Origin of the sequence: Marinobacterium arenosum, assembly GCF_019795155.1 — a bacterium.
GTDB classification, from domain to species: domain Bacteria; phylum Pseudomonadota; class Gammaproteobacteria; order Pseudomonadales; family Balneatricaceae; genus Marinobacterium_C; species Marinobacterium_C arenosum.
In genome coordinates this window covers 1-46,005 of record NZ_JAILYN010000036.1, presented here as the reverse complement: position 1 = coordinate 46,005, position 46,005 = coordinate 1, and the positions used below count along the sequence as shown (strand labels likewise).

37 protein-coding genes and 6 tRNA genes are annotated in these 46,005 nt (G+C 60.8%); 11 read left to right on the top strand and 32 right to left on the bottom strand.

The genetic code is table 11. The features are described from left to right. Window positions 1-200 precede the first annotated feature (200 nt). A complete protein-coding gene (gene rlmKL / locus K6T12_RS15480; RefSeq protein WP_315853616.1) occupies window positions 201-2,351 on the bottom strand; it encodes a bifunctional 23S rRNA (guanine(2069)-N(7))-methyltransferase RlmK/23S rRNA (guanine(2445)-N(2))-methyltransferase RlmL in 2,151 nt (716 codons plus the stop codon). Between the two features lie 209 nt (window positions 2,352-2,560). On the opposite strand from rlmKL, the gene rmf reads away from it, so the two are divergent. Next, window positions 2,561-2,872, top strand: coding sequence for a ribosome modulation factor (gene rmf, locus K6T12_RS15475; RefSeq protein ID WP_315853615.1), 312 nt, complete (start codon window positions 2,561-2,563; stop codon window positions 2,870-2,872). An 89-nt stretch (window positions 2,873-2,961) separates the two neighbouring features. Here rmf and K6T12_RS15470 read toward each other — a convergent pair whose 3' ends face one another. From K6T12_RS15470 to K6T12_RS15460, 3 genes are all read right to left on the bottom strand, one after another. After that, the gene (locus tag K6T12_RS15470; protein WP_222223772.1) at window positions 2,962-3,987 is read right to left on the bottom strand and encodes a quinone-dependent dihydroorotate dehydrogenase; all 1,026 of its coding nucleotides are present in this window, start codon (window positions 3,985-3,987) and stop codon (window positions 2,962-2,964) included. A gap of 133 nt (window positions 3,988-4,120) precedes the next feature. Beyond that, window positions 4,121-4,339: a DUF2835 domain-containing protein gene (locus K6T12_RS15465; protein ID WP_222223771.1), complete on the bottom strand. Its 219-nt coding sequence runs from the start codon at window positions 4,337-4,339 to the stop codon at window positions 4,121-4,123. A gap of 15 nt (window positions 4,340-4,354) precedes the next feature. After that, window positions 4,355-9,214 carry an NAD-glutamate dehydrogenase gene (locus tag K6T12_RS15460; RefSeq protein WP_222223770.1) on the bottom strand — a complete coding sequence of 1,620 codons (4,860 nt, stop codon included), beginning with the start codon at window positions 9,212-9,214 and terminating at the stop codon, window positions 4,355-4,357. A gap of 176 nt (window positions 9,215-9,390) precedes the next feature. Between K6T12_RS15460 and K6T12_RS15455 the strand changes: the two genes are divergently transcribed. Continuing rightward, window positions 9,391-11,067 (top strand): BatD family protein, encoded by a 1,677-nt coding sequence (locus K6T12_RS15455; protein ID WP_222223769.1) that lies wholly within the window; start codon window positions 9,391-9,393, stop codon window positions 11,065-11,067. Between the two features lie 15 nt (window positions 11,068-11,082). Here the strand turns inward: K6T12_RS15455 and K6T12_RS15450 are convergent, their stop codons facing one another. After that, window positions 11,083-11,979 (bottom strand): TIGR01777 family oxidoreductase, encoded by an 897-nt coding sequence (locus K6T12_RS15450; protein ID WP_222223768.1) that lies wholly within the window; start codon window positions 11,977-11,979, stop codon window positions 11,083-11,085. Between the two features lie 78 nt (window positions 11,980-12,057). On the opposite strand from K6T12_RS15450, the gene K6T12_RS15445 reads away from it, so the two are divergent. Together K6T12_RS15445 and K6T12_RS15440 are read left to right on the top strand one after the other, a co-directional pair. Beyond that, on the top strand, window positions 12,058-12,666 hold the full coding sequence (locus K6T12_RS15445; RefSeq protein ID WP_222223767.1) for a riboflavin synthase subunit alpha: 609 nt from the start codon (window positions 12,058-12,060) through the stop codon (window positions 12,664-12,666). 249 nt (window positions 12,667-12,915) lie between these two features. Further along, entirely contained in the window at window positions 12,916-14,043 is a 1,128-nt protein-coding gene (locus tag K6T12_RS15440; RefSeq protein ID WP_222223766.1) for a GGDEF domain-containing protein, read from the top strand. 23 nt (window positions 14,044-14,066) lie between these two features. Here the strand turns inward: K6T12_RS15440 and K6T12_RS15435 are convergent, their stop codons facing one another. From K6T12_RS15435 to K6T12_RS15345, 19 genes are all read right to left on the bottom strand, one after another. Further along, window positions 14,067-14,618, bottom strand: a complete 552-nt coding sequence (locus K6T12_RS15435; protein ID WP_222223765.1) for a hemerythrin domain-containing protein — start codon at window positions 14,616-14,618, stop codon at window positions 14,067-14,069. A gap of 82 nt (window positions 14,619-14,700) precedes the next feature. Continuing rightward, window positions 14,701-15,297 carry an HAD family hydrolase gene (locus tag K6T12_RS15430; RefSeq protein ID WP_222223764.1) on the bottom strand — a complete coding sequence of 199 codons (597 nt, stop codon included), beginning with the start codon at window positions 15,295-15,297 and terminating at the stop codon, window positions 14,701-14,703. Beyond that, window positions 15,290-16,096, bottom strand: a complete 807-nt coding sequence (locus tag K6T12_RS15425) for an AlbA family DNA-binding domain-containing protein (protein WP_222223763.1) — start codon at window positions 16,094-16,096, stop codon at window positions 15,290-15,292. The genes K6T12_RS15430 and K6T12_RS15425 overlap by 8 nt, the downstream gene beginning before the upstream one ends. Before the next feature lie 33 nt (window positions 16,097-16,129). Then, on the bottom strand, window positions 16,130-16,516 hold the full coding sequence (locus K6T12_RS15420; protein WP_222223762.1) for a hypothetical protein: 387 nt from the start codon (window positions 16,514-16,516) through the stop codon (window positions 16,130-16,132). Between the two features lie 106 nt (window positions 16,517-16,622). After that, the gene (pepN, locus tag K6T12_RS15415) at window positions 16,623-19,247 is read right to left on the bottom strand and encodes an aminopeptidase N (protein ID WP_222223761.1); all 2,625 of its coding nucleotides are present in this window, start codon (window positions 19,245-19,247) and stop codon (window positions 16,623-16,625) included. A gap of 12 nt (window positions 19,248-19,259) precedes the next feature. Next, window positions 19,260-20,087: a DUF2797 domain-containing protein gene (locus tag K6T12_RS15410; RefSeq protein ID WP_222223760.1), complete on the bottom strand. Its 828-nt coding sequence runs from the start codon at window positions 20,085-20,087 to the stop codon at window positions 19,260-19,262. Window positions 20,088-20,118: 31 nt separating this feature from the next. Continuing rightward, window positions 20,119-20,385 (bottom strand): YeaC family protein, encoded by a 267-nt coding sequence (locus K6T12_RS15405; protein WP_222223759.1) that lies wholly within the window; start codon window positions 20,383-20,385, stop codon window positions 20,119-20,121. Between the two features lie 66 nt (window positions 20,386-20,451). Further along, the gene (locus K6T12_RS15400) at window positions 20,452-21,303 is read right to left on the bottom strand and encodes an alpha/beta fold hydrolase (RefSeq protein WP_222223758.1); all 852 of its coding nucleotides are present in this window, start codon (window positions 21,301-21,303) and stop codon (window positions 20,452-20,454) included. Between the two features lie 22 nt (window positions 21,304-21,325). After that, complete coding sequence (locus K6T12_RS15395; RefSeq protein WP_222223757.1) at window positions 21,326-22,174, bottom strand: rhomboid family intramembrane serine protease; 849 nt, start codon at window positions 22,172-22,174, stop codon at window positions 21,326-21,328. Between the two features lie 112 nt (window positions 22,175-22,286). Further along, complete coding sequence (locus tag K6T12_RS15390; protein ID WP_222223756.1) at window positions 22,287-23,282, bottom strand: metallophosphoesterase; 996 nt, start codon at window positions 23,280-23,282, stop codon at window positions 22,287-22,289. Beyond that, entirely contained in the window at window positions 23,258-24,139 is an 882-nt protein-coding gene (locus K6T12_RS15385; RefSeq protein ID WP_222223755.1) for an NAD(+) kinase, read from the bottom strand. The genes K6T12_RS15390 and K6T12_RS15385 overlap by 25 nt, the downstream gene beginning before the upstream one ends. 88 nt (window positions 24,140-24,227) lie before the next feature. Then, window positions 24,228-25,160, bottom strand: a complete 933-nt coding sequence (locus K6T12_RS15380; RefSeq protein ID WP_222223754.1) for a 1-aminocyclopropane-1-carboxylate deaminase/D-cysteine desulfhydrase — start codon at window positions 25,158-25,160, stop codon at window positions 24,228-24,230. A 323-nt stretch (window positions 25,161-25,483) separates the two neighbouring features. Further along, window positions 25,484-26,380 carry a GGDEF domain-containing protein gene (locus tag K6T12_RS15375; protein ID WP_222223753.1) on the bottom strand — a complete coding sequence of 299 codons (897 nt, stop codon included), beginning with the start codon at window positions 26,378-26,380 and terminating at the stop codon, window positions 25,484-25,486. Between the two features lie 335 nt (window positions 26,381-26,715). Then, window positions 26,716-26,791 (bottom strand) — tRNA-Val (locus K6T12_RS15370). Window positions 26,792-27,034: 243 nt separating this feature from the next. Further along, window positions 27,035-27,111 (bottom strand) — tRNA-Asp (locus K6T12_RS15365). 4 nt (window positions 27,112-27,115) lie between these two features. Continuing rightward, window positions 27,116-27,191, bottom strand: a tRNA-Val gene (locus K6T12_RS15360). 49 nt (window positions 27,192-27,240) lie between these two features. After that, a tRNA-Asp gene (locus K6T12_RS15355) sits at window positions 27,241-27,317 on the bottom strand. Between the two features lie 4 nt (window positions 27,318-27,321). Continuing rightward, a tRNA-Val gene (locus K6T12_RS15350) sits at window positions 27,322-27,397 on the bottom strand. A gap of 64 nt (window positions 27,398-27,461) precedes the next feature. Beyond that, window positions 27,462-27,538: transfer RNA gene (locus tag K6T12_RS15345), tRNA-Asp, on the bottom strand. Window positions 27,539-27,814: 276 nt separating this feature from the next. On the opposite strand from K6T12_RS15345, the gene syd reads away from it, so the two are divergent. Then, window positions 27,815-28,375, top strand: a complete 561-nt coding sequence (gene syd / locus K6T12_RS15340) for a SecY-interacting protein (RefSeq protein ID WP_222223752.1) — start codon at window positions 27,815-27,817, stop codon at window positions 28,373-28,375. Window positions 28,376-28,378: 3 nt separating this feature from the next. Beyond that, window positions 28,379-28,942, top strand: a complete 564-nt coding sequence (locus K6T12_RS15335; RefSeq protein ID WP_222223751.1) for a YajG family lipoprotein — start codon at window positions 28,379-28,381, stop codon at window positions 28,940-28,942. 340 nt (window positions 28,943-29,282) lie between these two features. On the opposite strand, the gene K6T12_RS15330 is transcribed toward K6T12_RS15335, so the two are convergent. Together K6T12_RS15330 and msrB are read right to left on the bottom strand one after the other, a co-directional pair. Continuing rightward, window positions 29,283-29,951, bottom strand: coding sequence for a DNA-3-methyladenine glycosylase I (locus tag K6T12_RS15330; protein ID WP_222223750.1), 669 nt, complete (start codon window positions 29,949-29,951; stop codon window positions 29,283-29,285). A 3-nt stretch (window positions 29,952-29,954) separates the two neighbouring features. Beyond that, window positions 29,955-30,392, bottom strand: a complete 438-nt coding sequence (gene msrB, locus K6T12_RS15325; RefSeq protein WP_222223749.1) for a peptide-methionine (R)-S-oxide reductase MsrB — start codon at window positions 30,390-30,392, stop codon at window positions 29,955-29,957. Between the two features lie 202 nt (window positions 30,393-30,594). Between msrB and K6T12_RS15320 the strand changes: the two genes are divergently transcribed. Together K6T12_RS15320 and K6T12_RS15315 are read left to right on the top strand one after the other, a co-directional pair. Continuing rightward, window positions 30,595-31,809: a pyridoxal phosphate-dependent aminotransferase gene (locus K6T12_RS15320; protein ID WP_222223748.1), complete on the top strand. Its 1,215-nt coding sequence runs from the start codon at window positions 30,595-30,597 to the stop codon at window positions 31,807-31,809. Between the two features lie 188 nt (window positions 31,810-31,997). Next, the gene (locus K6T12_RS15315; protein WP_222223747.1) at window positions 31,998-32,372 is read left to right on the top strand and encodes a hypothetical protein; all 375 of its coding nucleotides are present in this window, start codon (window positions 31,998-32,000) and stop codon (window positions 32,370-32,372) included. 695 nt (window positions 32,373-33,067) lie between these two features. On the opposite strand, the gene K6T12_RS15310 is transcribed toward K6T12_RS15315, so the two are convergent. The 4 genes from K6T12_RS15310 to K6T12_RS15295 are packed head-to-tail and all read right to left on the bottom strand — an operon-like array spanning window position 33,068 to window position 36,990. Then, on the bottom strand, window positions 33,068-33,973 hold the full coding sequence (locus K6T12_RS15310) for a Tim44 domain-containing protein (RefSeq protein ID WP_222223746.1): 906 nt from the start codon (window positions 33,971-33,973) through the stop codon (window positions 33,068-33,070). Beyond that, entirely contained in the window at window positions 33,973-34,878 is a 906-nt protein-coding gene (locus K6T12_RS15305) for a DMT family transporter (RefSeq protein WP_222223745.1), read from the bottom strand. Before K6T12_RS15305 ends, K6T12_RS15310 begins: the two co-directional genes overlap by 1 nt. Beyond that, a complete protein-coding gene (locus K6T12_RS15300) occupies window positions 34,878-36,581 on the bottom strand; it encodes a potassium channel family protein (RefSeq protein ID WP_222223744.1) in 1,704 nt (567 codons plus the stop codon). The genes K6T12_RS15305 and K6T12_RS15300 overlap by 1 nt, the downstream gene beginning before the upstream one ends. A gap of 25 nt (window positions 36,582-36,606) precedes the next feature. Beyond that, entirely contained in the window at window positions 36,607-36,990 is a 384-nt protein-coding gene (locus K6T12_RS15295; RefSeq protein WP_222223743.1) for a DUF6394 family protein, read from the bottom strand. A 320-nt stretch (window positions 36,991-37,310) separates the two neighbouring features. On the opposite strand from K6T12_RS15295, the gene K6T12_RS15290 reads away from it, so the two are divergent. Further along, window positions 37,311-40,163, top strand: a complete 2,853-nt coding sequence (locus K6T12_RS15290; protein ID WP_222223742.1) for an insulinase family protein — start codon at window positions 37,311-37,313, stop codon at window positions 40,161-40,163. 203 nt (window positions 40,164-40,366) lie between these two features. Here the strand turns inward: K6T12_RS15290 and K6T12_RS15285 are convergent, their stop codons facing one another. Continuing rightward, window positions 40,367-40,843, bottom strand: coding sequence for a hypothetical protein (locus K6T12_RS15285; RefSeq protein WP_222223741.1), 477 nt, complete (start codon window positions 40,841-40,843; stop codon window positions 40,367-40,369). Then, window positions 40,843-42,300 (bottom strand): exodeoxyribonuclease I, encoded by a 1,458-nt coding sequence (sbcB, locus tag K6T12_RS15280; protein WP_222223740.1) that lies wholly within the window; start codon window positions 42,298-42,300, stop codon window positions 40,843-40,845. The genes K6T12_RS15285 and sbcB overlap by 1 nt, the downstream gene beginning before the upstream one ends. A gap of 140 nt (window positions 42,301-42,440) precedes the next feature. Here sbcB and K6T12_RS15275 point away from each other — a divergent pair, with 140 nt between their 5' ends. Both K6T12_RS15275 and K6T12_RS15270 read left to right on the top strand, forming a co-directional pair. Further along, complete coding sequence (locus tag K6T12_RS15275; protein WP_222223739.1) at window positions 42,441-42,863, top strand: YchJ family protein; 423 nt, start codon at window positions 42,441-42,443, stop codon at window positions 42,861-42,863. A gap of 152 nt (window positions 42,864-43,015) precedes the next feature. Next, on the top strand, window positions 43,016-45,838 hold the full coding sequence (locus K6T12_RS15270; RefSeq protein ID WP_222223738.1) for a DUF349 domain-containing protein: 2,823 nt from the start codon (window positions 43,016-43,018) through the stop codon (window positions 45,836-45,838). Window positions 45,839-46,005: the final 167 nt, after the last annotated feature.

Here is a 46,005-nt window from a genome sequence, read left to right as displayed (position 1 = left end):
GCTGGGCGCCGCCATGCGCAAGCTGGTACACATCTGTTTCGGTGTGGTGAAAAACCAGCAAGAATTCCAACCACAACTGCCGTAAAAGGCCGTTGTGGCCGGAATCGAGAGATGGTATCTACGTCAGCGCCCTGCCGGCCTCCGGCCAGGATGCGCCTGCCACAACAGGGTGCGGCAGACTGCAGCCGGCTGAAGGCAGCTTACTGGCGGTGGCGGATCTCGAAACAGACGTGGATGCGGCTATTACGCTTGAAATCCGGGTCCAGCGTCTGGTCGGTGATATCCGCGATATCGAACTCCGCCAATGCGTCCCGGTCGATCTGGAAGCGACGGTAGTTGTTGGAGAAGATCAGTAGGCCGCCCGGGCGCAGCAATTTCATTGCCAGCCGGATCAGGCCGACGTGATCACGCTGCACATCGAGCACCCCGTCCATCCGCTTGGAGTTGGAGAAGGTCGGCGGATCCATGAAGATCAGGTCGTAACTCGCACCACGCTGCGCCTTGAGCCACTTGAAGCAGTCCGCCTGGATAAACCGGTGGGCCCCTTCGCCGAAGCCGTTCAGCGACATATTGCGTTGGCCCCACTGCAGGTAGGTGGCTGACATATCGACACTGGTGGTGCTGGCGGCGCCACCGACCGCGGCATGAACCGAGGCGGTCGCGGTATAGCAGAACAGGTTCAGCATATCCTTGCCGGCCGCCAGCTGCTGGATGCGGTGGCGCACCGGCCGGTGGTCCAGGAACAGGCCGGTATCCAGATAGTCGCGCAGGTTGACCCGCAGTTTGCAGCCATGCTCATGCACCGTCAGGAACTGCTGGCTGTCGCTCTGCTTCTCATACTGCTGGCTGCCCTTCTGCCGGCTGCGCTGCTTCAACACCACATGGTTGGCGGGAATCTCCAATACTTGGGGCACCACCTGCATCACCGCCTGCAGCCGCTCGAACGCCTTGACCGGATCGACCTTCTTCGGCGGCGCGTATTCCTGCACATGAACCCGGTCACCATAGACATCGACCGCCACGGCGAACTCGGGGATATCGGCATCGTATAGCCGGTAACACTCGATCTGCTCCCGCTTGAGCCACTTTTTCAACTGGCGCAGGTTTTTACGCAACCGGTTGGCGAACATCTCGCCCACTTCCGGCGGCACCTGGAATGCATCGGCCTGGGCGGCCGACACCGGTTCGGCATCCGGGTCGCGCTGATGGATGCTGTACAACATCAGCCGGCCTTCAAGCGCGCCGTTGTACATCTTGTACTGCTTGTCGGCACGCAAACCGACCACCTGGCAGAGGTCCGGGTTGCCGGAATAGAGGGCCACGCCCCAGCCGCCCAGTTCCTGCTTGAACAGGTTACCGAGCTGACGATAGAGGAACATCAGCTGGGCGTTGTCGCCCATCCGCTCGCCGTAGGGCGGGTTGGTCACCAGCAGGCCACTGCCCTGCGGCAGCGAATCCCGGCTCAGCAGGGTCGCATCACCCACTTCGAAACGGATGAAGTCGGCCACACCGGCCCGCTCGGCGTTCTGCCGGGCGATCTCCAGCACCCGCTCGTCGCGATCGCGGCCGATGAACTGCTTGTCCAGCTGCGCGCACCCTTCGCTGCGGCGCTCGCGCGCCTCGGCCAGCAAGCCATTCCAGATCTCCCGGCGATGCTGCAACCAGCCCTGGAAACCGTAGTAGCTGCGACTGAGTCCGGGCGCGATATCGGCACTCATCATGGCCGCCTCGATCACCAGGGTACCGGAGCCGCACATCGGGTCCAGCAACAACGGATCCTCACTGACCAGCCAGCCGGCCCGATACAGGATCGCCGCCGCCAGGTTCTCCTTCATCGGCGCTCCACCGGCCTGCAGGCGGTAGCTGCGCCGGTGCAGGCTGTCACCGGACAGGTCGATGCCGAGGGTCAGCTCGCCCTTGTGCAGGTAACAGTTGATGCGCAGGTCCGGCCGCTCGCGTTGTACCGACGGGCGCTGGCCGGTCAGTTTGCGGATCTGATCGACGATGGCATCCTTTACCTTCTGGGCACCGAACTGGGTGTTCTTGATCTGCTCCGAAGTACCGTTGAAATCGACCGCCAGGGTGGCCGTAGAGCGCATATGCTCCAGCCAGTTGACCGACTGCACCAGTGCGTAGAGGCTGTCCGCGTCACTGATCGGCTCGCGGCACAGCGGCAGCAGCACACGGTTGGCCAGTCGCGACCAGAGGCAGATCCGGTATGCGTCCTCCAGTTCTGCTTCCACATAGACGCCGGCGGCCGTCGGCTTGACCTCCTCCATGCCCAGCGCCTGCAGCTCTTCGGCCAGCAGAGGTTCTATACCTTTCGGACAGGTGACAAACAGCTTCATCATTCTCTTCTCGGTGCACCGACCCGGGCCGGCGGTAAGTTCAATCGTCAATCGCCAAACATGAAAATATTTCAGTTTAGTGAAGTCATCCGGATGGCGATCGTAAGCTCCTGAAAGCTAATCGTTTTTGCAACTGCGTGCAGCGTACTTTTATTACAGCCTAGTAACAGATAGTCATTTTAAATCGAAACAGCCGGCCAATTGAGTTAACAATGGAGGTCCGTGATAACCGTGACCAACGGACTGATCACACCCTTGCAACTTCATGGACAGGTTGCAAGCCAAGAAAAAACGACGCAATGCAAAGAGGCTCAACTATGAAAAGACAGAAGCGCGATCGTAGTTCAGTTCTGTTTAGCCGTGGTTTCCAGGCAGGACTTAGTGGAAAATCAAGAGATTCCTGCCCCGTTAGTTCGACAGATTTACGCAGCGTCTGGATGAATGGCTGGCGTGAAGGCCGAGAAGCGCACTGGAATGGCCAATCCGGTGTATCGGCGATTCAGGCCAACCCTGCATTTCACTAGTAGCGATTAGCCTTCTATTCTTCAACAGGCTCCCAGGCAGGGAGCCTTTTTATTGCCCATCTCTATTGCCCGCCCCCGGGGCTACACTGTCAGCCTTCCAACGCCTGGATCGCCCGCACCGAATCCTGAATCAGCTTCGGCCCCCGGTAGATGAAGCCGGTATAGATCTGCACCAGGCTGGCGCCCGCCTCGATCTTCTCAGCCGCATCAAACCCCTCGGTGATACCGCCGACACCGATAATCGGCAATGCGCCGTCCAGTGCTTCCGCCAGGGTGCGGATCGCCTGGGTGGAGCGGTTACGCACCGGCGCGCCGGACAGACCACCCGCTTCATCGGCAAAACGATGGTTTTCCACCCCTTCGCGCGACAGCGTGGTATTGGTGGCGATAACGCCGTCGATCTCATAGGCCTTCAAGGCATTGGCCACCGCGGTCAACTCGTCGGCCTCCATATCCGGCGCAATCTTCACCGCGATCGGCACGTAGCGGCCGTGCAACCGGGCCTGACGCGCCTGTTCGGTCTTCAGCGCATCGAGCAGGCCGTTCAGCGAATCACCATGCTGCAGGGTCCGCAGCCCCGGCGTGTTCGGCGAGGAGACATTGACGGTGATATAGGACGCCCTGCTGTAGACTTTACGCATGCAAAGCAGGTAGTCGTCGTTGGCCTTCTCATTCGGCGTCACCTTGTTCTTGCCGATATTGATCCCCAGCACACCCTGGTAGCGGCTGCGCTCGAGATTCTTCAGCAGCTGATCGACGCCCAGGTTGTTGAACCCCATGCGGTTGATGATCGCGGTATGCTCCGGCAACCGGAACAGCCTCGGGCGGTCGTTGCCCGGTTGAGCCTTCGGCGTGACCGTACCCACTTCGATGAAACCAAAGCCCATCGCAGCCAGGCCGTCCACCGCGATACCGTTCTTATCCAGCCCCGCCGCCAAACCGACCGGGTTGGGAAAACGCAGCCCCATCACCTCGACCGGGTGGCTGACCGTTTCCGCACCCAGAAGTTTCGGAATCCCCAGCGTCGCCGCCAGGTTCATACCGTGGAGGGCAAGGTCATGGGAGGTTTCCGGGTCCATGCGGAACATCAGCGATCGGGCCAGTGGATACAGCATCAGTCGTCTCTACCTGTTTGAATTTGCGCTGGATTATAGCTTGCCTTCGGGCGAAAAGCGGCCCATTTTAGCGAAATTCTGCCCGTTTCTGTAATTTTTCTAGGGGATATAACGTGGCCCGGGTTACGCGCCCTCAAAGCCGCCTGATCCCCTGGAACTTGCCGTTGCGATCAAATTCGATCTGGAAACGACCGCGAATGCCGTCATGCAACAGGAACGGCTGCAGCAGGTTGGAGGGGAAACGTACCCGGCGGCCATCCAGCGCCCGGGCGACAACATCGGTCACCCGGCCCTGGTAGTGAGCCAGGTATTGCTCGCTGCTGATATGGATATCGACAATCACCGTTTGCATAGAGTGGAACAAGCCTTATTTACCTTCGACCTCAACCATGCTGTCCAGATAACTGCCGGCATTGGCCAGATCGCACAACTCACGAATCGCGACAGTATACATCGCATATTCCGGCCGTTCGGCATTTTGCAGCTCTGACAGAACCACTTGCCAACGCTCCATCAACTCCTTGTTTGCCGCCATCCAGCCGTCCACATCCGGTGGCCGGGTATGACCCGCCTGCTCACCGAGTTGCAGCAGATGGCGGGTCAGCGCCTGGTGTTGTGTATCCAGCTCATCACGGAACGTCTCCCGCGCCAGGGCCTGCCAGTGATTGACCACCTCCAGCTCATTGAGCTGCTGGGCCAGCAGATAGAGCCCCAAGCGGTCTCCCAGTTCGAAATAGGTGGTCGCCACCAGATCCTCACTCTGGCGACTCTTGCGGGCAACTTCGATCATCCCCAGCAGGGTATACAGAATCGGGGCGCCGGCCACCAGTTCCGCCACCCGGTCCGGCACACCGGCCTCCAGATAGCGCTGGTAAGCCATCAGCCAGCGCTGTTTTGGCTTACCCTGCAGCAGCTCGCCCAACCGATGACAGACCTTTTCCAGCGACTCGCGAAAGCTGTGGACCTCCGCCGCCGTATCCAGACTGCCACGCCGGTTGCGTGCGAACCAGCGGGTCGCCCGTCGCATCAGATGCTGCAGATTTAGCATCATCTCAAGCTGCACAGCGGCATCGATCTGGTAATCCAGCGTTTCCAGCCGCCGCCACAGCGGCACAATGTCGAACACGTCACGAGCCAGGATATAGGCCCGGGCGATGATCGCCGGCGCCGCACCGCTGGAGGCGCGCAACCTGGACGGCGCATTGATCCCCATGAAGTTAACCAACTGGTTGGCAATCTGGTTGGCGATGATCTCCCGCTTCAAACGGTGGTTCTTAAGCTGATCAATAAAGCGTTCGCTGATCACCGCCGGAAATGCAACGGCCAGCTCCTTGGCCAGGTAGGGGTCGTCCATCAACGGCGCCTTGGCCAACATCGCCTTGAACTCGGACTTGCTGTAACAGATCAGCACCGCCAGCTCCGGTCGGCTGAGCCCCTGGCTCCGGCCATGACGCTCTATCAGCTGTTCGTCGTCCGGCAGCGACTCCAACGCCCGATCCAACCGGCCACTGGCCTCCAGGTTATTGATCAGCCTTCGATATTCCGGCATGTTGCTGAGCGAGCGCGCCTCATCCAAAGAGATCGCCTGGACCTGGCGATAGATATCCTGCAACACCAACCCGGCTACTTCGTCGGTCATATCGAGCAGCAGCTTGTTACGCTGTTTTTCAGTCATATCCCCGTCGCGGACCAGTTGGTTGAGCAGGATCTTGAGGTTGACCTCGCGGTCCGAGCAATCGACGCCGCCGGCGTTATCGATAAAGTCGGTATTGATCCGCCCGCCCCGGGCGGCAAACTCCATCCGCGCCCGCTGGGTCAGGCCGAGGTTACCGCCCTCGCCGATTACCCGCGCCCGCAACTGATCGGCATTGGCCCGCACGGCATCATTGGCCTTGTCGCCCACTTCGGCATGGCTCTCGTCGGACGCCTTGACATAGGTACCGATTCCACCGTTCCAGAGCAGGTCGACCTCCATCGTCAGCAGCGCGCTGACCAGCTCGGCCGGGGTGACCTGGCGGGCTTTCAAACCGGTCAGTTTTCTCGCCTGGGGGCTCAACGCAATCGACTTGGCACTGCGCTCGTACACCCCGCCGCCTTTTGAGATCAGCGTGCCGTCATAGTCGGCCCAGCTGGATCGGCGCAGCTTGAACAATCGCTGGCGCTCCTGCCAGCTGCGCTGCGGATCCGGCTCGGGGTCGATGAAGATGTGCTGATGATTGAACGCGGCCAGCAGCCGGATATGCTTTGACAGCAGCATGCCATTGCCGAACACATCACCGGACATATCGCCGATCCCCAGTACGGTGAAATCCTCGCTACCGGTATTGCGGCCCAACTCGCGGAAGTGGCGCTCTACCGAGACCCAGGCGCCGCGTGCGGTGATGCCCATTTTCTTGTGGTCGTAGCCGTGACTGCCGCCGGAGGCGAAGGCGTCACCCAGCCAGAAACCATGCTTACACGCCAATTCGTTGGCGATATCGGAAAAGCTGGCGGTGCCCTTGTCGGCCGCCACCACCAGATAGCTGTCATCCCGGTCGTAGCGGACCATGTCCGGCGGAGGCAAAACCTTTTGAGCCTTCAGGTTATCGGTGATATCGAGCAGGGTGTTGATGAAGACCCGGTAACAGGTTTCGCCTTCAGCCAGCCGCTGCTCACGGCTCATGCCATCATGCAACCGTTTGGCAATAAAGCCACCTTTGGCGCCGATAGGAACGATCAGGGCATTCTTGACCTGCTGAGCCTTGACCAACCCCAGTATTTCGGTGCGGAAATCCTCGTGGCGGTCCGACCAGCGCAATCCGCCGCGGGCTATCTTGCCGCTGCGCAGATGTACCCCCTCCATCCGCGGCGAGTGTACGAATATCTCGTAACGCGGCCGGGGCTTCGGCATCAGCGGAATGCGCTCCGGCGCCAGCTTGAAAGCGAAGCAGGATCTGGCCGGGCCCCGTCGGTGCTGGAAAAAATTACACCGCAAGGTCGCCTTGAACAACGCCAGGTACTGGCGGATCACCCGGTCCTCGGTCAGGCTGCGGACCTGCTCGAGCCCCTCCAGCAGCCGCTCTTCGAGCGCCCTCTGCTTCCTTTCACTGTGCTGCTGCGGATCGAACCGGGCATAGAACAGCTCCACCAGGCAGCGGCTCAGACCGGCATGGCGGTTGAGCGCTTCACTGATCGCCGAGCGGCTGATCGGAAACAGGGTCTGTTTCATATAGGCAGCATAAGCGCGTAGCATCGCCACATCGCGCCAGCCGCTGCGGGTGGACAGAACCAGACGGTTGAAGTGATCGCTATCGGCCTTGCCCTGCCAGACCGCCAGGAAGGCCTTTTCAAACACCGTCTGCAGCAGGTTGAAGCTGATCGACTCAGTGCCCCGGTAAGCCAGGTTGAAATCGTGGATCCAGAGCGTGGCACGCGCGTGCTGGACCGGATAGGTATATTCGTCGATCACCCGCAGGCCGAAATTTTCCAGCACCGGCAGCACATCGGACAGCGGTAGCGGGGTCGCCAGGTGGAACAACTTGAAACTGATCAGCTCGGTACTCTTTTCCAGCGCCCGGTAGAAACTCAGCTCGATCGGCCGCGCCTCTGACAGCTTCTCCATATGCTGGATATCGACCACCGCGCTGCTGGCATTGAAGGAGGCACGGTAGCTGGCGGAAAAGGCGCTGCCGTAGTTGTTGTACAGACGTATGCCACGTTCCTCGCCAGCCGACTCCACCAACGCATCGTACAGATCGTCGCTCCAGCCCCGGGCCGCCTGCCGAACCTGTTTCTCCAGCTGCTGGACATCGACCTGCTCGGCGACACTGCCGCTGCTGCTGCGCAGCAGGTACTGGGTACGCGCCAGGATCGACTCGGAAAAATAGGTATTGAAATCGACCTGATCGCAGGCCAGTTCGCGGCACAGGATATCCTGTACCCGGGTGCGGAACTCGGTGCTGTAGACCTCGCGAGGCGCATACACCAGACAGGAGAAGAAGCGACCATAGCGATCACGCCGCAGAAACAGGCGGATCTGACGCCGTTCGTGGATATGCAGAATCCCCATCGCGGTTTCATAGAGCGAATCCACATCGATCTGAAACAGGTCGTCACGTGGATAGATCTCCAGGATCTGCATCAGCTCCTTCCAGTCATGACCGAAGCGGAACAGACCGGAACGGTTCAGCACCTCATCAAGCTTGCGCCGCACCACCGGGATCCGGCGCGCACTCTGGTTGTAGACCGCCGAGGTATACAGCCCCAGGAAACGGCTTTCACCGACAACCCGTCCCCGGTCGTCGAAACGCTTGACGCTGATATAGTCGGGATAGGCCGGGCGATGCACCCGCGACTTATTGGGTGACTTGGAGAACGACAGAATTTCGGGAATCAGCTCGAATTCGCCGGCATCGCGAGGACTGCTGACCAGTTCGGAACGGCAGTGTTCGTCACAGAACTTCAACAGCCCCAACTGGCTGCCGAGCACCGGCATCAACATCGTCCCGTCGGCCTGCTGCTGTAGTTCGAACTCGTCATAGCCGAGAAAGGTGAAATGCTGTTTGAGCCAGCTGACGAAGTCCAGCGCTTCGGCAACATCCTGCTTGGCCAGAGACTCGGGCACCTTGTCGAACTCGGATACCAGCATGTCGCAGCGGGCCACCATCGGCTCGAAATCCTCCACCACCAGGCTAACGTCCTCCAGGATGGCATTGAGGGTCTGCTCCAGGTCGGTCAACTCGCTTGGGTCGGTGCGCCGGTCCACCTCGATCGCCACCAGCGACTCACGCACCGCCCCCTTGGCCCGGCTCTCCTTCGCCAGCAAGCCCTGGAAACAGTGCCGCTGATCCCGCTTCAGAGTCAACACCGCATTATGGATGGCATGGATGGTCAGGTTGCGACGATTCAACTCCATCCGCAGCGAATCGACGATAAACGGCATATAGGCGTGCAACACCTCGATCACGGTATGGGTCGACTGCCAGCCAAACTGTTCGTAATCGGGGTTGAACACCCTGACCTTGGCCTGATCCGGCTTACGCTTCTGCATAAACTGCCAGAACGCCAGCGTCGAGCCGTACAGGTCCTCCAGCCGCCACTCTTCCAGGTCCGCAGCCGACGCCGAGGCAAAGTATTTGCTGGCAAATTCTGTCAGTTCGGCACTGCGCTCGGCTGGCAGACGCTGGTTGATCAGCTCATACAGCGACTGTAACAGCGCATCCTTATGGTCGGACTGGTAAGACCGCATCGGCTGTTCCTCCTGATGGCCGGGTTAATTGCCGCCCTGCACTCGAGTATAGTCGCCAGCCGGCATCCGCCGGCCGACTAGCGGCGGCCGGGTTCATTGAACAAGCCACGGAGTTTCCTGATAATAGAGCCCAGCCACGGTCGAGGAACGGCCGTCCCGTTGAGTGACCGGACCCTATGCGAACGCTGCTGTTGACGATTCTGTTCTGCGCGCTGCCTGCTGAGGCAGCGGTGAATGCCTATCTGGACCGCTATACCGTGGCCGAGGGCAGCTCACTGCGACTGACGCTGGAATCCGACCAGCAGTTCGCACCGCAGCCCGACCTGTCGCCACTGCACGCCGATTTCCAGGTGCTCGGCACCAAGAAGATGACCATCTCCAGCCACAGCCGCGACGGCAAACAGGCCAGTACCCGCTGGCGGGTGCTGTTGCGGCCACGCCGCAGCGGCCCGTTGAGCATCCCGGCGCTGCTGATCGGCAACGAGCAGACCGCACCGCTGCAGCTGACCGTGGAAGGCGACCAGGCCGGCCCGGATACGCCGGTGGAGATTCCGGCAATCCTGGAAGCCCTGCCCGATACCAGCGAACTCTACGTCGACAGCCAGTTGCTGCTGACGTTGCGACTCTGGCACCGCAAACCGCTGCCTGATGACGCCACACTCAGCTCGCCGCAACTGCCGAACGCCACCGTCAAACCGTTCGGCAACCCGATCAAACGCCAGATGGTCAGACGCGGTCAGGCCTTCCATGTACTGGAAAAACGCTACCTGATCTTTCCGCATAAGGCGGGAGTGATGCAGATTCCGGCCCAGATCTACAGCGCCGGCAGTCCGACCGGGGTGCTGCAGGAGGTGAAGAGCGCGCCGCTGACCATCGACGTACTGCCGGCCGCGCTTCAGCAGCAGCGCGGATACTGGCTGCCCTCGTCGGAGGTGACCCTGGAGGACAGCCTGCAGCAGAACAGCCAGCTGCAGATGGGTGAAAGCCTGGAACGCAGTCTAACCATCCGGGCCCGCGGGGTGACCGCCAAGACCCTGCCGGCGCTGAGCCCGCTGACCAACGAACTGGCCCGTATCGAGCTGCTGCAGGTGGAACTGGATGAGGAGATGACCTCCAACGGCCTGATCAGCAGCCGGATCGAGCGGCTGCGCATCACCCCGACCGAACGCGGCGAGGTGACCCTGAAGCCGATCCGAATCCCCTGGTGGCACACCCGCTTGGACCGCAGCCGCCAGGTGGAGATCGGCCCCCGGCTGCTGAATGTGACCAGTGCCAGTACAGCGCCATCAGGCGACGGCGAAACCGCCGAGCCAATGGCGACAGTGACCGAAAAATCGCAACCGATGAGCACCGACGCAACGCCAGCTCCAGAGGATATAAAAAGCGACGAACCATCTGACAGCGGCAATCTGCTGGTCTGGCTGCTGACCGCGATCAGCATCATCAGCGCGCTGGGCTGGCTGTATACCTTTCACGCCTTGCGTACCTTGAAGCGGGCCGGTGGAGCCGAGCGACGGATGATGGCGGGCGACTATGACTCGGTACCGGTGGAGGGCGCCCTTGATCAGGATACCGCCTTCCAGGCACTGACCTTGGCCTGTCAGCAGGGCGATGCGCTGTTGGCACGGGAGGCGCTGCTGGCCTGGGCGCAACGGTTCTGGCCCGAGCTGCCGATCGAGAACTGTGCCGATATCAGTCAGCTGGCCGGCAGTGAAACGCTGAACCTGCTGATTCTCGACCTGGAACAGCATATCTATGACGATGGCGACGGCTATTGGCAGGGCGACCTGCTGTTGCAAGCGGTGGACACCCTGCGCAGCCTGAACCAAGCCGACAGCTATGCCCCGCTCTGAGGTTGCCGCCATAGGTCAGTGAAATACTTCCTGCAGCGCCGCATCCAGCTGTGGGTAGTGGAACTGAAAACCGGCATCCAGCAATCGCGCCGGATAGACCCGCTGGCCCTCCAGCAGCAGCTCGGCGCCCTCACCCAGCATCAGCTTGACCATCAGCGGCGGTACCGGCAGCCAGACCGGTCGCTTCAACACCCGCCCCAGCGCCTGGCTGAACTGCTCGTTACGAACCGCGTCAGGCGCGGTCAGGTTGAACGGCCCGGCCAGGGTCTCGTTGCGCAACAGGAACAGGATCGCCGCCACTTCGTCCTGCAGGTGTACCCATGAGAACCACTGCCGGCCATGGCCAACCCGGCCGCCCAGGCCAAACCGGAACGGCGGCAGCATCTTGCTCAGCGCTCCACCGCCCGGCCCCAGCACCACCCCGGTACGAATCAGGCAGACCCGCACACCGAGCGATTCGGCCCGTTGCGCAGCCGCCTCCCAATCGGCACAAAGCCGGTGGGTGAAGCCGTCGCAGTATTTGCCGTTTTCATCCAGCTGGGTGTCCCCCTGCTGGGCGCCGTAATAGCCGATCGCCGAGCCGCTGATCAGCACCGCCGGCCGCTGGCTGCGCTGCGCCAGCCAGTCGATCAACTGCCCGGTCAGCTGCAGCCGGCTGTCACGCAGCAGCTGTTTGCGGGCCGCGCTCCAACGGCGATCAGCAATCGGCGCACCGGCCAGATTGATCACCGCGTCCAGCGGCTCGTCGGCCAACTCCGCCAACGCGGCTACGCCGCGCACCCGATCAGCAAAACGCCGTGCAACCTTGGCACGCTCCCGACTCAGGCAGATCACCTCTTCGCCCTCGTCCAGCAGGCGATTGATCAGCGCCTGCCCTATAAACCCGGTTCCCCCGGTTACCAGTATCCGCATCGTTCGATTCCTTGACCAAACCCTTGGCAATGCTGTTCTAATACGCATTCAGAGTAGTTAAGCGAGTAAGAACTTCCCATGTTTACCGGCATTATTCAGGGCAAGGCCGAAGTGGTAGCCCTCGAGCAACTGAACGATTTCATGCGGCTGACCCTGCTGCTGCCCGAAGAACGAGCAGACAACTTGCAGCTGGGCGCATCGATCGCCGTCAACGGCACCTGCCTGACGGTTACCGCCTTCGACGGCAACCGGGTCAACTTCGACCTGATCATGGAGACCCTCAAGGTAACCAACCTGGCGGACCTGCAACTCGGCGGCCTGGTCAATTTCGAGCGGGCCGCGCGGATCGGCGACGAGATCGGCGGCCATCTGCTGTCCGGTCATGTTCATGACCAGGTGGAGATCGTGCAGATCGAACGACCTGAGAACAACTGCATCCTGTGGTTTGAAGTCGCTCCACAGTGGCTCAAATACATCCTGCCGAAGGGCTTCGTAGCCCTGAACGGCGCCAGCCTGACGATCGGTGAGGTGCGCGACAACCGTTTCAACGTCTACCTGATTCCGGAAACCCTGGCGCTGACTACCTTCGGCAGCGCAACCGTCGGTGAGCGGATCAACCTGGAGATCGATCCGCAGACCCAGGCTACCGTCGACACCGTCGAGCGCTACCTGGCCAGCCGCGGCTGACCAAACCCGGATAGACTGGCATTTCCCGCCGCAGCGGCACCGGCACGCTGCTGCCCGCCTGCGGCCGGTGCCAACCGCTGCCTGATCTCAGGCCCGCAAGGCGGGCCTAAGCGCCCGTTTTCAAACCGCTTTAGCCCCGTCACTGGAAATTACCCAGCGGCGATTTTTTTATACCTTTTGGCAATAGTTTTACTTTATATTTGTTCCGGTCCGCCGATAAAAATACTGACCGAAATGTTCGGAGGCCGGATGGGGCGATCGTCACTGGAGCAGGAAAACCTTGAGTTGAAGCGCACGCTTCGACTGATGGTCAGTAAAGCGGAGCGCAATGAAGCGACTCTGCAGAGCTTCTTTGCGCTCGAACTCAAGCTGCTCAACTGCAGTCGGCTGGCCGATCTGCTGCAACTGATCCTGGTCGAGTTCAAGACACACTTCCGGCTCAGTGCCATCCAGCTGGTGTTGTTCGACCCCGAGCATGCCGCCCGTCAGCTGCTCGATGAATCCCTACTGCAAAGCACCGCCAACCTCAGCTTCGTCGACAACCAGCGGTTGCTCAGGTCGCTCTACCCGCGTGGTCAATTGCAGGTCGGCCCGTTGTGCCAGGAGTTGCAACAACGCGCCTTTCCAGCCAGCAATGCCAAGCTGCTTTCCTGCGCCCTGCTGCCATTGACCCACGGCCAGTGCCTGATTGGCGGCCTGCACCTGGGCAGCAGCGATCCCGACCGCTACAGCGAGCAGTTCCGTTACGACTACGTCGCTCATCTGGCAGCGGTGATTTCGGTCTGTATCGAAAATTGCATCAGCCAGGAAAACCTGCGCCAGCTGAGCATGGTGGATATGCTGACCAAGGTGAAAAACCGGCGCAGTTTCGATCAGGAGTTGCTGCTTGAGCTGTCCCGCGCCAGTCGTGGCAACTACCCGCTCAGCTGCCTGTTCATCGATCTGGATCACTTCAAGAAGGTCAACGACACCTTCGGCCACCTCAGCGGCGACCAAGTGCTGCGTACCGTCGGCCAGCTGCTGAAAGGCTCACTGCGCAAGACTGACCTGGTGGCGCGCTACGGCGGCGAGGAGTTCGCCGTGCTGCTACCCAACTGCGATGCGGGGCGCGCCCGGCAGATCGCCGAACAGTTGCGGGTACGGGTACAGGAGCTGGTGTTCCGCTCGGAAAAAGGCCATCCGTTCCGGATGAGCACATCGATCGGCTTCTCCACCTGCGCACCGGCTGCATTGCTGGACTGGAGTTTGCCGGATATCGGCAATGAGCTGGTACACGCAGCCGATATGGCGGTGTACCAGTCGAAGCATCAGGGCCGCAACCGGGTCAGCGAGGTCGCTTTCCCGGATCAGCCGTTGTACGGCCAGAGCAGCGCCTGATACGTTGACAAGGGATCAACCCGCTAAGGGTTGACCATCTCCGCCAGCAACTCACGGTACAGCTCACTGTACTGAGCCGCCTGCTTCTCGCCAAACAGCGGATCTTCCGGCCGCGGCAGGTCTTTGGTCAGTTCTTGCCAATCCTCCTCGCTGGCCACCGCTTGCAATTTCGGGAACAGCTCCCCCTCTTCCAGGTTCAGGTGGTCGGTCTGCTGCGTGACAAACTGTTCCAACCGGTCGGTAAACTGATCCATCGGCATCACCGCATCGTGCAGAATGCAATCGACCGCCTCCGACAACTCCACCCCCAGGTGCTTCATCTCCCTATGTTCCGCTTCACAACGGTCGATCGCCTTATCCAGTTCCGCATCGCGGCCCCGGAAGTAGGCGTACATCTGGTCCTCGCGTGGATGATGATGAACATCGGCATAGTTGGTGATGTAGTCGATCACATCCGCCATCAGGCCGAAATTTGGATGTTCCCCCTCACGCAGCTTGGCCACCTTCTGCCGCAACATATCCAGAAGACGGGTCAGGTTAACGTGATCCTGATGCAGTTCGTCGAGCATCGTCATTGGCTCTCCCTCCAACACTTGAGCATTTGTTAACTATAGCCAAGCTGGATGACAACGGTCTGATCTGGATCAGTCGTCGGAGTTACTCCATAAGATCAAGCAGTTGCGTTAACGAGTCGACCCGCAGGTCGGTCAGCTCCGGCCAAAGGTCGGCCTCCTGCCTGGCGACATGGACGGTCGCCGTGCCGGCGGCACGGCCCACCTCCAGGTCGTAGCGAAAGTCGCCGACCATCACCGCCTGATGGGCCCGGCATTGCCAGCGGGCCAGCAAGTGCTCGATGCCGTGCGGATCCGGCTTGGGACGCACCTCATCGCGCCCCAACACCGCGTCGGGCTCAAAGAAATGTGCGGCACCGATCGCCTGCAGCGAGCTGAGCGCCACCGCACGGGTATTGCGGGTCAGGATGCCGAGCCGGGCACCACGGTTCTGCAGATGAACCAGCAGGTGGAGTACCCCCTGGGCCGGCTCGGCCAGCGCCGCATAGTGCCGTTCCAGTTGGTCCAACCGCTCGGCCAGTTGACTGCGCCGCGGCTCCGGGGTCGCCGCTATGGTGGCCAGAATATCCTGCGACGGGGCGATGCCCAGTTCGCTGCGAATGTGCTGAAAATCAAGCACCGGCCGGGTCAGGGTGCCATCCAGATCGAAGATCCAGCAATGGCGGTCATTAAGATCAGGCATCGATTTCCGGATTGATCTCGTTGATCAGCAGGTCGAGTTTCTGCTGGATGTCCAGCAGCAGGTCATGGTCGTCCGCCTGCTCCACTTCCACTTCGGGCCGCAGGTGGGACTCCAGCAGGGAAACCGTATCGCGGCTTTGTTCGAGAATCTGCAGCAGGTTACGCGAACGTTTCTTGTTGCTGTCGGTCAGCTGCCCGAGCCGGGCGGTGGTACGGCTCAACTGGGAATCCAGTTCACCGATATGTTCGCTGACATCGAGCATACCGCTGCTCAGCAGATGACGCAGGTTTACCAGTTGCCGTTCCAGCCGGGTCACCGCGTCATGGAAACGGGCCAGGAACAGCTCGCCTTCCCGCTCCATGAAGATCGCCAGCAGCTCATCCGGCAGCAATGCCCGATTGCGGCCATCACTACGAATGGCGTAGTCGCCACGCTGGGTACAGTAGGGTTTGTATTGGCCGGAGGGGATCTCCAGGCGCAGGATCGGCCGATCGGCCAGGTTCTCGACATAGAGCTCCAGATCGACGGTCGGGAAGCAGTCGGTAGCCTTGTTGACCAGTATCAGCCGTACGCTGTCGTCCACCCGGCAGCCAACCACCCGGCCGCGCTGCACACCGTCGTTGCTGGTGTACTCCTCGACCCCGATCAGGATGGTGCCGCCCAGCGGTGCGTTGGCAAAAGCCACCAGATCGCGACTCTTGACACCGCTGGCGTCACGCTTGAAATCGACGGTGCGCCCCTCCGCCATCTGCAGCAATTGCTGCGTACGGCGGCTTAGCCCCCGGTACTCGCGCTGCATCAATAACCTCCAGCAGCGATGGCTCTGTGCCCGTTAACGGTAGCAGCCGTCGTCGAACGGGTCGAGCGGATGCTCCAGCATCTGGTCATTGCGGGCGTACAGGATACGGCCTTCGAACCGCAGCCCCTTACGGTGGAACCAGCGGTCGAGCTGCTCGATCCCCTCCTTGGCTTCATTGCTGCGCATCCACTGACGGATCACGCCGTAGAAATAAACCCCGAACAGGCCGGCAGCGGTACCGAGGAAGAAATCGGACGCCAGCGCAAACAGCAACGTGACGATGCCGGCAATCCAGACCCGGCTGGCGCGGGCATCTTTGTACTGCTCCAGCGTCTGTTCCAGCCGTTCACGCAGCCGCACGTAGCGACGGTAATTCTGTTGAATATCGAACTTTTCAGCCAAGGAAAGATGCGGTTCCATGGTGCTTCCTTATTGATCTGATGAAACGTTTTGACCCATTAAAGCACTGCTTGGCGTCGTAGAACAGGGGTGGCGAACGCTTTCACGACCGCTGCCCCTGTTCAACTCAGGCCAAGCTCTTGCTGACTACCTCGTAGACGTCGCGCGACAGCTCTCCACTGTCCATCACCTGCTGCAGCGCCCCCTTCATCAGCGTCTGGCGCTGCGGGTCGAATTTGCGCCAGCGGGTCATCGGTGTCAACAGCCGCGAGGCGATCTGCGGGTTCAACTCGTTAAGCCGGATCACCTGCTCCGCCAGGAACCGGTAGCCACTGCCATCGCCCGCATGGAAGTTGACCGGATTCTGCGCACAGAAGACCGCCAGCAGTGCCCGCACCCGGTTCGGGTTGCGGATATCGAAAGCCGGGTGCTCCATCAATTGGCGAACCCGGCCCAGGGTGTCCGGCTGAGGATTGCTGGCCTGCACCGACAACCACTGGTTGACCACCAGCGTCTCTTTCTGCCAGCGCTGGTAAAAATCGCCCAGCAACTGCTCGCGCGCCTCGTCGAACCCGGAATGCACCACCTGTACCAGCGCCGACTGGGCGTCGCTCATGTTGTCAGCCTGGTGGTACTGATCCAGCGCCAGCTGCAGATAATTCTGCTGCTGCAACGTCATCAGGTAGGCCAGGCAGAGGTTTTTCAGGCTACGGCGAGCGATCGACTCGGCATCCGGACTGTACGGCGCATCACTGCAGTTGGCCCGGTAAACCCGCTCGAACCGCTCACGCAGCGCCTTGGCCAGCACCAGACGCAGGAATTCGCGCACCGCATGGATCGCTTCGACATCGGCCTGCTCGGCGCGTTCGGCCAGGTAGGCTTCGCTCGGCAGGCTGAGGGTTTTGGCGACCATCGCCGGGTCCAGACTGCTGTCGTCCAGTACCGCGGCAAAAGCGTCGACCAGACAGCTGTCGATCTGCAGCTCGCGACCGGCCTGATAATCCGCCACCAGCGCTTCCATCAGTTCGGTGGCCAGCGTCTGGGCCGCATCCCAGCGATTGAAGCCATCGCTGTCGTGCCGGATCAGGAACACCAGTTGCTCGCGGCTGTACGGATAACTCAGCTTGACCGGTGCCGAGAAGCCGCGCAGCAGCGACGGTACCGGTCGCACCGGGATGTCTTCGAAGGTGAAGGTCTGCTCGGCTTCGGTCAGGTCCAGCACCTGGCTGGTCTGGCCATCGGTCAGCGGCAGGTCGTTGCCCTCGCCATCCAGCAGGCCGATCGCCAGCGGGATATGGAACGGTAGTTTCCGCTCCGCTTCCGGGGTAGCCGGACAGCTCTGCTTGACGTGCAACTGATAGCGACCGCTGGCCTCATCGTAGCTGTCGCTGACCGCCAGCCGCGGGGTACCGGCCTGGCTGTACCAGCGACGGAACTGGCTCAGATCGCGGCCGGAGGCATCCTCCATCGCCTGGACGAAATCGTCGGTGGTCACCGCCTGACCGTCATGACGCTCGAAGTACAGATCCGAGCCCTTGCGGAACAGCTCCGGCCCCAGCAGGGTATGGATCATCCGCACCACCTCGGCACCCTTCTCGTAGACCGTCAGGGTGTAGAAGTTGGAGATCTCGATAAAAGACTCGGGCCGCACCGGGTGGGCCATCGGGCCGGCATCTTCGGCGAACTGGGCGGTACGCAACAGGGTTACGTCCTCTACCCGCTTGACGGTGCGCGAATTCATGTCGGCCGAGAACTCGGCGTCGCGGAATACCGTGAAGCCCTCTTTCAGGCTCAGCTGGAACCAGTCGCGACAGGTCACCCGGTTACCGGACCAGTTGTGGAAATACTCGTGCGCCACCACCCCTTCGACCCGCTGGAAGGCGGCATCGGTGGTGGTTTCCGGATTGGCCAGCACGCAGGAGGTGTTGAAGATGTTGAGTCCCTTGTTCTCCATCGCCCCCATGTTGAAGAAGTCGACCGCCACGATCATGTAGATATCCAGATCATACTCGCGACCGTAGACCTGCTCGTCCCAGCGCATCGCATTCTTCAGCGAGTCCATCGCATACTGCAGCTTGTTGAGGTCCTTGGCCTCAGCGAAGATCTGCAAGATCACCTCACGACCGGAGGCCGTGGTGTAGCGCTCCTCGATATGCTGCAGATCACCGGCCACCAGCGCGAACAGATACGCGGGCTTCTTGAACGGGTCGTCCCAGGTGACGAAGTGACGGCCGTCATCCAGCTCGCCACGCTCGACCGGGTTGCCGTTGGACAGCAGCACCGGATACTTCGCCTTGTCGGCGACAATGGTGGTGCGGAATACCGCCATCACGTCCGGCCGGTCCGGGTAGAAGGTAATCCGGCGGAAACCTTCCGCTTCGCACTGGGTGCAGAACATACCGTCGGACTTGTACAGCCCCTCCAGCGCAGTGTTGTTCTGCGGCTCGATCAGGGTAACGATCTGCAGACTAAACCGCTCCGGCACCTCGGCGATGGTCAGCAGCTCGTCGCTGTGCTGGTAGTTCATCAGCGGCTCGCCATCGAGCTGCAATGACTGCAGCACCATGCTGTCATGGCCGTGCAACTGCAACGCCGGCGCCTGTTGATTGCAGTCCGGGTTACGGATCATCTGCAGCGTGGCGATGACGGTGGTCTGCTCTTCGGCCAGCTCGAAACGCAGCTCGGTGCGCTCGACCAGGTAAGCTGGAACCTGGTAGTCCTTCAGATAGATTGCCTGCGGCTGTTCTGACATCGTGCTCTCCATTCAGGCGCTGAACGCCACCTGATAGGCGGTGAATTTACGAATGTTGATCACCCCGGTATCGAGGATCAGGTACTGCCCCTTGATGCCCTGCAAGACCCCTTCGACATGGCTGTTCTTGTCGAAGTTGAAGCTGGTCACCTTGCTGGGGTACTGCTCGACCGGGTAGTGAATGTCGATAGGCTCGGCCTCCGGCAGCCGCTGTACTGCCTGCAGGCCGTATTGCTGCTCCAACCCGGCCAGCTGGTCGGCGCAAAGATCGAACAGCGCATCGCGCTGGGCGCGCAGGTCCAGCTCGCTGACATCGCCCTTCAGCATAGCGCGCCAGTTGGTTTTATCCTTGACGTGCGCGCCGAAGATCCGCTCAATCAGCCCCGACTGCAGCCGGTTGGAAACCCTCAGGATCGGCAGCGCCTGCACCGCCCCCTGGTCGATCCAGCGGGTCGGGACCTGGGTACCGCGGGTAATACCGACCTTGACCCCGGAGGAGTTGGCCAGGTAGACGTAATGGTCCTGGAAACAGAACTGTTCGCCCCAGGCCGGGTCGCGGCAGGTGCCCTCGTGGTAATGGCACTTTTCCGGGCTGACGATGCATTGATCGCATTGCGGCAGCTTCTTGAAACAGGGGTAGCAATAGCCCTGGCTGAAGCTCTTGTTGGTCTTGCGGCCACAATGCAGGCAGTGGATAGCGCCCAGGTAGTCCAGCGCAATCGGCTTGCCGAGGTAGTCGTTCAACAGAATTTCGGAATCGCCGACCGGCAGTCGATAGACCACCGGGTCGGCCAGCTCGGTGCGCATCTTGGCGAGCGCACCACGGGCCAGTTCGTGCATAGAAAGGATTCGGCTCAGCAGTCAGTATGAATCAGGAATCGGTGAGAATCTTGATGGTATCCGGCGCCAGCGGATCTTTACCGTGCTGGCTGCCATCGGCCTTGGTGCGGTCGATAAAACCGGTGCGCTGCTGCTCCGGCAGGTTCTGGTGCTCATAGGCGATCACCGCGCGCAGACAGGTCTCGCGCTGCTCGCTGTCGAGGCGGCGACCGTCCGGCCATTTACCCAGCTCCACAGCCTGTTTCAGGGCCGCGTGCATATCCGGCGTCATCGCCGTAATCAGCTCTTCGTAGGTCATCTTCTATCCCTCTGTTAGCTGGCGGCCAGTGTACCACAAGTTGCCGGCGCGTCCTGTCAGGGGTGATCAGCCGGGCTCATCGTAGCGCTCCAGAAAGGCTTTGACCTGCTGCTGAATCAGCAGCCGGTGATAGAGCCCGGGAATATGGGTGTCGTCCAGTTCCACTACCTGCTGCAGGCCGGGTAGCAGCAAGCGGGCCTGCTGGCGCAGCCGTTGGGGTTCGAAATAGATATCCTGGGAGCAGATCACCAGCTGTACCGGCGCGCTCCAGTCGGCCAACTGGTCGGGGTTTAGCGGCCCCGGCGGCAGCAGCACCGGCGATTCGGCATGCAACAGCACCTGGCGATAGAACTGTTCCAGCGCCGGCCAGGGTTCGGCCATCAGTTCGGCCATCATCCGCCTGAAGCTGTTGTGGTTGTTCTGCACCCGGTGCCTGAGCCAGTTCAGCGCCACCGCCCTGAGCGGCCGCCAAAGCGAGATATCCAGCCCGGCCGGCACGATCAGCGCCGAGGCGGCGACCCGCTGCGGCGCCAGCGCGGCAGTATCGAGCAGTACCGCACCGCCGAACGAGATGCCGACCATCGGGCAGCGTTCGAGCGACAATCGATCCATCAATGCCAGCAACCAACCGCCGTAATCACCGGGCTGCGTCGTCGGTGCCGGCCCCTCACTGCCACCGGTCTGGCCGGGAAGATCCGGCGATATAAGCCGATAGCGCTCGACCAGCGGCCAGACCATCTCGAGATTGAACGGCGCCGGGGTATGCATGCCGTGAATGGCCAGCAGCGGTGGTGCTTGCGGATCGCCCGCTTCGACGACATGGGTGCGCCAGTCGCCAAACTTCAGGTCGTAACCGCGCACCGGCTGCGGCAGGCGCGCCATCTGGTTGTCGTAGAGGTGCTGTAGATCCGGGTGCATCAACGCCCTCTCCACTTCAAGGCTAAGGCTTCAGAATACGACCGACCAGCGGCACATAGGCCAGCCCAACCAGCAGCCCGGTCAGGTGGGCGGTATTGGCGATCGCCCCCATGCCCATCCCCTCCAGCACACCGGTAAAGCCCAGCACCAGCCAGCCCACCATCAGCGGCATCAATGCCGACGGCAGCTCGAACTGCTGGCGTGGATGACGCCGGTCCCACAGCCAACTGTAGCCCAGTAGCGCAAACACCACCCCAGACATGCCACCGAACAGCGGCCCGCTGGCGACATACTGGGCCAGGTTGGCAAGGATTCCGGACAGCAGCACCAACCCAAGCAGTACCCATGCCCCCTGACGCTGTTCGATCCGGCTGCCAACCACCCAGACCCAAAGCATGTTGAACAGCAGGTGCGGCGCGTTGAAATGGAGGAAGATCGGCGTGACCAGGCGCCACAGCTGGCCGCTTTCAAAGGTACCCGCCAGGCCGGTGGTATAGAGTTCATTGCGCTGTTGAATCAGCTCGGCGATGGTCAGCTGACGCAGCCATTCCATATTGTCACCGAAGCCGATCAGCAGCGTGGCGATACAACTGAACAGGATCAGCAGCAGGGTCAGCGGTTGCTGGCGCCAGAAGCCGATGGTCGAGGACGGCTGACGATGGCGGCTGCGCAGATCGAGACGGTCCAGGTCGACGCCCTGCTGCCAGAGTTCGAACAACCCGCGCACCCGGTCGGCGCTGATGTCGTGCGCCACCCAGAGCTCCTGCCGGTCCGGCTGCTCGACAATCCGGTGCGGAATCTGGTGGCGCCACAAGAAGGCGGCAAACTCCGCCAGGTCCATCTGCAGGGGTACTTCGAGTACCTTAACCATTATTTATCCCCAAGGGGCTCGTCGTTCATCGGGAATAACCAAACGCCTCTCCTCACGCCCTGTTCGGCAGCATTCAGGGACAACAGTGTCGCTCGAATAATCGAGGGCACCGCTAAGGTTCATGAATCTCCAGGCGGACATCCACCCAGACGAACTTGTCGGCGCTGACCTGTTGTTCACCATCGAACCGGTAAGCGACCAATTTGCCGTATTTCACGGCACTATAATCCAGACAGACTATGTTTTCGGTGATCGGTTCCGGGGTTCCCTCGCGCCAGTAATGACCGATGAACAGCGGCCGTTCCTGCGCCCCATAGTAGTAAAGGTCAGCCAGGTTCTGTTCACTCAGCCGCTGGCGGGCTATATGCTCAGGCAACGGATCGGGCTGGAAAGCCACGTCGATATAGTATTCCGGATGCTCCATCCAGAACTTGGTGCGAAAGAAATACCGCTTGAAGCCATCCCGGCTGATCATCACCTCATCGTTGGGCAATCGCAGATGGGTACCGCGCAGCAGGCGGTCCATCAGGGTCCATTCGAAGGAACCCTGCTCGGCCGAGCGGTGTAGCGCCTCGTCAGTGAGTCGGTTGCCGCCATAGGTTGCGCGGAAGCGCTCAATCAACGGCGCATACCAGCAAGCGTGCACCACCCGGAAATCGTCGAACTCGAGAAACAGCGGCATCTGCCGTATCCAGTCGAGAAACTCGCGTTGCTCCGCCGGATAATTGGCCAGCTGTTCCAAGGTCTCCTTCAGGATCCGCAGGTGGCGCGGGGTTCGCTCGCGCAGGTAATCACGGCCACTGCCCGGCTTGCCCGGCGTCAGATAGCAGAGCAGGTTATATTCGTGGTTGCCCATCACTATCTGGGCGCTGCCGGCCTCCACCATCGCATGGACGATATGCAACGCCTCGCGGATTCGCGGGCCGCGATCGACGATATCGCCCAGGAAGATCGCCTGCCGCCGGGGATGCCGAAAGACACCGTTCTGCAGCCGGTAGCCGAGCCGCTCCAGCAGCAGCTTCAGGCTGTCGCCACAACCGTGCACATCGCCGATCAGGTCATATCCCTGTGCTCCACTCACCCTCAGTCCCCCAGCTTGGCGCCCCATCCCAGCTTCTCACGGCAGGTCTGGTAGAAGTCGTAGTTGAGAGGATGCAGCAGCTTCAGCTTATGCGGCTTCTTGTGGATGGTGATGGTATCGCCCGGTGCGCAGGTGACACTGTTCTGACCATCGCAGGACACGGTCGGATAGGTTTCGTTGCGTTCGCTGATCACCAGCTTCAGCTCGCTGTTGCCATCCACTACGATCGGCCGGCTGGACAGGGTATGCGGGAACATCGGCACCAATACCAGTGCATCGAGCTTGGGGTGCATGATCGGCCCGCCGCCGGACAGCGCATAGGCGGTTGAGCCGGTCGGGGTCGATACGATCAGGCCGTCCGAACGCTGGGTATAGACGAACTGGCCCTCGATATAGAGCTCGAACTCGATCATCCGGGCGGCTTTACCGGGATGCAGCACACAGTCATTCAGTGCCGTGATCTCGCCGATCGGCTCGCCGTTACGCTTGACCAGCACGTCGATCAGGAAACGGCTCTCGACGGTATACTTGCCCTCCAACACCTCGGCGACCTTTTGTTCGATCTCGGCCGGGGCGATATCGGTCAGGAAGCCCAGATTGCCACGGTTGACCCCCAGTACCGGCACATGGCTCTGGGCCAAGGAACGGGCTGCGCCGAGCAGACTGCCATCGCCGCCTACCACGATCACCAGATCGCAAATCTCGCCCATCATCTTCTGCTTGCAGACCTGCTGGCCGTGGCCGGGCATCAGTTCGGCAATACGCTCGTCGAGAACCGCATGCAACCCCTGATCGTTCAGGAAGCGGATCAACTGCTTCAGGGTATCCACCACCCCCTTGCTGCCCAGACGCCCGATCAGGCCGATATTGCGAAAATAGTCCATCTGCTCTCCGTATTACCCTTGCCGACTGGTACAGGCCAAGCGGCGCATTATAGGAAAGGTTCCGTGCGGCGGATATACAACCATCAGGTCAACCCCGGCCAGCCAAGCCCACCACCCCGCGCCGGCCCTGCAGACCACCGGTATGCAGCGCCAGCAGCCGGCTGCCAGCGGGAAAACAGCCGCTTTCGATCAGCTGCTGCAGCCGCCAGAACATCTTGCCAGTGTACACCGGGTCCAGCGGCAGAGCATGCCGCTGCTCAAAATCAGCCATGAAATCAATTAATTGCGAAGGGACCTTACCATAGCCGCCGACATCGCCGGCCAGATCGATACACCAGCGCGCCCGGGCCGGCAGCTCGGCCTGGGCCAACAGAGCGTTGATATCGTCATACAGAAAGGCGGCCTTTTTCAGTACCGCGATACCCAGCAGTCGCCAACGGGGATCGGCCCCGGCCAGCAGACCGGCCAGGGTACCGCCGGTGCCGCAGGCGGTCACCAGCCAGTCGGGCTGTAGCGTCAGGGCGGCTATCTGCTGCGCCAAACGGGCACCGCCCCGTACGGCCAACGGGTTGCTACCGCCCTCGGGAATCAGAAAGGCATCCGGATACTCGGCCAGCAGGCTGCGCTGCCAGTCGGCGTCATGACGGCGCCGGTAACTGGCCCGATCGACAAACCGCAACCGCATCCCCCAGCGCCCTGCATCGCCAAGAGTCGGATTTTCGGCATACTCGGGTTCGCCACGAATCACCCCGACCGTTTCGATTGCCAGCTGTCGGCCGGCCCAGGCCAGTGCATGTATATGATTCGAGTAGGCACCACCGAAACTGACCAGACAGCGGGCACCCTGCGCCACCGCTTGCTGAAGGTTCGGCTGTAGCTTGTACCACTTGTTGCCGCTGATGCGGGGATGGCTGCGATCCAACCTCAGCACCCAAAGCTCGACCGCTCGGCGCCGGTGAAGCGGATGCTGTAGCAACTGCAGCTCGAGGGGTGGCTGATAGGTCAGCAGATCGACCGTCATGAAACCGAAAAACCTCTGTCACAAAACAACAATGATCGCACACTAGAGTGAGCCAACTTTTAAAAGCCGACGCAGTTGGCACAGCCATATTACCGTCTGCAGCGGGACTACCCACAGTTCCAGTTAACTATCTACGTGAGATCCAAACGATGGACGATTACCAGGAAGAACTGCTGTTGAGCACCCTAGACGAGGAATACGACGACGAGGTTGATGACTCGATCGAGATGTAACATTCGCGGCACGGGGGATTGGCAGATCCAGTGTGCGCGGCCCGACCTACGCGGCCCGACCTGCGCGGCCCGACCTACGCGGCCCGACCATCACTTGGCGACCGAGATCGCCCGGTCGCCACCAGCCTGCTTGGCAACGTACATCGCCTTGTCAGCCCGATTGATCAGGTCCTCTACGGTTTCATAACCGTCGGTATCGGTTACGCCAATACTCAGCGAAATCTCGAAGCGTTCGCTGGCATCCTTGCTGCCGCCGTACGGCGAGTACTCGTTGAAACGGTTGCGTAGCCGTTCCGCCAACCGTTGTGCCGCCGACAGATCGGTTTCCGGCAGCAGGATCATGAACTCATCGCCGCCATAACGAAACGCCTGGTCGGCGGTGCGCAGGTCACGCTTGACCACTTGGCCGATAAAGCGCAACACCCGGTCACCCTCAAGATGGCCCAGCCGGTCGTTGACCTGCTTGAAGTTGTCGAGGTCGATACAGATCAGTGCAAAGGCGCGCCGGTAACGGCGTGAACGTTCCAGCTCGGACTCCACCATCTCGTAGAAATGACGCTGATTGTGCAGACCGGTCAGGTCATCAGTGACCGACAGCTCTCTAAGGCGAGCTTCCAACTGCTTGCGAGCGGTCAGGTCGTGAAAAAAGCCGATGCTGCCGAGCACCCCGTCGCCCAGATCAACCAGGGCCGCCGACAGGCGGATCGGAATTGCCCGACCGTCCTTGCCGATCAACTCGGTTTCGTAGCCCTCCACGTGGCCCGGCCGGCCAAACTGCTCGCCATCCATCAGCTGGCGGATAGCTCGGGCGCGCTCAAAGCTGCCGTAGATATCGACAATGCTCATCCTGTCCACCACCTCGTCGCTGCGGTATTGCAGCAGCTGCTCGGCAGCCGGGTTAAAGATGGTAATTATCCCTCGACGATCCACTCCGATAACCGGGTCCGGACAGAGCTCGGTCAGTGTGGCGACATCAATGTCATTCATAGCGATCCGTTTTTGCAAAACTCAGCGACCAGTCCTGGGGATGAAAGAAGCTTAAAAAACGATCAGATAACCGAACGACTATATCGCCCCTTTCGATGAAGTGGAAGAGCACCAATGGCTAATCCCCCAATCCGGGGCACCTCGTCCTCAGCCGTTTCCGCAGCTTCCGCCGATCCCCCCAACACCCCATTACCCCCCAAGCGGCGGAGCATGGCCAGAAATTGCACGAAGAGTAATACGGCCAAATGATAGCAAGATGACAGATGAGTTGAGTTGAGTTGCCGGGCAGTCAACTAATTCTAAACGGAAATGGAGTATGAAAAATGAGAAAAGGTTGGTGGGCGTAGACAGGCTCGAACTGCCGACCCTCTGCTTGTAAGGCAGATGCTCTCCCAACTGAGCTATACGCCCAACACTGTATCACTCAGACTTTATAGCAATGAGTGACGGGGCGATCAATATCAGATCTGCTGTTATCAGGAAGTGACGGACGGAATGGAAGAATTGAATTTGTGAGCTGTTGCCAGTGATAGATGGCAGACAGGTATCTAATCCTACGGCTTTCAAAGAAGGGACGGTATGAAAGAAATGAATCTGTGGGCCGTGCCGGTGAAAGATGACAGGCAGGGATAACCCTTCACCTTTGACTGTAAGTGGCGGAACGGACGGGACTCGAACCCGCGACCCCCTGCGTGACAGGCAGGTATTCTAACCAACTGAACTACCGCTCCGCATTGGTGGGCGTAGACAGGCTCGAACTGCCGACATTCTGCTTGTAAGGCAGACGCTCTCCCAACTGAGCTATACGCCCAATGCGATGGCCTTTGTTACGACTCTATTCGGCACATTGAATAGAGAAGTGGCGGAATGGACGGGACTCGAACCCGCGACCCCCTGCGTGACAGGCAGGTATTCTAACCAACTGAACTACCACTCCGCATTGGTGGGCGTAGACAGGCTCGAACTGCCGACATTCTGCTTGTAAGGCAGACGCTCTCCCAACTGAGCTATACGCCCAATGCGATGGCCTTTGTTACGACTCTATTCGGCACCTTGAACAGAGAAGACTTACTGAAGTAAGTGGCGGAACGGACGGGACTCGAACCCGCGACCCCCTGCGTGACAGGCAGGTATTCTAACCAACTGAACTACCGCTCCACTGTGCTTCGTCACAAGGCACTGCCCTGTAACGAGGTGCGCATTTTACGGCTTTTGCTTTCCTTGTCAAACGGTTATCACATTTTTTTCAAAAAGATTTTGGCGCCGGGCAAACGGATATTTTTCGAACAGCCCGTTGCTTTCCGGTGCCAGTCCGGCCTGTTTCCGACACAGCCCCCACGTCACGCGTGGATTCCCTTGTGAATGGCTTTATCAACCGCCGGCTAACGGATAGAGTTAAGGCCTCACTATCGATTTCAATATGCCCTATCCCCCATGTCCGACACCTCGACCGTAACCGGCCAGCTCGACCGACTGATCGACCGCCTGGCAGAGCTGAATCCCGAACCGCCGCAGACAGCCTACGACAACGACTGGCCCTCTGCCTGCTACCTGCACCAAGCAGACGACGGGCAGCCCGTGCCCTGGCGGCCGGTGCGCCGCGATGACAGCGAGGATATGTTCGCGCGGCTGGCCGCGGCACTGGAACAACCGATTCACCCGGACCTGGTCGCCTATTACTGCCGCTACTGGTCCGATCCGCTGCCGGCCCAATGCCCGGACGGCGAACTAAGCCTGCTGCAAGTCTGGAACCCGGACGATATGGAGCGTCTGCGCGGCAACCTGATCGGCCACGCACTGGCCAAGCGGAAGCAACGCCAGCCACTGACCCTGTTCTTCGCCACCACCGAACCGGATGGCAACTACTTTCTCAGCATCGATAACCAGAGCGGCGAGGTCTGGCTGGAGCAACCGGGCAAGAAGCCGCTGCGCAAGCTGGCCGATTCCCTGGCCGACTTCCTGGCAACGGTGGAACCGATGGAATTCAAGGAGTAAACGATGCGTAAATCACTGTTGGCCGGCGCCACGCTGGCGCTGTTGTTAGCTGGTTGCAGCGGCCTGCCGTCGCAGAATCTGTCGCTGCACCCGGAGGTAGAGATCAAACAACCGCTGCCTGACAAGCAGGTCCAACTGGAGGTCCGCGATCTACGCGCCCACCGCACGGTCGGCGAACGGATCGACAAATTCAAGAATCGTGCGCCGATCACCCTGAGTGGTGCGGAAACCATGCTCGAACACGCCCTGGAGCACGCCCTGCAGAGTGCCGGCATCAGCAACTTTGGCCCCGGCGGCCCCCGACTGGTACTGCTACTGGACGAGCTTAGTTACGAAGCAACCCAGAAGGGCGTCAAGCAGACGGTGGCACTGGCGATCAAACTGCGTCTGAACGCAGGCCAGAGTGGCGAAGGCTACAGTGGCAGCTACGGTTCCAAGCTGAGCGAGGAGTTCCTGCGCACGCCGACCCCGGCGGATAACGAGGAGTTGATCAACAAGCTGCTGCAACAAACACTGACACGGGCATTGAACGATCCGCAGCTGGCCGAGTTCCTGCGCAGTCACTGATTTCAGTAACGAGGGTTACGGGGCGCCTGCGGAGCGGGCTGCGAATCAGGATATTTCCCTGTAGGCACCCTCTCTCGAGGCCGGCCACAACAGCCCTTTACAGCCTTTGTGGCTGGCGTTGCTGCTGGTTCTTCGATGCCAATGTAGGGCCGGACCCGGCCGGGCAGGCCTGGCCGGCCAAACGCCGACAGGCATTTTCAACCACCTGCGGCGATGGCGCCCCGGGTGGCGCCCTACAGGGCTTTGCCGCAGCAGCCCGCTCTGCGGGCGACCAGAGTTGACTCCCGAAGCGGCAAGACCTCAGGTGATCCAACGCTTGCCGCTTACGATCCCCCCCCATTTACCAACCGACGCTGTAGGAGAGCAGCCGGCTAATCTGGCACAGCGGCCGGCCCGATTCCTGCTGCCACTGGTTGAACACCTCCTGCACCCGCTGAAGGTCACGCTTGGCGGTCGGTTTCTTGTCGACGATCCCTTGCGCTTTCAGGGCCGCCACCACGTCGTCGGTCAGCAGGAAGGTGTCCTTGCCGACCATTCGCAGGAACGAAGGGCCGGAGTTGCCGCCGAGCTGGGCGCCATGCTTCTTCAGAAACGCCCACAGGTCGATGATCTCACTGGCAGGCCAATCGGCCAGAAAGCGGGCAAAACTGCCGTGCTTCGACGCCAGCTCAGTGACCATCAGCGCGTTGGCACGGGTCGCCTTGATCTTGCCGAAGTGGCGGATCAACTGGTCATTCTGCATCAGCTTTTCCAGCTGTTCGTCGCTCATCAGGCTTATTTTTTGCGGGTCGAAGCCAAAAAACTCCTGTTCAAACGCCGGCCACTTGCTATCCACCAGCGAGTGTTTCAGACCGGCCCGGAATACCCGCCGGGTCAGGTCCGACAACAACCGGTCATCAGGGGTGGCCGCCAGCTGCTGATCCGTTTTGGGCTGCGGCAGCAGCGCTTCGATATCCTCGCCGGCCTTGTGAGCGGCGACATGGTCGTATAACCATCCAAACGACTTCATCGATCAGTTTTCCTTATCGTCCTCGTTACCAGCCTGTTCGGCCGCTTCGAAATCCAGTGACGCGGAGTTGATGCAGTAGCGCAGCCCGGTCGGCTGCGGCCCATCCGGAAACAGGTGGCCGAGATGGGCATCGCAACGGGCGCAACGAATCTCGGTACGCACCATGCCGTGCGAGCGGTCCTGATGGCTGTCCAACGACCCGGCTGCCAGCGGCTGCCAGAAACTCGGCCAGCCACTGCCGGAGTCGTACTTGCTAGCGCCGTCGAACAACGGTTCGCCACAACAAACACAACAGTAGATGCCGTCGGCATGGTGCGCGTAATACTTGCCGCTGAAGGCACGCTCGGTGCCCTGCTCACGACAGATCCGATACTGTTCCGGGGTCAGTTGCTCACGCCACTGCTGTTCTGTTTTCACTACCTTATCGGGGCGGGTATTCATCGCTGACTCCTTGGCGGATTGAGTAAGACCTAAGGAACCTGTTCACAGGTTCCCTAAGCCTACGACAACTGCGCTGCGGGCAGTTCAATTGGGTTTCCAAACGGCGTATGATATTGCACCATTTTTATCGCGCTGAGACAGCTACAGAGAGCCTCTGAGGCCCTGCGGGGCCTGTCCGCAGCCGTACCCTAGGACGCAAAACATGCCAGTTATCCGCAAATCGAACAAGCTGATCAATGTCTGCTACGACATCCGCGGCCCGGTTCTTCAGGAAGCTAAGCGACTGGAGGAGGAGGGACACCGGATCGTCAAACTGAACATCGGCAACCCGGCTCCCTGGGGCCTGTTTGCGCCGGATGAGATCGTTCAGGACGTGATTCACAACCTGCCCTCCTCCCAGGGCTACTGCGACTCCAAGGGGCTGTTCTCGGCGCGCAAGGCGGTGATGCAGGAGTGTCAGCGCAAGCGGATCGCCAACGTCGGGATCGAGGATATCTATATCGGCAACGGCGTCTCCGAGCTGATCGTGATGGCGATGCAGGGGCTGCTGAACGACACCGACGAGATGCTGATCCCGGCGCCGGATTATCCGCTGTGGACCGCGGCGGTCAGCCTGTCCGGCGGCAACCCGATCCACTACCGCTGCGTGGAGGAGGAGAACTGGATTCCGGATCTCGACGATATCCGCAGCAAGATCACCGAGCGAACCCGCGGCATCGTGGTAATCAACCCGAACAACCCGACCGGCGCGGTCTATCCGCAGCATATTCTCGAGGGGCTGCTGGAGATCGCCCGCGAACACAAGCTGATCGTGTTCGCCGATGAGATCTACGACAAGATCCTGTACGACGGGGTGGAACACACCTCGCTGGCCTCGCTGGCGGACGACGTGCTCTGCGTCACCTTCAACGGTCTGTCCAAGACCTACCGGGTATGCGGCTTCCGGGCCGGCTGGATGATTCTGAGTGGCCCGAAACACAAGGCGCGCGACTATATCGAGGGGCTCGACATGCTGGCCAGCATGCGACTGTGCGCCAACGTACCGGTGCAGCATGCGATCCAGACCGCGCTGGGCGGCTACCAGAGCATCGAGGAACTGATCGTGCCGCAGGGCCGGCTGTACGAGCAGCGCGAACGCGCCTGGCAGATGTTGAACGAAATTCCAGGGGTCAGCTGTACCAAGCCGGACGGTGCGCTCTACCTGTTCCCGAAGCTGGACCCCGAGGTCTACCCGATCAAGAACGACGAGAAGATGGTGCTGGACCTGCTGCAGCAGCAGAAGGTGCTGGTGGTACAGGGTTCCGGCTTCAACCTGCCCGACACCCAGCACTTCCGCATCGTATTCCTGCCGCGCGAAGATGAACTGAGCGACGCGATCGAACGGATCGGCGCCTTCCTGAAGAACTACAGCCAGTAAGCGCCGGCGTGCAGGGCGGCGCGCCAAGCCGCCGCCCTCGCCCCCCTCTCCTGTCATAAAACGGTCATCCGACTGCCATAAAATCCGCCCGTTCAAATCACTCACGCCAGAGAACTTCGCAACAGGGTATTGGCGTCATTCGCGCCACGCCTTATGCTGAGTTTCTTTAACTGCATATGGACAGGGCAATGTTTATCAAGATCAGAAAGAACTGCGGCATCTACATGGAACACAACGGACTGGAAAAACGCCACCTGGTCCCGGTCACTTCCAATTTCCTGATCAACCTGAACCATGTCGCCGAGGTCTCCTTCTACACCATCAAGGAAACCAAGACCCGCTACGACCTGGAAAATCACGAGTTCAACGTGCCGCCCTACACCCGGGTAATCCATCTGCAGATGAGCTACCTGTACGGTTCCTACAAGGAGAGCATCCAGGGCAACAAGGGCCGGCTGGTCGAGCGCTGCTACTACAAGCTGTACTTTATGCCGGAAGAGATGGGCCAGTACGACGAACTGCGCGGCCAGATCGAAAAGCTGGTGCTGAACAGCGAAGAGTAAGTTCTGCAACCCTGTCCGGTCGCGATTACGCGGCCGGAACCACGCCTGCAAAACACCGGGCTCTCACAGCTGCAACGGTGGAAAATCATACAAAACAAAAAAGCGGCCAATGGCTAATGCCGATCAGTTAAGCCAACTGACTGGCATTTTTTTGTTTCTTCGCTGCTTGTTAGGAAATCTCTACGTTAGCCATAAGCTTGCCGCTGGCCCCCCTGTCTACGCCGACTCTGAGCGACCTGGCCGGCCGCTCCCTAGCTCGGTTCGATACAGCGGCGATCAGGCAAAAAGCTGTCTGAGCGAGGCACGAGCGAGTTCTTTTTGCCAGCCGATGAATCGTGCCGCGCGCAGGATCAGGCGCTCAGTGGAGGCAAGCGGGATTGTTAAGGGCGGTAGTCCCTGCGCGGGCCGCCTTAACGCGCCAGCAGGCAAGACCCCAACTTGGATAAAAACTGCAGGCTTAGAGATCGCCGGATTGCCGGACCACGCGGGGCGCGCCTCCCACCAACTTGCACGACAACCAGAGTTACCAGCCTATATGGTCCAGTTCGACTTTTCCCCTGAAATCTTCGAAAAGAAAAAATCCGGAATCCTGCCTAAGGATTCCGGATTTTCTTTCGCAGAATCAGCGGCTCAATGAGCTTAACTGATCGGCATTAGGCCAATGGCCGCTTTTTTATGGTTTATAGAGTAGCCGATCAGGGCTGTTCGATGCCGACGATAGTCCAGTCGGCATTCTGCACGCTCATATCGCGGGTCAGGTGCCAGATCTCGTTGAACTCGGTGGTCTGGTCACCATCTTCCTTCAACCAACCGTAGAAGTTGACGCTGACCACCACGTGGTCGCCGTTGTCGATAAAGTTGGCCAGCTCCGCCATCACCGACACCACTTCGGTGTGCTGCTCGGCATCCAGCTTGGCCCGCTCGCGCTGCAGCTCCGCCAGCAGTTCAGGGCTGGTGTAGCTGGCGATATCGTCCCAGTCCGCCCGATCCCAGGCGGCCTGCAGATGGCTGAAGTGCTCGCGGGCTCCGTCCAGGAACGCCTGCTGGTTGAACCAGGACGGCAGCTGGAAGGCTTGCGCGGCGAAACCACCGCTATTGCCAGCCAGCGGCTCGGCAGCTTGCTTGGCGACCGGTTGCGGTTGCGGTTGCGGCTGCAGCGGCTCCGGACGGATCGGTTGCGGCTGGCTATACCCACCCTGGCCACCGGCAGCATAGGCCGGCGGGGCCGATGCCGACTTGCGCATATTGAAGATCTTCCAGACCACGAAGATGATGCCGGCGATCAGCAGCAGGTCCATGAATTCGATCCCTTCGAACGCACCGCCGAACAGCAGCGCACCGAATAGGCCACCGGCCAGCAGGCCGGCCATCAGGCCACCGAAACCGCTACGTTTCTTGGTCACGGTCTGGGTTTTGCTGGCAGTCGTGGCGTCCTGTTGCTGCTTCTGCTGAGTGGTGCTGGAAGCAAAGCTTTTCTTGGGGGGCGAGTAGGACTTGCCGAGCGACGAGCCACCGCCGAAGCGCTTGCCGGCCTCCGCCTCGTCGACCGCGAGAGGAACCAGTATGAAAAGGGATAACAAGCAGATCAATAAAGTACGCATTAGGACTCCTGTTGCCGGGTCTTGAAACGGTTCAGCGTTTTCGCCACCACCGCAAGATAGATGCCGACGAATATTAAGGCTATGCCCGCGAGATGAAAAGCATACACCTGTTCATCCAGGAACAGCACCGACAGCAACATCCCGAACACCGGGATCAGATGGATAAACAGCCCGGCTCTGGGGGCTCCCAGTTCGGCCACCCCACGGTTCCAGAACAGATAAGAGAGGATCGACGGGCAGACCGCCATGTAGACCACCGCGCCAACCATCGACATATTCCATTGCAAGGCCTGGTGGCCACGCTGTTCCCACACCATGAACGGTGCCAGCACCAGCACCGCGACCAGAATGGTAAAGCCGAGAAAGGTAAAGCCATCCAGCTCCAACGGTTTCCAGCGCAATGTTATCGAGTAAAGCGCCCAGGCCAATACCGCAGCGAGTATCCACAGATCGCCGCTGCCGAAGCCCTGCTGAAACAGCTGGCCGAACTGGGCCCGACTGATGATCACCAGCACGCCGACCAGCGACAGCGCCACGCCGAACCACTGCCGGCCGCTGACCGGTTCGCCCAGCGCCAGCGCGCAGATCAGCAGGATGACCACCGGCGTGGCCGACTGCAGCAGGGCGCCGTTGGTGGCGGTAGTGCTCTGCAAGCCCAGATAGAGCAGCGTATTGAAGCAGGCCACGCCGAGAATCCCCAGCAACACCAGGATACCGAAGTGGCGCTTGAACAACGGCATCGCCCGGCGTGCCCGCGGCAGCCAGAACGGCAGCAGGATCAACAACGCCAGCAGCCAGCGACAGAACGCCAAGGTGATCGGCGGGAACTCCAAATGCAGGGAACGTGCGATCACCACGTTGCCGGCCCAAAACAGTACGGTCAGCGTCAGCAGCAGGTAAGCCATCAGGTCTCCTTGTTGGAACGGTTGAGCCAGCGCGCCAGCAGGTTGTTGCTGTTATCGTCACCGGTCAGCAGATAGGTCAGCACGTTGTAATTATTGACCGTCCAATCCATCTGGCGACTGGCCTCCTCAAGCCCGCAAAACAGAATTTCATCGCCCTCCTCCAGACGGTGCAGTTCGCCGGGCAGCACCTTCATCTCATCGCCACGGCGCAGCAACAACGGGAAGGCCCGCAGGTTGCGGGTGCGATCACGCGGATTCTTCAGCATCAACGCCAGCGTCACCTTACGCGCCTCCGCCAGCGCCTCGCACAGTGCCGGCGTTCCGTCATGCGACACCACGTAGGCCCAACTGGCCAGCTCCTGGTCACCGACCACGCTGCTCATCCGGTTCAGCAGGGTATGCGCCCAGACATCGTCGTAGCGATCGACCAACTGCTCGATAAAGGCCGGCAGCAGCGGCGTCTTGATCTGCGCCAGGATGCGGTTGGCAATAATCCGACCGGGCTCCATGATGAAATCGGCCCGCGAGTTGCGGAACACCAGGCCGTTGGCGCGGAGGTTCTGCCGCACCACCGTCAGCAGTTTCGGATTCAGCTCGCGAGCGGTCATGATGATCGACAGGTTGTCGGCATCGTTACCGGTACCGGCGACGATACCGACCGCCTGTTCCACCCCCGCCTCGCGCAGGGTGTGCGCCTCGGTGCCGATGCCATGTACCTGAGCGGACAAACCGTTCTGCGCCGGCGGATCGGGATCGACCACCACCAGCTCGACGTCGGCGCCGGCGAATTCACTGCACAAGGCCTTGCCGAACCGGCCGTAGCCGCAGATGATCCAACGCCCCCGGGTCCGCCGATACGCGCTGGACAGCGGTCGGTGGTAGGGGTTCAACAACCAGTCGTAGACCAGGTGCATATAGGGCGCATGGGCCGCCAGCGACAGGTACTCGGCATAGGCACAAAACGGATCGACCACCAGGTCGGTACCGAACGAATCCAGGTTGGCGGTGGTCACATCGGATTCGGTGCGGCTGATCACCATCCGCTGCGGCACCAACAGCTTGCTGGCGATGGCGATCGCCAGGTTGACGTTGTCGCGGTTGGTCAGCGCCAGCACCCCGATGCAGTGTTTGTGCTGCAGACCGGCATCGTCGAGCACATCCGGCAATGAAGCGTCGGCGGTCAACCCCGGTGGCGGCAGTGGCAGGTCGTCCATGCTCAGCGCTTCGATCCGTGACTCCTTGATATCGATCACCACCGACTGGATACCGAGCCCGGCCAACTTGCGCACCACCACGCTGCCGGTCACCCCGTAGCCGCAGATCAGGTAGAACGGCTGGTGCAGCTGACGCACCTGGGCGGCGAACCGACGCCGGCGCATCATCCGGCCAAACACCGGGTCCTGGAACAGCGCCAGGGTAGTACCAATGCCATACAGCCAGGAGATCACCGTGGCGTAGATGGTGAACATGGTCCACAAACGCTGGGCGTCGGTAAAGGCGTAGGGGATCTCGCCGAAACCGATGGTCGAGCCCATGAAGGAGACGAAATAGAACGCGTGGAAGAAATTCATCCGGTACGGCTGGCCCTGGTCGTCGACCCCCGGGATCAGTACGAACCCCAGCACCGACACCGAATAGACCACGATCAGGGTGATCAGCGGCTTGCGCAGCCGCCGCATCAGGATATAGAGCAGATTGTTCATGCCGGTGCTCCCGGGCCCGCCGCCGTCAGCGACGCACCAGAATGGTTTCCACCATCAGCAGGATTACCGAGATGACGTTGGCCAACAACGCGCCACCGGCCATCGAGATGATGCTGGCCATCATATGGGGGGTCATGCCGACGCTGCTGATCTGCTCGGCATAGCCCCACAGCAGCGCCACCACCACCAGCTGCAGGTCGGCAACCAGCGAGGTGGCCAGCATCAGCGCGCCCAGGTGGGTCCGGTCGCCGAGCTTCAGCACCGTGCAGATAATACTGACCACCAGTGCCGCAAAGAACTCGAACACGTTATGGTGCTCGGGATTTTCCAGTTCGCCAAGGAAGAAGCCGAAGTTAAGGGTCAGGGCGAGAACGATAAAAAACGCGAATATGACCTTTTCTTTATTCATGGCATCCTTCCTGGGCTATAGGTACTGATAGGGACACTCAGCCTGCAACATTTTTGTAACCTAAGACGATGGAGCGGCTTCAGCGGACGGCCTATTCTAGCCTACGGCCTGCGCCGGGCGCCACGAATGGAACCTTCTGCCAAGATCCACGGTCACAGTTTAGATACCCAAAGCATTTTTTTAGAATAAAAACGCAGTCTCTTAGAAAAACTAACAATTGACCAAAAAATAGACAGTTTTTGAGTATACATATAAGATCTAGTTCTTTCTCGACGCCCTGGCAAAACCAGAATAACAAGTACAACAACGAGGTCTGCACCATGCAACGCACCCGGCGCCCTTCACTCCTGCGCTACCTGGCCATCTCCCTGCTGCTGATCCTCAGTAAGCTGGCGCATGCGGGCATCCACAAGAGCCCCAATGACCATCGCAGCTACCTGGGCTTCACGTTGCCGAACCATATGAAGGTGCTGGTGATATCGGACCCCGACAGCCACAAGGCCGCCGCGTCGCTGGACGTGGACGTCGGCTCCAACGCCAACCCGCACGACCGACCGGGGCTGGCGCACTTCCTCGAGCATATGCTGTTCCTGGGCACCGAAAAGTTCCCCGAAGCCGGCGAGTACCAGTCCTTCATCAGCTCGCACGGCGGCAGTCATAACGCCTACACCGCTTATGGCAACACCAACTACTACTTCGATATCAACGCCGACGACCTGGACAAGGCGCTGGACCGCTTCTCGCAGTTCTTCATCTCGCCGCTGTTCGCCGCCGAGTACGTCGACCGCGAGCGCCACGCGGTGCACTCCGAGTTCCAGTCCAAGATGCGCGACGACGGCCGCCGACTGCATGAAGCCGCCAAGCAGGCGCTGAACCCGGCACACAGCTACTCCCGCTTTTCGGTCGGCAGCCTGCAGAGCCTGGCCGACCATGGCGACGATCGGGTACGCGACGACCTGATCAAGTTCTACGACCAGTACTACTCCGCCAACCTGATGACCCTGGTGGTGCAGGGCCGCCAGCCGGTGGAAGAACTGAAAGAGATGGTCGAAAAGCGTTTCAGCGCGGTGCCGAACAAGCAGGCGGAGCGTTACCAGGATGCATCGCCGCTGTTTACCGCCGACCAGTTGCCGGCGCAGCTCAACGTGCGCAGCATCAAGGAGCGGCGCACCCTGAGCCTGACCTTCCCGGTGGCGTCGATCCGCGATCACTGGCGTGAAAAACCGCTGCACTTCCTGGCCAGCCAGATCGGCTACGAAGGCAAGGGCAGCCTGCTGGCCGAACTCAAGGCCCGCGGCTGGGCCACCGGGCTGGCCGCCTATACCGGCACCGACCTGCCGGGCAATGCCACCTTCAAGGTCAAGATGGCGCTGACCCCGGAAGGGATGAAACATTACCAGCAGATTTCCGGGCTGTTCTTCGACTACCTGCAGCTGCTCGACCGCGAGGGGATCAACACCGCGCTGTACGACGAAGAGCGCCGCATGAACCAGATCCAGTTCCAGTTCAGCGAAAAGCAGGAAGCGATCGATTACGTCGGCCGACTGGCCACCCAGCTGCAGCGCTATCCGGCCGAGCAGGTCATTCAGGCGCCGTATCTGATGGAGAAATTCGATGCCAACCTGATCCGCGGCTACCTGCAGCAGATGCGGCCGGACAACATGCTGCTGACCCTGGTCTCCAACGACCAGGCGACCGATCGCCAGAGCCCCAACTTCAAGGCTCCGTTCAGCCTCAAGAAGCTGGACGATGCCGCGCTGGCGGCGCTGAAGAGCAGCCATCTGGAGCACCAGTTGGCGGTACGTTCGACCAACCCCTACCTGGCGGAAGACCTGGCACTGAAGCCGATCGAGGAAGCGACAGAGCAGCCGGAGGTGATCCTGCAACAGGTCGGTATGACCCTGTGGCACCAGCAGGACGCCGAGTTCCGCACCCCGAAAAGTGATTTCTACTTCTCGGTGATGTCCGAGCGCGCCAACGGTAATGCCCGCGATGCGGTACTGACCGCGCTCTACACCCGGATGGTGGAGGACCAGCTGAACGGCACCCTGTACGATGCTGCGATGGCCGGCCTGAACACCCGGATCTACCCGCACCTCAGCGGCGTCAGCGTGCGCATCTCCGGCTTTGACGACAAGCAGGACCTGCTGCTCAAGCAGGTGGTCACCGCGCTGAACAAGCCGCAGCTGGCGCAAGAACGCTTCGCCATCGTCAAGCAGCAGTATGCCGAATCGCTGGCCAACAGCCAGAAAGAGAAACCGTTCAACCAGACCACCAAAGAGATCATGCAGCTGTTGCTGCCGGAGTGGACCGTCGAACAGAAGCTGGAAGCGTTGAACGATCTCCAGCTAAGCGATCTGCAGGCATTCATCCCGCAGTTGCTGGCGAAAACCGAACTGCGTCTGCTGGCGCACGGCAACCTGCAGCAGAAGGATGCGGTGGGCCTGGCGATGACCGTCAAGAACGAGCTGCATCGCGGCCGCGAGCAGACCGCCCTGGCGCCGCCACCGGTACTCCAGCTGCCGAAGGAGCGTCACCTGGTGCAGACACTGGAAGTGGAGCATAACGACTCGGCCATCAGCGTCTATTTCCAGGGCGAGGATACCGAGCTGAAGACCCGCGCCCAGTTCGCCCTGTTGAGCGAGCTGATGGCTTCGCCGTTCTATACCCGACTGCGCACCGAACAGCAGCTCGGTTACGTGGTGTTCCAGACCCCGATCCAGCTCCGCAAGGCACCGGGCCTGGCGTTCGTGGTGCAGTCACCGGTCGCCGACCCGCTGCAGCTGGAAACTCATATCGACCAGTTCATGGGGGAGATGCGTGACAGCCTGCTGACCATGAATGAGGCGGAGCTGGAGCGTTACAAGCGCAGCCTGATCTCGCGGATCATGAAACCGGAGAACAGCCTGGCCGAGCGCAGTGACCGCTACTGGCGCGAGATCGACCGCCAGGCCGATGATTTCAACAGCCGCGAGCAGCTGGTGCAGGCGGTGAACGATCTGAAAATCGAAGACCTGGTCAACTGCTACCAGGGGATGTCCGAGCGCCGCCTGACGGTGCGCAGCTTCGGCCAGAAACACCTGCAGAAAGTCGCCAGTCGCGAAGTCGCCAAGAAGTGCGACACCGAAATCGACGCCCTGAAGGCCCGCCAGTCCTTTATGCCGGGCGCCTGATCACCCGGCGCCATCCCATGCCCGCCAGGCCCCCGCTGATTAGCGGGGGCCTGGCGTTTTATATCTCGAATGAGTGGGCAGACCTTGCAGGAGGGGCTTCTGTAGCAGGGGCTTCAGCCGCGACCAGGTGAATTGGCAGGCCTGATCACTCCTCTGCCATCCACGGGTTCGAGGTTGTCCCGCTAAAGCGCGATGAACACAAGTTAGGGCGCGGGCGGTGGCGGAGCCGGCGGGTAGAGCATCTCGCGGCGCTTCTCTTCTATATCCGGGTCCTTGTCGCAATCCTGCCCCAGCAGGAAGCAACGCGCCTTGATCACGTCACGGGCGATCTGGCGGAAGATCTTGTCCTCCCCCTTCAACTCCTTGCGACGCAGATCGGTCACCAGGCCCTGTTCGATATCTTCCAGCGGCGCATAGGGGATCACCATCGGCTCCGGCGGCGGCTTAGCCGTAAAGCGTGGTGTAATCTCGGTCATCGGCTCGTCGTCAAACTCACCACGCGGCTTGTCCTTATAGACCGTGGCGCCATTACGCATCCGGGTACTGGGGCCGTCCGATGTCACGTAGCGATAGGGAATATCCTCGACCGACTCATCAGGCACCGCCGCCGCCACCGGCAATACAGGCCACAGCAGCAGGCTGCAGGCCACGATTGTCAGGCGGCGCGGCGGTCGTTGCATCAGAACTCGTCCATCGGATAGATCGATTCGGCGTAGATCGCCAACTCCTCGAGGATATGGCGATCGCGGTCGCTGAGCTGCGGGTCCTGGTAGAGCTCGTTGACCCTCGCAAACAGCTCCGGCATGGTCAGGTGGCCGCTGTTGTCCGGCCCCAGCAGGCGGCGTTTACGGTACTCCTCCCACTGCTGGCGCTCCTCATCGATCAGGGTGTGCGGATAGTTGCGCGCCTTGTAGCGCAGCAGCATCTCCTCCAGCCGCGGATCCTGGAATGCCAGCGCCAGCTCACCGAGCGCATCCGGCGGACAGTCACGCACCTGCGCCATCGCCGCTTTATCGGCCTGACCGAAGAAGCCGCCGCCGTACAACATCAGGTCGGGGTCGCTGTCGGTCTCGAACGGGTTGTCGGCGAAAACCTCCATCACCTTGGCGGCCAAGCCGGAGAAACCACGCAGCATCTTCAGATGGGTGCGGCAGACATCACCGTCGATCTGCAGCCGGTCGGCCTCGACCTTCGACAACATGCCGGCTGGCGCGATGATCGGGCATTTGTTGGCATGCACCTGCTTCATGGCGATCTTCGGATCGGACTCGCTACGCTCCGCCTGCGGCAGGTAGAGCAAACGGCGCAGCTCCTCGACCGGCAGTTCGAACAGCGGTGTCGGATCGATCCGCAGATCCCAGACGATCACCCCGTTCTTATTGACCGGATGGCTGGCCAGCGGCGCGACGATCGCCGCGTTGCCCCAGTCGGTCGGGTATCGGCTGGAGATGTGCAGCACCGGTTTGTGGCTGACCACATCGAGCAGGCCGAGAATGGTCTGCTTATCACGATGATTCAGTACATAATCGAACAATTTCGGCTGCTTTTCGCGTACCAGCTTGGCCATGCCGATGGTGGCATAGACATCAGACAGCGCATCGTGGGCCTGGCCGTGGTCGATACCGTTGGCGACGGTCAGATCCTCCAGCCTCAGGCTGGGGGTGCCATCCTCGTATTTCGGCCAGTTGATCCCCTCGGGTCGTAGCGCCCGGGTCAGCCGCAACATGTCGATGATATCCCAGCGCGAACAACCGTTCTGCCATTCACGGGCATAGGGGTCGTAAAAATTGCGGTACAGGGTATTGCGGGTTACCTCGTCATCGAAGCGGATGCTGTTGTAACCCACCCCGCAGGTGCCCGGCCGGGACAGTTCGGCATGCACCCGGGCGATAAACTCCGCCTCGCAGAGCCCTTCGTTCAGTGCGGTCTGCGGAGTGATACCGGTAATCAGGCAGGCTTCCGGATGCGGCAGCACATCCTCCGCCGGCCGGCAGTAGAACATCACCGGCTCCTCGATAATATTCAGCTCCGCATCGGTGCGGATACCGGCGAACTGCAGCGGTCGGTCGCGGCGGGGATCGGCACCGGTGGTCTCGTAATCGTGCCAGAAAAACGTCGGTTCGGGAGTCTCAGCCATGAAAATCTCTTACAAGCCTAATATGTCTCTGGCACTATAATACGCGATAGCGGTGGCCGCCGTCTGCGCCAGGAGGTTTCAACAAACGCAGTCGGATGCGGGCGACCGGAACAGTAGTCAAGATCCAACGGAGAGTTCCGATGCTGCATGATCAGGATATCAGCCGCAAATGCCCCTGTGGTTCCGACAAACCGTTCAGCCTATGCTGCGAGCCGGCCATCGAAGGCGTTAAGGCTGCCGCCACCGCCGAGGCGTTGATGCGCTCTCGCTACACAGCGTTTTCACTGGGCGCGGTCGATTACCTGATCGAAACCACGGCGGCGGAGAAACGTCGGCCGGAAGACGCCGCCCTACTGGCCGAGCAGGTGCAATCCACCCTCTGGGTTGGCCTGCAGGTTGTGGATACCGAACGTGGAGCGGCCGACGACGACTGGGGTGCGGTGGAGTTCGTGGCCCACTTCGAAACCGGTGACCAGCGCGGCGAACTGCGCGAACGCTCCAACTTCCGCAAGGAAGACAACCGCTGGTATTACGTCGATGGCGAGGTGGAAGTGCGGATCTGAGCCTATCATACGCCCGTTTAAAGCGGCGCCTGTGAATGGTGACTGAATAACCAGCTTCCCGGCATTGTCAAGCCTTCCCCTGCCCACGAAAACGCCGGTAGAATAACCGCCCCACGGTCAAAATGTCCGGGAAGTATCGGGAAAAGAGCTGGATGTTAGCAAGATTCTTCAAGCCCAAGTGGCAGCACCGTAACGCGGAGATTCGTCTGCGCGCCGTCAGCAAGCTGTCTGCGCAAGACCCCTCTTCCAGCGAGATTCTCAACCGGCTGGCACTGGAAGACCAGGATGCCGAGGTTCGCCGTGCCGCGCTGGAGCGGCTGGAACAGACCAATCTGCTGCTGCGCGCCAGTCGCGAGGACAACGACAGCCGCAACCGCACCGTGGCCCTGCAGCGGATCACCCGGCTGATCAGCGGCGAACAGGGCCAGCTGCCGCTGGAGCAACGCCTTGCCCTGCTGCCGCAGATCGATACCAACGACCTGCTGATCCATCTTGCATTGCGCAGCGATGACCCGCAGATCCGCCAGCAGGCCGGCCTACAGCTGGATGATGAGCAGGACCTGTTGCAGCTGATCCTGCAGAGCAACGATATGGAACTACGCCACCGTACCGCCGAACGGCTGCGCGGCGCCGAGCCACTGGAGCGGCTCGAGAAGGAAGCCCGCAACAAGGACAAGCGGCTGTTCCGTATCGCCCGCGACAAACTTCAGCAGTTGCGTGAACAGGCCCGCCAGGCGGAAAGCCGTCGGCAGCGCCGACGGGAGCTGCTGGAGTCGATGCAGCACTTGGTCAACAGCGAAGATTTCCCGCTGTTCGGCGCCAAGCACGAAGGCCTGAAGCTGGAGTGGAGCCGCTGCAACGAGGACGCCTCGCCGGACGAACAGCAGCAGTGGCAACAGCTGGACCAGCAGGCCGCACAGCGCCAGCAGGCGATCAAGGCTGCCGAACAGGCCGCCGCCGAAGCCAAGGCCGCCGCGCAGGCCCGCCAGCAACAACTCAGCCAGTTTGAACAACAGCTCGACCCGCTAGCGCACGCTTCCGATCCGCTGACCGAGCAGCAACTCGAAGCGCTGCGCCAGCAGTGGCAACAGCTACAGGAAAGTGCCAGCCCGCAACAGCGTCAGGCAATCGATAGCCAGCTGGCTCAGTTGGCGAACCTGCAACAGGCCCAACAGCGCCTCGCTGACCAGCAGGATGCCTTGCAGACCATGCTGGACGAGTGGCAGCCGACTGGCAAAGACGCCACCGCTGCGCACCTCAAGCGCGGCCTGCAGCAGATTGATAAGCGGCTGAAAAAACTCGACTGGCCGCAGTCCCTTGAGCAGCCCGCTACGCTGAAAGCATTGCATAAACTGCACCACCAATTGAAACAACAGTTGGATGGCCTGAAGCAGCAACAGCAGAGCTGCGAGGCGGAGCAGGATCAACAACTGGATGAGCTGGCCCAATTGATCGGCGCCGGCGAAGCCCGTAAGGCGGACCGGCTGCACAACCGGATCCAGCAGCAGCGCGAACTGCTGACCCCGGCCCAGGCGCAGCGTTTCAAGGGGCTGCATGCCGAGCTCCAGGAGCTGCGCGACTGGCAGGGCTATGCGCTGACCCCGAAGCGGGAAGCCCTCTGCCAGCAGATGGAAGCCCTGGTGGACAGTGAGCTGCCGCCGGAACAACTGGCCCAGGAGATCCGCCAACTGCAGCAGCAGTGGCGTGAACTGGACAGCAGTGGCAGTGTTCATTCGCGCACACTGTGGAACCGCTTCAAGGCGGCATCCGACCGCGCTTACCAGCCCTGCGACGCCTACTACGCCGAACAGCGCGAACTGCGCCAGCAAAACCTGGTCAAGCGCCAGGCGATGGTCGAGCAGCTCGACAACTACACCGAACAGCTCGATTGGCAGCAACCGGACTGGAAAGCGGTCGAAGAGATCACCCGAACCGCCAAGGCGGAGTGGCGTCGCTACAGCCCGGTGGATCGTGGCCCCGGCAAAGAGCTGCAACGCCAGTTCAACAAGCTGATCAACCAGCTGGAAGGCAAGCTGAAGGCGCACCGCAAGGCGGTCCAGGAGATCAAGGAGGGGTTGCTGGCCCGCGCTGCCGAACTTCTCGAGGCAGAAGATCTGGCGGCCGCCACCGATGAGGCAAAATCGCTGCAGCAGCAGTGGAAAGAGGCCGGCACCACCTTCCGCACCGAGGAACGCCGGCTGTGGAGCGAGTTCCGCGGCCACTGCAACGCGCTGTTCGAGAAGCGTCACCAGAGCCAGCAGGCGCAGCGCGAACAGCGTCGCGGCGATCGCACTAAGCTGGAACAACTCTGCCAACAGCTGGAGCAGCTGCGCCAACAGCGCAACGCACCGCTGCAGCTGGAACAGTCTTTGAACCAGTGCGACCTGGAATATCAGCAGCTGTGCGACCACGAGAATTCGCTCAATCCCAGCCAGCAGAAGCATTACCAGCAGCTCAGCGCATTGCTGCACGCCCAGCTGGACCAGCTGAAAAGCCTGATGGGCGACCAATACCTGGCCCTGCAACGCAGCGCAGTGCTCTGCCAACAGCTGGAAGAAGCCCTGCTGGATGGCGATGCTGGCGAACATCTGGCTGAAGTGCAACAGGCCTGGCAGCAGGGACCGGCGCTGCCGAAACCTTATGCGGCGGCAATGCAGCAGCGCTTCCAGCTGCTCTGCCAACTGGCCGAGGACCCGACCCCGCTGGCCGAAGAGGTCAACAGCCGGGAAGCGGACATGCGCCAGCTCTGTATCCGGCTGGAGATCCTGCTCGGCGAACCGTCGCCGGAACAGGACCAGGCGCTGCGGCTGGAATACCAGATGCAACGCCTGCAACAGGCGCTGGTCCAGCAGCAAGAGGGCTACGAGATGGCCGATATCAAGCGACTGGAGTACGAACGGCTCTGCGTGCCTTTCGCCAGCTACCACGAGGCGCTGAACGAACGCTTCGACCGGCTGCTGGCCAAGGCGTTCTAAGACCGTCTTTCTTAACCGCTGAACAAAAAACGCGACCATCCGGTTAATGCCAGTCAGTTAAGCCAACTGACTGGCATTTTTCTTTCTCACGGGGTAGCGGCATGGGCAGCTCTTTAATGCCCGGGGATAACGCCGCTCTCGCCTTGTCGGCAACACGAAAGTGGCTG

What these genes read in the sequence shown, in the direction of transcription:
- rlmKL (WP_315853616.1), bottom strand. Translation starts at nt 2,351, where the DNA reads ATGATGAAGCTGTTTGTCACCTGTCCGAAAGGTATAGAACCTCTGCTG.
- rmf (WP_315853615.1), top strand. Translation starts at nt 2,561, where the DNA reads ATGGAGGTCCGTGATAACCGTGACCAACGGACTGATCACACCCTTGCA.
- K6T12_RS15470 (WP_222223772.1), bottom strand. Translation starts at nt 3,987, where the DNA reads ATGCTGTATCCACTGGCCCGATCGCTGATGTTCCGCATGGACCCGGAA.
- K6T12_RS15465 (WP_222223771.1), bottom strand. Translation starts at nt 4,339, where the DNA reads ATGCAAACGGTGATTGTCGATATCCATATCAGCAGCGAGCAATACCTG.
- K6T12_RS15460 (WP_222223770.1), bottom strand. Translation starts at nt 9,214, where the DNA reads ATGCGGTCTTACCAGTCCGACCATAAGGATGCGCTGTTACAGTCGCTG.
- K6T12_RS15455 (WP_222223769.1), top strand. Translation starts at nt 9,391, where the DNA reads ATGCGAACGCTGCTGTTGACGATTCTGTTCTGCGCGCTGCCTGCTGAG.
- K6T12_RS15450 (WP_222223768.1), bottom strand. Translation starts at nt 11,979, where the DNA reads ATGCGGATACTGGTAACCGGGGGAACCGGGTTTATAGGGCAGGCGCTG.
- K6T12_RS15445 (WP_222223767.1), top strand. Translation starts at nt 12,058, where the DNA reads ATGTTTACCGGCATTATTCAGGGCAAGGCCGAAGTGGTAGCCCTCGAG.
- K6T12_RS15440 (WP_222223766.1), top strand. Translation starts at nt 12,916, where the DNA reads ATGGGGCGATCGTCACTGGAGCAGGAAAACCTTGAGTTGAAGCGCACG.
- K6T12_RS15435 (WP_222223765.1), bottom strand. Translation starts at nt 14,618, where the DNA reads ATGACGATGCTCGACGAACTGCATCAGGATCACGTTAACCTGACCCGT.
- K6T12_RS15430 (WP_222223764.1), bottom strand. Translation starts at nt 15,297, where the DNA reads ATGCCTGATCTTAATGACCGCCATTGCTGGATCTTCGATCTGGATGGC.
- K6T12_RS15425 (WP_222223763.1), bottom strand. Translation starts at nt 16,096, where the DNA reads ATGCAGCGCGAGTACCGGGGGCTAAGCCGCCGTACGCAGCAATTGCTG.
- K6T12_RS15420 (WP_222223762.1), bottom strand. Translation starts at nt 16,516, where the DNA reads ATGGAACCGCATCTTTCCTTGGCTGAAAAGTTCGATATTCAACAGAAT.
- pepN (WP_222223761.1), bottom strand. Translation starts at nt 19,247, where the DNA reads ATGTCAGAACAGCCGCAGGCAATCTATCTGAAGGACTACCAGGTTCCA.
- K6T12_RS15410 (WP_222223760.1), bottom strand. Translation starts at nt 20,087, where the DNA reads ATGCACGAACTGGCCCGTGGTGCGCTCGCCAAGATGCGCACCGAGCTG.
- K6T12_RS15405 (WP_222223759.1), bottom strand. Translation starts at nt 20,385, where the DNA reads ATGACCTACGAAGAGCTGATTACGGCGATGACGCCGGATATGCACGCG.
- K6T12_RS15400 (WP_222223758.1), bottom strand. Translation starts at nt 21,303, where the DNA reads ATGCACCCGGATCTACAGCACCTCTACGACAACCAGATGGCGCGCCTG.
- K6T12_RS15395 (WP_222223757.1), bottom strand. Translation starts at nt 22,174, where the DNA reads ATGGTTAAGGTACTCGAAGTACCCCTGCAGATGGACCTGGCGGAGTTT.
- K6T12_RS15390 (WP_222223756.1), bottom strand. Translation starts at nt 23,282, where the DNA reads ATGGGGCGCCAAGCTGGGGGACTGAGGGTGAGTGGAGCACAGGGATAT.
- K6T12_RS15385 (WP_222223755.1), bottom strand. Translation starts at nt 24,139, where the DNA reads ATGGACTATTTTCGCAATATCGGCCTGATCGGGCGTCTGGGCAGCAAG.
- K6T12_RS15380 (WP_222223754.1), bottom strand. Translation starts at nt 25,160, where the DNA reads ATGACGGTCGATCTGCTGACCTATCAGCCACCCCTCGAGCTGCAGTTG.
- K6T12_RS15375 (WP_222223753.1), bottom strand. Translation starts at nt 26,380, where the DNA reads ATGAATGACATTGATGTCGCCACACTGACCGAGCTCTGTCCGGACCCG.
- syd (WP_222223752.1), top strand. Translation starts at nt 27,815, where the DNA reads ATGTCCGACACCTCGACCGTAACCGGCCAGCTCGACCGACTGATCGAC.
- K6T12_RS15335 (WP_222223751.1), top strand. Translation starts at nt 28,379, where the DNA reads ATGCGTAAATCACTGTTGGCCGGCGCCACGCTGGCGCTGTTGTTAGCT.
- K6T12_RS15330 (WP_222223750.1), bottom strand. Translation starts at nt 29,951, where the DNA reads ATGAAGTCGTTTGGATGGTTATACGACCATGTCGCCGCTCACAAGGCC.
- msrB (WP_222223749.1), bottom strand. Translation starts at nt 30,392, where the DNA reads ATGAATACCCGCCCCGATAAGGTAGTGAAAACAGAACAGCAGTGGCGT.
- K6T12_RS15320 (WP_222223748.1), top strand. Translation starts at nt 30,595, where the DNA reads ATGCCAGTTATCCGCAAATCGAACAAGCTGATCAATGTCTGCTACGAC.
- K6T12_RS15315 (WP_222223747.1), top strand. Translation starts at nt 31,998, where the DNA reads ATGTTTATCAAGATCAGAAAGAACTGCGGCATCTACATGGAACACAAC.
- K6T12_RS15310 (WP_222223746.1), bottom strand. Translation starts at nt 33,973, where the DNA reads ATGCGTACTTTATTGATCTGCTTGTTATCCCTTTTCATACTGGTTCCT.
- K6T12_RS15305 (WP_222223745.1), bottom strand. Translation starts at nt 34,878, where the DNA reads ATGGCTTACCTGCTGCTGACGCTGACCGTACTGTTTTGGGCCGGCAAC.
- K6T12_RS15300 (WP_222223744.1), bottom strand. Translation starts at nt 36,581, where the DNA reads ATGAACAATCTGCTCTATATCCTGATGCGGCGGCTGCGCAAGCCGCTG.
- K6T12_RS15295 (WP_222223743.1), bottom strand. Translation starts at nt 36,990, where the DNA reads ATGAATAAAGAAAAGGTCATATTCGCGTTTTTTATCGTTCTCGCCCTG.
- K6T12_RS15290 (WP_222223742.1), top strand. Translation starts at nt 37,311, where the DNA reads ATGCAACGCACCCGGCGCCCTTCACTCCTGCGCTACCTGGCCATCTCC.
- K6T12_RS15285 (WP_222223741.1), bottom strand. Translation starts at nt 40,843, where the DNA reads ATGCAACGACCGCCGCGCCGCCTGACAATCGTGGCCTGCAGCCTGCTG.
- sbcB (WP_222223740.1), bottom strand. Translation starts at nt 42,300, where the DNA reads ATGGCTGAGACTCCCGAACCGACGTTTTTCTGGCACGATTACGAGACC.
- K6T12_RS15275 (WP_222223739.1), top strand. Translation starts at nt 42,441, where the DNA reads ATGCTGCATGATCAGGATATCAGCCGCAAATGCCCCTGTGGTTCCGAC.
- K6T12_RS15270 (WP_222223738.1), top strand. Translation starts at nt 43,016, where the DNA reads ATGTTAGCAAGATTCTTCAAGCCCAAGTGGCAGCACCGTAACGCGGAG.